The organism is Bacillus sp. FSL R5-0447, from assembly GCF_038606125.1.
In the GTDB taxonomy this organism is placed as follows: Bacteria; Bacillota; Bacilli; order Bacillales; family Bacillaceae; genus Bacillus; species Bacillus velezensis.
The window spans coordinates 3,723,272-3,780,942 of the sequence record NZ_CP152012.1; the positions used below are offsets into that span (position 1 = coordinate 3,723,272).

Below are 57,671 nucleotides of genomic sequence, written 5' to 3' on the forward strand. Positions count from 1 at the left end.
AACAGACACTTGGGCTCCTTTGTAGCTTTGGATTTTGGGACGTGGATAGTCCGTCACCAAATCCAAAACCGGTGCCTCTTCTTTGAATACTTCTTTCCAATAGTTTCTCTGACTCTCCAGGTTTCTGCCACGCATCCATTCACTATAATCCTTGTATTGGATTTCAAGTGGTTGTAATTCTTCACCGTTATACAATCGTGAGAAATCTTCGATTAATAGATTTAGCGTCTGATGATCGGAAATAATATGGTGCATATCAAATAGTAAAATATAGTTGTTCTGATTTCTTTCTTTGACTACTTTAAAACGCATGAGCGGTGCTGTTCCGATGTCAAACGGGCGTACAAATTGTTCCATGTCAGCGTCACTGTAGCTGTCGGTCTCTTCATATTCCACTTGGTAGAATACCTCGTCTGCAATGACTTGATATGCTCCTTCTTCGGTCATTACAAAACTTGTTCGCAGCGACTCATGACGCTTAATCAGACGATCTATGGCTTGTTGTATTTTTTCTACATCAAGGTTACCCGTTACTTCTAGCGCTGACGCCATGTTATATGCAGTACTGTTGCCTTCCATCTGATCCAGAATAAACAATCGTTTCTGTGTAGAGGATGCTGGATAAGCTTCTCTCTGTTCTGCTTGTGGTATTGGACTATATTCGCCTTCTCCCGCGGCCTCAATCTTTCTCGACAACATGACAGGAGTTGGTGAACTAAATATCTCTTTTACTGGCAAACGAATCCCTGTCTTCTTCTCGATGGCATTAATGGCTGCCGTCGCTTTTAACGAATGTCCTCCCAGTTCAAAGAAACTATCCTCTATGCCGACTGGAGATATTCCTAAGATTTCTTCAAATATGTCCGTAATGACTTTCTCTGTTTTAGTTCTTGGTGGCATATATTCCTGTCCTGCTAATGCATTTGGTTCTGGCAGTGCTTTTGCATCCAGCTTCCCATTTGGAGTCAGTGGCAAGGCATCAATCTGCATCATAAAGCCAGGTAACATATACTCAGGCAGTTTGTCTCTCAAATCATTTTTGATTTCAGACATATCCAGTTGCTGCTCTTGATTTGTCGGGATCAGGTAGGCACATATACTCTTGTCACCGCCTACTTCCAATGCAACAACGGCTACATCAGATATACCCGGCTGATTCCTTAGAACGCTCTCGATCTCGTACAACTCGATCCGATATCCTCGGATTTTAACCTGTTCATCTATTCTTCCCAGGTATTCCATCTCTCCGTTAGGCAGCCATCTCGCCAAATCTCCAGAGCGGTATAACTTCCCTTCGCCATATGGATTGTCGATAAACTTCTCCGCTGTTAATTCAGGCTGGTTTAGATAGCCTTTGGCTACTCCGTCTCCTGCGATGCATAGCTCACCAGGAACGCCTACACCACATAACTCCATCTCATTCAGTATATAGAGCTGCATATTGGCAATGGGATGTCCGATTCCTACACTTAAACCCTTATCTTTTTCGCTGGAATAGACATAGTCACAGCATCCTACAGTAGTCTCTGTAGGGCCATATTCGTTATGGATCTTGACGCTTTCACCCAATAGCTTCTGCGTTTTCCACGCCGTATCTGTGGTGAACTCCTCTCCACCGACAATCAGCGTTTCTAAATTCGGCACAGCTACGCCGTCTGCATAGGTTTCCAGCATTTTTAAATGTGACGGGGTAAGCTTCAGGAAGGTTACCCTGTTATCTTTGAATGCTGCACGTAACCTTTCCTCCGTATCTCCTCCCTTTAATAGAAGAGATCCACCACTAATCAGCGGTAAGAACAAGGACGTTACGGAGAGGTCGAAACTTAAGCTTGTCATTAATACCGTCGTACAAGCTTCCTTCTGGTATTCTTGATCTGCATACGACAAGTAATGATCCAAGTTACCTCGTGTAACCGCCACGCCTTTGGGCTTTCCTGTCGTTCCTGATGTGTAAATCAAATAGGCTATGTCACTTTTTTCAACAGCACACGCTGGATTTGTCTCCTTCTCACCCAGATCTTCAAGATTCATCGAGATGAATGGGACTTCCGTTTCCATAGTCTTCTCTCTTGTTAAAATGACCTTGGGTGCTGCATCGTTTAAGATATGCTCTATTCGTTCCTTCGGAGTCGCTGGATCAATCGGGACATAGGAAGCTCCACTCTTTAGCACGCCTAAAATGCCAATGATCGTTTCCGCTCCCAGTGAAGCCATGATGGCCACTCGATCATTGGGCTGGACACCTAACGAAATCAGTTCCCATGCCAATGCATTGGCCTTGCGGTTGACTTCTCCATAACGAAGTACTCCCGTTTCGTATTCGATTACCGTCTTCTCGGGTGTCTGTTCCGCATGTTTCTCGAATCGTTCCACTGCCGTATGATGCTGTGCATACTCCGTATGCTCCGTATGGGTATTATTGAAAACCGTTAGTATTCTTTGTTGTTCTACCTCACTGACCATGTGTAGTTCAGACAATTTCATATCAGGGTTAGCAATCACTCTATCCAGCAATACCTTAAAATGCTCCAGTATGACCTGTGCTGAAGTCTCGGTAAATAAATCACTGCAATATACCAGATCTAAAGCGTACCCCTCTTCATACGCTGTAGCTTGTAAATCCAAATCGAATTTGGCATCAATAAAATGAATGCCCAACTTGTCTACTTGGGCTTCGCCCATCGCAAGATGGATATCTTCGTCATTCTGCATGGTAAACATCACGTCAAACAGCGGATTGCGTGACAGATCACGGCGTACTTCTACTTCCTCTACCAATTCTTCAAATGGGTATTCCTGATTCTCATACGCGTTTAAGGCCAGCTCTTTTATCTCGCTTAAAAACTCCAGGAACGTTTTCTCGCCCCTTGGATATCCTCTCATTGCCAGCGTATTGACAAACATGCCTGCGATCGTCTCGGTGTCCTGATGCACCCTGCCGGAGATGGGTGTTCCTACCACTATATCTTGTTGCCTGCTGTATTTATGCAGTTCTATCATAAATACAGCCAGTAAGGTCATGTAATCTGTCGTTCCATTTTGTTTATTTATATTTTCAATTCCAACTTTTTGTTCTTTACTAAGTTGAACAGACACTTGTGCTCCTTTGTAACTTTGGGTTTTCGGACGTGGATAGTCCGTCACCAAATCCAAAACCGGTGCCTCTTCTTTAAATACTTCTTTCCAATAATCCCTCTGACTCTCCAGATTTCTAGCACGCATCCATTCACTATAATCTTTGTATTGGAGTTCAAGTGGTTGTAACTCTTCACCGTTATACAATCGTGAGAAATCTTCGATTAATAGATTGAGCGTCTGATGATCGGAAATAATATGGTGCATATCAAATAGTAAAATATATTTGTTCCGATTTCTTTCTTTCACTACTTTAAAACGCATGAGCGGTGCTGTTCCGATGTCAAACGGGCGTACGAATTGTTCCATGTCAGCGTCACTGTAGCTGTCGGTCTCTTCATATTCCACTTGGTAGAATACCTCGTCTGCAATGACTTGAAGGGTTTCTCCTTCTGTCATGACAAAACTTGTTCGCAGCGACTCATGACGCTGGATCAGGCGATCTATGGCTTGTTGTATTTTTTCTACATCAAGGTTACCCGTTACTTCTAGCGCTGACGCCATGTTATATGCTGTACTGTTACCTTCCATCTGATCCAGAATAAACAATCGTTTCTGTGTAGAGGATGCTGGATAAGCTTCTCTCTGTTCTGCTTGTGGTATTGGACTATATTCACCTTCTCCCGCGGCCTCAATCTTTCTCGCCAACATGGAAGGAGTTGGTGAACTAAATATCTCTTTTACTGGCAAACGAATTCCCGTCTTCTTCTCGATGGCATTAATGGCTGCCGTCGCTTTTAACGAATGTCCACCCAGTTCAAAGAAACTATCCTCTATGCCGACTGGAGATATTCCTAAGATTTCTTCAAATACATCTACGATTGCCTGCTCCGTCTTATTACTTGGTGGTACGTAGTTCAAACTTTCTAACATATCTGGCTCTGGCAGCCTAGTTTTATCCAGCTTCCCATTTATGGTTAGTGGAAATTCATCGATCTGGATCATAAAGGCAGGAATCATATACTCTGTTACTTCTTCTCTTACCGCTTCTTTAATTTGGGGTATACTTAGTTCCTGCCCCTTTTCTGCAATGAGATATGCACAGAGAATATCATCATTTCCAACTTCTTTTACAATAACGACAGCATCTGCAATATTACTCTGCTTTCTTAATACACTTTCAATTTCACCTAACTCTATCCTGTAACCACGGACTTTCACTTGTTCATCATCTATTCGACCTAAATACTCTATATTTCCATCTGGCTGCCAACGTGCTAAATCTCCTGTACGGTACAGTTTTCCTTCACCGAAGGGATTCTTAATAAACTTCTTATCTGTCAATTCTGGCTGATTTAAATAACCTCTTGCTAAACCATCTCCTGCAATACACAACTCACCAGGTATTCCAATCCCGCATAGCTCCATTTCATTTAGAAGATATACCTTTGTATTTGCAATCGGACGTCCAATGGAAATTGAAGTAGAGTCTGTATTCACTCTAAAACTAGTTGCATTTACAGTAGACTCCGTAGGCCCATATGTGTTAAGCACTTCTACTCTTTCCGCCCATTTTTTTAAGCTTTCTAGACTACCTGCCTCTCCACCTGACTCCAGCAAACGAAGCGTCGGTAATGCGTCAACACACAACCCGTCTATTAACTTAGGTGTCAATGAAGCTGTTGTAACATTATTTCGATCGATATATTTTTGTAGTTGCTCCATATCATAGGTTAAATGTTTTGGTACAATGCATAATGCCGCACCATTGCATAGTGCAGGGAAGATATCTCCCACCGCTTGGTCAAAAGATATATTTGCAAATTGCAGCACCGTATCCTTGTCGCTTAGTGCAAATGTCTCCTGATATGTGACCCACATATTGACCACATTTCGATGTTCAATTAAAACTCCTTTAGGATTTCCAGTTGTACCCGAGGTGTAGATACAATACACTAAATCATTAGACCTGTTAACGTGCAAAAGATTGTCCGTTTCATTAGCATAATTATTCTCATCTTCTAAATCTAATACTGGTATCTCTACCTTCCCTGGCAGCTTATTCTTATACGTCAATACAATCTTTGGACTACTGTCCTCCAGCATATAGTGAATTCTATTATCTGGATATTCAGGATTGATGGGTACATAAGCTCCCCCTGCCTTGATGATGGCTAATATCCCTACAATCATTTCCATGCTGCGTTCTGTCACTAGAGCCACTAGATCGTTTGGAGCCACTCCTAAATCCCGAAGAGTTCGCGCCAACTGATTTGCTCTTTCATTCAGCTCGGCATATGTCATCTTATTATCATCAAATTTAAGTGCAATATTTCCTGCTGTTTTCTCTACCTGATTCTCAAATAAGCTGACAGCTGTTTGTTCTCGAGAGTATTCTACATTCGTTGCATTGAAATCAACCAAGATCTTCTCTTGTTCTCTGAGATCAAGCATATGCAGATCTTTAAGCTTTTTGCCTGGATGTGTTATGGCTTCCTCAAGCAGCGTTACATAATGCCTTGCCATATATTCAATCGTTTCTTGTTTGAATAAATCTGTGCAATACTCAAAATCTATCTCATACCCTTCTGGCATACATTCAACCAGAACGGATAAGTCAAACTTTGAGACATTTCTTTTAATGAATGCACTTTTTCCGCCCAATAGGCCTTGCATTTCCGTCGGTTTTTTCTTTTCTTTTAATCCGAACATAAAATCAAAAATTGGATTTCTTGAGAGATCTCTTTTCTCCTCTACGGCTTCAACTAAATCTTCAAATTGGTATTCTTGGTTATCATAAGCCTGCAGACACTTCTCCTTCACAGCTAATATCAAATGCTCAAAGGTCTCATCCGGACTAACTTCTCCCTTGATCACCAGAGTATTGACAAACATCCCCAACATACCCTTAGTATCTGCATGAACTCGGCCTGACACGGTAGTTCCTACAATAATATCCTTTTGGCGACTATATTTGGCTAATAATAAAATGAACACAGATAGGGTAACCATAAATTCAGTAGCACCATGCTTTAGAGCTAGATTTTTAACCCCTGAGCTTAATGGCTCCTTTACCTTTGCTACAACATTGTCTCCCCTGAAAGACTGGATTTGAGGACGGAGGAAATCCGTCTTCAAATCCACCCTAGCAATTTCACCAGCGAATTCCCTCTTCCAATACTCTTCCTGTTTTGAGATGTCATAAAAATTCTGCCATACACTGAAATCTTTATACTGAACACGGTTAGAATTTTTATTCATAAGTTCTCCTCTTATTCATAATCAGTTCCATCATTTTCATAAAATTCGTTCACTTGTTGCAGTATAACTGGCAGGCTTTCTCCATCACATATAATGTGATGAATATCAACAAATAGATAGGAGGCCGTTGTTGTCTTCATTAATTTCACACGCATCAACGGTGCTTCGGATAAAACAAACGGTTGTATAAATTTATCGTATTCTGTTTGTATATCTATTTCGTCCACTTCGCTGTAGTCTATTAAAACCCTTGCGTCTGGAGAAATCGTTTGAATAGGCTCACCGTCCACAACATGGAAACTAGTTCGCAAGATTTCTTCTTGCTTTAACAGCTTATCCAAAGCCTTCTGTAATCTTTCTTTATCTAGCGGTTCTTCATAAGCATAAACGTCCGATACGTTGTAGTTAATATTAGGTCCGGTCATCTCGTCCAGAAGATAGAGTCGTTTCTGAGCTGAACTTGTAGGGTAGTATTCAGCTGCTGAAGCTTGTTCTATTGCCACAAACATCTCGCTCTCAATCGACTCGATATTTCCCGCTATCTGCTCGGGCGTACCAAAAGTAAAAACATCTCTAATTGACAATCTTACTCCTATGGCCTTCTCCAATTCATTGCACAAGAGCACTGCTTTCAGTGAAGATCCCCCTAGATCAAAGAAGCTATCAGTTACACTGACTTGTTCAATATCTAGAATGTTCTCAAATGCCTGCACGATCAGAGTTTCATATTCATTTCGTGGTGCAATATATTCCTGTGACTTGTACTGCGGCTGTGGTAATGAGGATTTGTCAAGTTTCCCATTACTTGTAAGTGGAATCGCATCAACCGAAATAATATGTGCAGGCACCATGTAATCTGGTAATACTTTACTTAACTTGATCTTAACGTCCTTTTCTTCTATTTCTGTCTCAGTTATTACATAGGCACACAGGAATTTCTCATTCCTTTTGTCTTCTCGCACTATGACTACAGCTTCATTTATGCTTTCAAGCTCCAATAAACGGCTTTCTACTTCTCGTGGTTCAATACGATATCCTCTGATTTTTGCTTGGTCATCCATCCGTCCAATATATTCAATGTTTCCGTTAGGTAACCAACGTGCCAAATCACCTGTCCGATACATCTTTCCGGATCCAAATGGGTTGTGTACAAACTTCTCGTCTGTCAGGTCTTGTCGATTTAAATAGCCTTGAGATACACCCTCACCTGTTATACATACCTCACCCGGAACTCCAATTCCACAAAGTTCATTTCCATTTAATATATAAATCTTTAATGTTGGAAGTGGCATTCCTATATCGCTAATTCCTCTCTCGATGGCTTCAGCATCAATATCGCGATAAGTAGCGTATACCGTGGTTTCTGTTGGCCCGTACATATTAACCAGACGACAATGTCTATTGTTCTCATGCCATTTCTTCAAATGTGCTGGATAAAGTGCCTCCCCTGCAAAAATAACATATCGTAAACTATTTATGGTTTGTCCTGTCGTTGCATCGATCAACGCATAGAATGGTGAAGGTACCTGGCATAAGATGGTTACCGCTTCTTTTTGGAGCAGCTCTCCGAAGGCATATCCATCTTTTACTGTATCCTCAGAAGGTATTACAAGCTTTGCTCCATTCAATAGACTTCCGAATATTTCCCAAACCGAAACATCAAAACAATAAGAATGGAATTGAACCCAAATATCATTTTCATATAAATCAAGCTTAAACTTGTCATTCTTGAGTAATCGCACTACATTTACATGCTGAACCATAACACCTTTTGGCCGGCCCGTCGTACCTGAGGTATAAATAACATACATCAAATCACTTGAGTGATTTACATGAACAAGGTTACTGCATTCCATTTGATAATTTGCCTCATCATGAAGATGCATGACAGGAATGTCAACTTCAGGTTCTTTTGTACTGCATAATACGACCTTTGGTTTACAGTCATTAATGATATAATTAATTCTTTCCTCTGGATAAGATGGATCAACCGGTACGTAAGCTGCTCCAGCCTTTAAAATAGCGTATATACCCACCACCATCTCCAAACACTTCTCTGTTGAGATCACCACAAAGTCATTGGGTTGAATGTTATAGTCCTCACGAAGCTTTCTTGCCAGAGCATTCGCCCGTTCATTTAATTGTGCATAGGTCATCTGTTGTCCATTAAATGTGATGGCTATACTATTAGGTATTCTGGCGGCCTGCTCTTCAAGTAACTGCACAATCGTCATATTTTGAGGGAATTCTGCATCCGTCATATTGAACTCACCCAATATTTTTGCTTCTTCGTACAGATCTACCATGGCAATCTCCTGCAGCTTCTTTTCCGGAGACATTAAAACTCCTTCAATTAATGTTAAGAAGTGTTTTGCCATGTACTCGATCGTTTCTGGTTTGAATAAGTCTGTAGAATATTCAAAATCAATCTTATAGCCTTCTGAATCACTTATCATGGTTAAGGTAAGATCAAATTTAGAAATACTACCTTCAACGGATTCCCTTGTTCCAATATGAATACGATCCGAATAACTCTCTCTCTCATCGTCCTGCAATACAAACATCACATCAAATACTGGGTTTCTTGAGAAATCTCTCTTTACTCCCACTGCTTCAACTAAATCCTCGAACTGATAATCCTTGTTATCGTATGCCTGTAAACATTTCTCTTTTGTACGTAATAATACATCCTCAAATGTATCATCAGCGCACACATTCCCTTTGATTGCCAGAGTGTTTACAAACATGCCCAACATATTTTGGGTATCCGTATGGTTTCGGCCCGATATTGGCGTTCCTACTATAATTTCTTCCTGTCGACTGTATTTTCCTAACATAGAGAAAAAGGTGGATAACAACACCATAAACTCCGTTGCACCATACTTCTTCGCTAACTCTTTTACTTTAATACTCGTTTTTTCTTCTACCTGTGTTCGGAAATTAGCACCTCTAAAGCTTTGTTTATGAGGGCGTGGATAATCCATGATTAAATCCAGGACTGGTATATCACCGGAGAATTCTTTCTTCCAGTACGCTGCCTGTTCTGTGATATCTCTAGCATTTTGCCAAGCAGAAAAGTCTTTATACTGTACTCGTGGTGTTAACAATTCTCTTCCTTCATATAACTCTTGTATTTTGTAAAGCATAACTGGCATGCTTCCTGCATCACATAAAATATGGTGAATATCCAGGAATAAATATGAATTACTTGGAGTATTCAGTATTTTTGCACGCATTAGTGGTGATTTTGACAGGTCAAATGGTTGGACGAAAGTATTATATTCATCTTGGATATACTGTGAATCTGCTGTCTTTACTTCACTGTGCTCCAGCGCAATTCTTGCATCTGAAGAAATTTTTTGAATTGGTTCACCATTCACGATATGGAAACTTGTCCTTAAAATTTCCTCATGCTCTACTAATTGATCCAATGCCCTCTGAAGTCGCTCATTGTCTGGTTTAACTTTAAGCTTGATTACTAAAGGAATATTATAAGTTATACCAGGGCCTGTTAGTTGGTCCAAAAGATAAAGTCTCTTTTGAGCTGAACTTATAGAATAGCTTTCTGCTTCTGCTATTTCTGGTATTTCTTCAAACGTATTCTCCTTTGAGTTTTTTATTTGTTCTGCAATATTTTTTGGTGTAACTAAATCAAAAATTTCTCTAAGTGGTAACCTTACCCCTGTGCTCTTCTCTAATTCATTACACAGCCGGATTACATTAAGCGAGTATCCACCCAAACCAAAGAAATTGTCATTTACACTTACTCTTTCCATACCAAGTACATGTTCAAATGTCTCTACTACCAATTTTTCCGTCTGGGTCTTTGGTGCCTCATAACCCCTTATCATCTTAGTTTCTTCAATAAACTGTTCCGGGTTCGGCAATAATTTACGATCTACTTTACCATTTGCAGATAGTGGAATCTCATCTACCTGTATGAATTGTGCCGGGATCATATAATCAGGCAGATGTTTGGCTAACTCTCTTTTTATTTCTGCCAATTCTACGGTCTCATCTGCAACAATATACCCACACAATTGCTTCTCTCCATGTGAATCACTGTAATCAGCGACGACGGACTGGTGAATATGTGGCAAATGATTGATACAGTGTTCTATTTCTCCTAGTTCGACACGATGTCCACGTATCTTAACTTGACTATCTTTTCTTCCCAGGAAGTCTACATATCCTTCCGGACGCATGACACCATAATCACCTGTTTTGTACAGATAACCTAATCTATGGTTGATAAAGGCGGCCTTCGTCTTCTCTTCTTCATTGAGATAACCTGCGGCGACTCCTTTTCCACCAATATGCAGTTCTCCTGGTACGCCTACTGGGCATTCTTCCCCACATTCATCCAGTACGTAAATTTGTTGATTTTTCAGCGGATAGCCGTAAGGGATACTTTTCCACTCTGGCTTCACTTCTGTGATTGGGAAATATATGGACCATATAGAGCCTTCCGTTGCTCCACCTAACCCGATGACTTGTGCTTTTGGCATTCTTGTTTTGATTTTCGCTGGCAAACCAAGAGAAATCCAGTCTCCACTTAGCATCACCATACGTAAGCGCTCTGCTGAAGTGCTATGCACCGTGTCTTGCTTTGTGCTTTCTAGATACATATCCATAATTGCCGGAACCGAATTCCATATCGTGATTTCTTCTTCGATCATGATCTGATGAATACTGGCCATATCTAAAAGATCTGGAATTAATACTAACTGAGCTCCGCTAATGAGTGCTCCAAAAATATCATAGACGGATAAATCAAAGCTCATCGATGATAGGGCAATGATTTTATCTTCGCTATTTACTTGGAATTTCTCATTAATATCTAATAATGTATTCACTACTGCTTCATGGGTGATCACAACACCCTTAGGATGTCCAGTGCTTCCTGACGTATAGATAGCATAGGCTCTATCCTGCTGGCAGCCTTCTAACAGTTCTAAGGCGCCATCGTTATAGGTGGAAAGGTTCTCTGTTTCATATAAATCTGGATGAATCATGAGCTTGATATCACTATGTTCCACGATATATTTTATTCTTTCCTCAGGATGTTCCGGATTAACAGGAATATAAGCATGGCCGGATTTTAAAATAGCTACCATATTTACAATGGTCTCAATTCGTCTCTCTGCCCAAACTCCAATATAAGAATTGAGTGCATAGTTTTGTTCTGCTAAATAACGAGCGACCTGATTGGATTTTCTCGCCAACTCGCCATAGGTCAATGTATCCTGTCCTAATTTGACTGCAATAGCATCGGGAGTCTTCTGGCATTGCTGGTCTATTAATCTTTGCAGTAAATCCCCTTCATAATCTCCTTGTGTACGATTGTAATCAAGCAGTAGTTGATACTGTGTTACAGGCAGCGGCATAGATGAAAGTTTATTGTCTATAACTTGCTGTAATCGAAGTTGATACGTTTCAAACATGGCACTGATCATGTCTTCATCAAACAAATCTTTTGCATAATCCCAAGTCATAATTAATTGTCCGTCTCTTTCCGCAACTTGGAAGTCCAAAAACACTTCAGGGGTCTGATTTATTCCGTATTTCAATTCTCCCCTACTACCTATATTGGCATTGAAAAAATCTACTTCGTCACGAAGCATACTCGTAAATACAAATGGCATTATAGCTTGACCTTCTTGACCACGGTGTTCAGCCAGATCACGCAGGAAATCAACCCCACTGTAAAATCTGTGGTCTAACGCTTCAAATAACCGATTCTGAATCTCAGTAGTTCTTTCCCAAAATGGTCTATGAGATGATAAATCGATATCTAACAACAATTTCGATACGAAATCCCCCATCAGAGACATTCCATCTTGATGAAAAGGCTGATTACTAAACAGATTTAAGCTAAGTGCCATATTGGATTGATTGCTCCATTTAAATAGAACTTCCGCATATATTGTGCACAATAACGCAGATGGTGCAATTTTGTTATCCAAAGCCTTGTTTCTCACAATCGCCCAGTCTGTCGCAGCAATTCTCGTTTCTAAACGTTTTACTGTTGCGTTGGTTACAGCATTCCCATTTGGAAGAAGTGGTAACTGAGGTGCATGCGGGAAATTGTCTACTTTTGCCTTCCAATAAGCTTGGTCTCTTTGCTGCAATACCCGCATCAAATCTGAAACTTGCTGTGCCAGATGATTGGCACGATGATCAAGCTCTGCTTGGGTCGAATCTTTCTCCTCTTTCTTAACATCCTCTTTCTTAAGTAGCTCTTGCAAACGGTCTTCTGGATGTTTTATAACTTCTGATAGTAATAAAACATAATCATCCAGCATTTGCTTTATCGTTTCCTGTTTAAATAAATCTGTAGAATACTCTAAGTTGACCACATAACCCTCTGATGTGTGTATTACCATTAAATTCAGATCAAACTTAGCTACTTTTCCTTCCATTGGTACCCATGTTCCACTCACAATGCTCTTTGAACCAGACATAATTTCACTCTCTGGCATCATGAACATTACATCAAATAATGGATTTCTTGATAAATCTCTCTTTACATCTACTGCCTCAACCAAGTCTTCATATTGAAAGTCCTGATTATCGTACGCACGAAGACATTTTTCTTTTACTCCAAGCAATACTTGTTCAAAACTCTCCTCTTGTTTCACTTTTCCTTTGATAGCCAAAGAGTTTACAAACATCCCCAGCATTTCTTGTGTATCAACGTGGGTTCTACCTGATACAGGAGTTCCGACTACAATTTCTTCCTGTTGACTGTATTTGCTCAATAGAATCATAAAGGTTGATAACATAGTCATGAATTCCGTAGCACCATGCTTCTTCGCTAATTCTTTTATTTCCATAAAAACTGGTTCTTCAATCTTAGTTTTTACGTTGGCACCATTGAAGCTCTTTTTCTTAGGACGTTGGAAATCTGTATTCAAATTAAGTATTGGAATTTCACCTAAGAACTCGTTTTTCCAATATGCCGCCTGCTTCGTAATATCCTGAGTCATTTGCCAAGCAGAGAAATCTTTATAATGAAGCCTTGGGATTGGTAAAGTATTTCCTTCATATAACTCGCTTATCCAGTTCATCATAATAGGCAGACTTTCTCCATCAGAAACAATATGATGAATATCCAGCATCAAGTATGAAGCTTGTGGTGTCTGTAATAACTTAACCCGCATCAAAGGTGCTTTGAATAAATCAAATGGGCAAACAAAACGATCATATTCATCTTGAATATCTAGTGTATCTGCTTCTTTGTATTCCAATACTACTCTCGCATCTGGTTGAATCACTTGAACTGGCTCTCCATTAATAAGATGGAAGCTGGTTCTTAATACTTCTTCTCTCTCTAAGAGCTTATCTAATGCTCCCTGTAACTGCTCTTTATCCAGAGTGTTTTCGTATTTTATGACATTCGAAATGTTATAGGAAATACTAGGACCTACTATCTCATTGAGAAGATAAAGTCGCTTTTGAACAGAACTCATAGGATAGAACTCTGCTTCAGCTATTTTCGGTATTTCCGAAAAACGATCCTGTTGTAAGCTTCCAATTCTTTCTGCAATACGTTTTGGTGTAGATAAAGCAAATATTTCACTAAGCTGCAGTCTTATACCGATTGTCTTTTCTAATTCATTACACAATAATGTAACTTTCAGTGAATGACCACCCAAGTCAAAAAAGCTGTCATTGACACTAATTCCTGTTATTCCAAGGACTTTCTCAAATGCTTCAACTATTAACTTCTCTTCTCTATTTATTGGTGCTACATATTCCTTAGGCTTGTATTCTGGTTCTGGTAGTGCCGCTTTGTCCAGCTTTCCATTATGACTTAATGGAATTTGGTCAATTCGAATAATATACACAGGAACCATATAGTCTGGTAACTTCTTGCGTAATTCACTCTTGATTGTATCTTCGTCTAATTCTTCTATTTCTGTATGAACGACTACATAAGCACACAGATATTTTTCTCCTTGCTTGTCTTGTCGTACTACAACGGCTGCTCTACTAACTCCTTCGAGCTCCATCAAAGTACTTTCAATTTCTCCTGGTTCGATTCTGAAACCTCTTATCTTAACTTGATCATCTATACGGCCAAGGTACTCGATATTTCCATCCGGTATCCACCGTGCCAGATCACCTGTTTTATACATCATTCCTGAACCAAAAGGATTTTTAATAAATTTCTGAGCTGTTAATTCTTCACGATTTAAGTATCCACGCGACACACTTTCTCCTGCAATACATAATTCCCCTGGTACACCTATTCCGGCTATTTTTTCATTTGATAATATATAAATTTGTGTATTACTAATAGGCTTACCAATTAATATTTTATCTACATCTAAGCCTGTTGGACAATGATATCCACTGGAATTAACTGTAGTTTCTGCTGGACCATAGAGATTCAGTAGTTCTGCTCTTACTTGTCCTTTTTCCCTTAATTGATTATAATGTCTCACACTTTCCGCATTCAGTTTCTCACCAATATTAATGATATAACGCAGAGTATTTATTTTTTCTTTGCTCATATCTAATTCTTTTAGAAACATATTGAACATGGAAGGAACGAACTGGATTGCATTGACTTTATATTCCTGAATTACCTTGATGATCTTATCACTTTGACTTTCTTCTCCTTGTTGCAAAATAACAAGTTTACCACCCGCTAACATCCACCAAAATACTTCCCAGGCAAAAACATCAAATGCACAAGTGGTCTTCATTAAAAGAGATTCTCCCTCGTGTAATGGGTATTCTCTTTGTGTCCACATCTGCTGATTGACTATATTCTGATGCTCTACCATAACCCCTTTTGGTTTTCCTGTTGTACCCGATGTATAAACCAGATAAATAAGATCACGAGGAGTATTTACATGTTCTAGATTCCCTGCACCTTCTCCATAATTGCTTTCACTATATAAGTTAACAACCTTTTCAGGAGAAATATTATACTTTCCATGACCAATTAAAACCGCTTTAGGCTGGCTATCTTCCAATATATACTCGATACGTTCTTCTGGATACAATGGGTCAATGGGTACATATGCTGCACCCGACTTTATGATGGCATATAACCCGATCACCATCTCCAAACTTCTTTCTGCTATAATCGCAACAAAATCATCAGGCTGGACATGGTATTCCCGTCGTAACTTTAATGAAAGCTGATTGGCACGAGCATTTAATTCAGCGTAACTCAATTGCTCATTCCCGCATACAACTGCTGTATTATGGGGGGTTCTTGCTACTTGTTCTTCAAATAATTGTACAATTGTCTTGTCTCTTGGATAGTCGCTGTCCGTTGCGTTAAACTGTACTAATTCTTTCATTTCTTCTGCTTCACTGGTCATGCCTAATTCGATTAATTTCGTCTGTGGTGCTGCAATTGCTTGTTCCATAAGCCTTTGCAGATGGGAACCAATAATGTTTATTTGTTCCTTGTTATATAGCTTTGTATTGAAAAGAATTCTAAAATGGATACGATCACTCTTAAATGCTGTCATTCCCAAGTCATACCCAATTTGTTCGCGGTAATATTCGGATTCCACATTTAATTTGCCATCAATATTTATACTTGTTCCTTGATAGCCTTCAAAGAAGAATAATGTTCCAATTAGATCTCTTCCTAATAAAGTATGATTCTGTATTTCTGCTAAGGGAAGAAAATCGTGTTCATTTGCAATAATTGCCTGGCTCTGTAATGATTTCAACAAATCGGCAAAGGTGTCTTCGTTTGTTGTCGATATACGTACGGGTATTGTATTGATAAATAAACCAACGATTTCTTCAATACCTTCAATCTCTGCATTTCTACCAGATACAACTTTTCCAAATACAACATCATTTGTTGAGTTGTATTTTTCCAATAAAACGCCCCAACAAGCTTCTACTAGCGTGTTCAATGTTACATCATATTGGGCACATATCGCTTCTGCTTGTTCAGTTACCTCTATGCTTAACTTAAACTCTTGGCTCTGACTCTCTTCTTCTGTTTCATCTGGACGACCTAAAGGTAGAATATCAGCCCTTGTCTCATATCCTTGAAGAAGGTCTTCCCAATATTTAAGGCTCGTCTCTTTATCTTTTTCATTTATATAATGGACAAACTTTTCATAGCTACCCATTTTATTAGAAGCAGCCTGATTAGGTGTTTTTAATTGTTCTTCATCTGTTGCCATATACGCACTAAATAATTCTTTACGCAAAATTGGCAAACACCAACCATCTAAAATAATATGATGGTTTGTCATGATCAACCGATAACCACTGTTGTTTATTTTTATCAGATTCATACGAAGTAGTGTATCTTCTTCTAAATCAAATCCTCGTTTTACATCTTGTTCCTTTAAATCAAGATAATCCGATTCATTATCTACTTCCATATAATTAAATTCCGGCATTCTTTCTTTCAACACAACTTGTCTTGGTACACTTACTCCCCGATAACAGATTTTTGTACGTAAAATATCATGCTGTGTTGCTAAATACTTAAAAGCTTTGTGCATCTTCTCTACATCTACATCTGCCAATCGCAACGTCTGCTGAACAACATATTTTGTAGATGATTCATCCATAAGCTTCTCATAGAGCATTCCCTCTTGCACAGGAGCCAATGGATAGATACGTTGAATTTCCTGGCCGCGGATTTCGACAGCTTCCTGTACATAACAAAATTCGCTATCTTTCCATACGCTCTCACCAAAATCACTTGCCGTTGACTCACTCTTCTGTGCGTGGGAGCAATGTTCTGCGACTGCTATCAGTTCTTCTTCATATGCTTTTCCTATTTGCTCAATTCTCTCAGCCAAATAACGACTGCTGTTGCAGGTTACTGTCATAGATAAACTACCTTTTTGCACATGACCTATGACGTTAATGGATGGTCCAAATTGATTACGAGGATTCGTATCCTGTCCATAACCTAATTGTGAAAACTCGAAATATAGATCGCCAGATTCAGTCTTTGTTCCTAGTTCTCCAAGATAATTAAATGATATATCTGGTGCCACTTCTACATCCATTTCTTCTGGATTACCCATGGCTGCATTCTTTATGATGCCATAATCAATTCCATGTCCTGGTACGCGTCGTAGTGTCTCTTTCGTATTTCGAATATCCTGTGCAATATTAGTGCCTAACTCATCTAAAACTACGGGATATATACTAGTGAACCATCCTATTGTCCTACCTAAATCAAAAGAGCCTACTGTTTCTTCACGACCATGTCCTTCCATCTGTATAGCAAGCGTTCTCTGACCTGTTACTTTGTTTACCGCACGTCCTAGTGCTGCTACAAGCAAGTCATTAATCTCTGTATTATAAGCATGTGCACTTTCTTTTAATAACTTTTCTGTGATAGCGGCATTAAGACATGCCACGGCTGTCTTTGGTTCGAATTTATCATCAATTCCATCTTCTTTTAACTTACCATCAACCAATTTATTTTCTATTTCTGACCAGTAAGCTAACCTTCTCTTTAACTTTTCACTCTGGCTGTAATAAGCTAATCCTTCGCTCCATACTTTAAAGGAAACGGTTTTAGCTGGTAATGTTATCTCTTTTTGATTCAAAGCTTGAGAGTAGCCCTTCTCCAAATCCTCAGTTAAAATCCGCCAGGAAATCACATCCATTATCATATGATGAGCTAGCAACATCATATAATCTTGCTCCGGCGTACTAAATAAAACAGCCTGCAATAATGGTCCTTCCGCCAAATCCATCTTTACTTTCGTTGTCTTAATTTTTTCCTGAATCTCTTCAGATTCACATGCTATTTTTGTAAAGCCGTACCATTTCTTATCTTCTACTTTCCCTATAACCTGTTTCTTATCTTTGTACGTAGCTCTCAACATATCATGATGCTGCACTAACGCAGATAAAGCTTTTTGTAGTGCCAGATCATTTAGTTTTTCACGAACCTTAAACACTTGGCATACATTAAAATGTTCAGGATCTATCATATTTTGTGCGAAGAAGTAGTTTTGAATTGGTGTCAGTGAAATTTCACCAGTTATTTCTCCTTGCTCCGCAGGCATAATTTCTTTTTTTGTGGATAAATTCATGGCTATTAGCTTTGGTGTTCTCTCCATCAAAAGATTTCGCATGGAGCTATCGTATCCAGCTTCTCTTATCTTGTTTAGAATATGGATAGCCTTAATCGAATCTCCACCCAAATCAAAGAAATTGTCATTTACACTTACTCTTTCCATACCAAGTACATGTTCAAATGCCTCTACTACCAATTTTTCCGTCTGGGTCTTTGGTGCCTCATAACCCCTTATCATCTTAGTTTCTTCAATAAACTGTTCCGGGTTCGGCAATAATTTACGATCTACTTTACCATTTGCAGATAGTGGAATCTCATCTACCTGTATGAATTGTGCCGGGATCATATAATCAGGCAGATGTTTGGCTAACTCTCTTTTTATTTCTGCCAATTCTACGGTCTCATCTGCAACAATATACCCACACAATTGCTTCTCTCCATGTGAATCACTGTAATCAGCGACGACGGACTGGTGAATATGTGGCAAATGATTGATACAGTGTTCTATTTCTCCTAGTTCGACACGATGTCCACGTATCTTAACTTGACTATCTTTTCTTCCCAGGAAGTCTACATATCCTTCCGGACGCATGACACCATAATCACCTGTTTTGTACAGATAACCTAATCTATGGTTGATAAAGGCGGCCTTCGTCTTCTCTTCTTCATTGAGATAACCTGCGGCGACTCCTTTTCCACCAATATGCAGTTCTCCTGGTACGCCTACTGGGCATTCTTCCCCACATTCATCCAGTACGTAAATTTGTTGATTTTTCAGCGGATAGCCGTAAGGGATACTTTTCCACTCTGGCTTCACTTCTGTGATTGGGAAATATATGGACCATATAGAGCCTTCCGTTGCTCCACCTAACCCGATGACTTGTGCTTTTGGCATTCTTGTTTTGATTTTCGCTGGCAAACCAAGAGAAATCCAGTCTCCACTTAGCATCACCATACGTAAGCGCTCTGCTGAAGTGCTATGCACCGTGTCTTGCTTTGTGCTTTCTAGATACATATCCATAATTGCCGGAACCGAATTCCATATCGTGATTTCTTCTTCGATCATGATCTGATGAATACTGGCCATATCTAAAAGATCTGGAATTAATACTAACTGAGCTCCGCTAATGAGTGCTCCAAAAATATCATAGACGGATAAATCAAAGCTCATCGATGATAGGGCAATGATTTTATCTTCGCTATTTACTTGGAATTTCTCATTAATATCTAATAATGTATTCACTACTGCTTCATGGGTGATCACAACACCCTTAGGATGTCCAGTGCTTCCTGACGTATAGATAGCATAGGCTCTATCCTGCTGGCAGCCTTCTAACAGTTCTAAGGCGCCATCGTTATAGGTGGAAAGGTTCTCTGTTTCATATAAATCTGGATGAATCATGAGCTTGATATCACTATGTTCCACGATATATTTTATTCTTTCCTCAGGATGTTCCGGATTAACAGGAATATAAGCATGGCCGGATTTTAAAATAGCTACCATATTTACAATGGTCTCAATTCGTCTCTCTGCCCAAACTCCAATATAAGAATTGAGTGCATAGTTTTGTTCTGCTAAATAACGAGCGACCTGATTGGATTTTCTCGCCAACTCGCCATAGGTCAATGTATCCTGTCCTAATTTGACTGCAATAGCATCGGGAGTCTTCTGGCATTGCTGGTCTATTAATCTTTGCAGTAAATCCCCTTCATAATCTCCTTGTGTACGATTGTAATCAAGCAGTAGTTGATACTGTGTTACAGGCAGCGGCATAGATGAAAGTTTATTGTCTATAACTTGCTGTAATCGAAGTTGATACGTTTCAAACATGGCACTGATCATGTCTTCATCAAACAAATCTTTTGCATAATCCCAAGTCATAATTAATTGTCCGTCTCTTTCCGTGACTTGGAAATCTAAAAATACTTGAGGGGTCTGGCTTATTCCGTATTTAATTTTCCCTAATTTCGTCAACGTATCTGCAAATTCCGATTTATCGAATAACATACTAGTAAATACAATTGGCATAATCGCTTTACTAGTCATTTCTCTCTTACTTGCAATATTTCGTATAACATCAACACCACTATAAAAACGATGGTCTACTGCTTCAAATAATATATCTTGAACCATAGATGCTTTCTCCCAAAAAGCACGATGAACAGATAAATCAATATCTAACAATAAAACTGATGTAAAATCTCCAATCAACTTCATTACGTCTGGATGAAAGGACTGTCGATTAAATAATGTTAAATTAAGTGCCATTCTGGATTGATTGCTCCATTTGCACAAAACTTCCGCATAAATTGTACATAAGAATACAGATGGTGTTACACCGTACTGAGTTGCCAGGCCCTTCACAATATTCCATTGATCAGTTGTCAGACTTTTCTCAATTCGCTGAAATATTGGTTTCTCTATGAATTCTGGCTCACAAACTAATGGTAGCTGAGGTGCATAGGGAAAATCCTCTATTTTGGCTTGCCAATAGTCTTGAGCTTTTTGATAGGCGGAAGATTCACGAAAGCTCTCCAATGCCCTTACATAATCTGAGAATTGGAATGTTAAAGGTTTAATCTCCATATTCGGTTTCTCATAATAATCCATTATCTCTTGTATTAAAATTAATAAACTGCCTCCATCAGCAATTAATAAGTCAATATCCAGGAAGAGATAATTTTTCTTCTCACCAAGAATAAATGCAGTCAACTCAAATAATGGCCAATGATCTTGTTGGAAAACAAAATGTGACCTGCTATTTCTTTTTTCCAATATACGTTTTTGTTGATCCTCTAAAGACAAGTCTTGTAAATCTTCAATACAAATCTCATAAGAAGAATTAGAACGCCGAACTTTTTGCATTCCTGTATCATCAAAAATAGTACGCAGCATAAGCTGACGCTCTAAAACATGATTCAATGCATCGTTTAAGCGTTTAATATCTAATTCTGTTTCAAACTCATAATAGGCATGGGTGGAGACATTACCCATTTCCATAATATTTTGTCTTCCAACTAAATAGGCTCCTTGTATTTCTGTTACCTGGAACGGCTCATACCACATGTCTTTATTCCCTGTTAATTCGGATGCATTGACATCCTCTGCCTTTAGTTGTTCCTCAACCATCTTAATTATTTGTTCCAGGGTGGACATTTTGAAAAGGCTTACAATAGGGATTTCGACTTGAAATCGTTGATTTATTTCATCCTGGAAACGAATCAACGTTAACGAACTAACTCCCATCCGAGAAATCGTATCGTCTACTTTCAAAGAAGGGATAGAGAATACTTCTTTTGCAATTTCAACGATTTGATTTTCAATCTCCGTTTTGTTCCATGCTGACTTCTTTGCAGATTCCTTGATACTCTGATAAGAATATGGAGCTATTGCGATAACTTCATCAAACTCATGATTCTCAAATCGCTCTATTAAAAGAAAACGTTGCACCTTTCCACTTGTTGTTTTCGGTACCGTTTTTATTGGAATTACATAATCTGCAGCTATTCCAACCCGTTCTAATACCATATCCTGCACTTGATGGGCAAGTGGCAAAAATGCCTTGGCATCTTTTCGATTATGTACAAATACTATAATTTCATCCCTGATCGATGACGGATTGCGAACACCACACACAACGACTTGAGACAACTCTGGGATCGCCAATGTTAACATATTTTCTATATCGCTAGCATAATAATTCTGACCATTTACAAACAGAATATCCTTCTTTCTGCCCATTACAATGAGTTCTCCATTGCGTAAAAGTCCTAAATCTCCTGTACAGAAGAAGCCCTGTTCATTAAAAGGGGAACTATCATGATTCATATATCCCTCAAATACATTTTTCCCCTTGATCACTATATTGCCTATGTAATTTTCCCCTAAGATGTGGTCTTCATCATCTACAATCAATATTTCTAATTCATATAATGGTTCTCCTACTATGGCAAACTCTGCTGCATTTGGCTCCTTCGTTTCTATATACTCCACTTCTTGACCAATACGAGCTTTATGACGGTTAATACATACACTTCTATTATGGCCTTCTTCAGGAATAGTAACAGCCAGACTAGCTTCTGCCATACCATAGACTTGATGGATCGTATTTTCACGCAAGCCAGAAGACGAGAATTTTTCATAAAATCGTCTAATGGTATCCATTGATATTGGTTCTGCACCACACATTATGTTTCGCACACTAGATAAATCAATATTTTCTAAATGTGAATCCTTTACAGTCTTTATCATCCAGTCTAATCCAAAATTCGGACTTACAAGCACCGTTGCTTTTAATTGCGCACATTTTTGAAGATATAGCCAAGATTTCTTTAAAAATGTACCCGAATTTAGAAGGGAATGAGATATACCCGCAAATATCGGAGTTAAATGATAACCGATCAAGCCCATATCATGTGTCAATGGTAACCAACTAGCCATGACATCATTTGTGTCTAGTTTCAAACGATCTACTATCTGTGCCAAATTATAAACTAGATTTTCATGTGTTAATTTTACTCCTTTAGGGTTACCTGTGCTGCCAGACGAATATTGTATATACGCTAAGTCCTGACAATCTACTGTAACGCATTGCCCCTCTTCCATATTACATGCTAAGGTTTCATACTTTAAGTATTTCAAATTATTGGCTTCATAACTTTCTCTAAACGTATTTAAATTTCTTTCATCAGTAATTATCCACGCATTCGGCAACTGCTCACTTACTTTCACTAACTTCTTGAAAGCTTCAGTGTCAGGCGATGCAATTAGCGGTACAGACAGAGGAACGGGGATCATGCCTCCTAAAATACAACCCCAAAACAACCTTATAAAGGATAAATTATTGTTTGTCTGAAAGATAATATAAGAGCCCTTCTGAAATCCCTGCTTTTGTAGTGCCCCTAAGATGGATTTGGCATTAAAATAAAGACTTTCATAAGACTCAAACAATTCAGAGCCATCGGATTGAGTAAAGTAAACTCCCCTTGATTTCTCGTTAGCATAAATTCCAAGTAATTGATCTAGTGTTATATTAACTCCATCCTCTAATACTGATTTTGTATAGGGTTTCATATTGCACCTCTTAAAAAGTTATTGTTTTTATGCTGCGATATTATCTTTGTTACAATTGATGCAACGTCTTGATCTTGCCTCTTTAATATTAAAATTTATGTTGAGAATTATTTATGTATATTGGCTTCTATAATTCTATTATATTATATTTAAGGATTATATCAACAAAATTCTTAAAATTTTTCCAGTTCAAAGGGCGTGGTTTAAACCCACCGCCCTTAGCCTTCGGGTTGGATAGTAATAATCAGAATCACTTAAAAAAACACTCAATAATGCCCCCGTTGTCAAGACACGATTTTTTGAGGAAAAAGTTATGTCCTTCTTATCATGTCATGTAGCATTTCAGGATGCGATCTGTTCTCAATATATCATTTTTTTACATTTTCCAATTTAATAGCGTGCAGAAAGGCAAACAGCCTCTGCACGCTTGTGTATAAATCTTAAATTTCAACTTATATCTTATATCATACAGCAGTCATTTTCTTGATCATCCAGACGGTGCCACATCAAATGCTCATCGGTTTCCCTTGATAGTCAACGAAAACAAATTCACTATCGATACGAACTTGTCGATTAATGAGATTATAAATATCTTCTGCTGTTTCTTTTGGATGTGTCGGGGCTATCATTCCTCCTATATCCGTCCTTACCCACCCTGGTGGACGGAAAGGACTTGAATGCCTTCATTCTTTGCTACATGGAGCTTCTCGGACAACATATTTAAGGCAGCTTTCGACAATCCATAAGGATAATCACCACTATATGCATTTGTTAGACTACCACCTTCTGACGAGATGTTGATAATGGATTGATTCTCACCCTTTTTCAGCAAAGGTAGAAAATGTTTAATCACACGGGCTGGTCCTAACGTGTTGACATCAAATGCTAGTTTGATAGCCTCTATATCAAGATCCTCAATAGACGTACCTCTTCCATTAAGAATGGCAGCATTATTGATAATCACATCAAGACTTTCACCTACATTACGAGCTGCTTCACGAACAGATTCCTCGTCTGTGACATCTAAATGAAGAATTTATAACTGGTTGCTATTTTTCTCTTTTAATTTGGTTAATTGAGTCCTTTTTTGTTCATTCGCATCTCTGACTCCAGCAAAAACTCGGTACCCATTTTCTAATCCAACTTCGACAAATCCAAGCCCTAAGCCCCTATTTGCCCCAGTAATTAATATATCCACCATAATCCTCCCAGATTTTTTTAATAGTTATTTTACGGATGCATGTGATAGCAATAGGTAGGACTTTGATGTAATCGCCATCTTTTCCCCTGCTCCGCACCCAACGTGCGATTTTCACCGCATTGGACGTTCCATCTTATTCTTTTATGCTAAAGTAATTCTACAAATTTAAGGTTCCATATCGCATCTATTTGAGTATCAAAGGTTTTAATTTCATAATATAAATTATAAAAAAAATGAACAAAACTAATACAATCCTATTCTACCTTTACATAATCTAACAATTTCAGTTCAAATCCACAGTTACATTTTTTTAATGTTTTTCTTATCGGAGATATCTTACTGTTACATCTTGGGCATTCATTAACCAAATACAAATTATGTATGGGACAAATAACATTAACTGTATAGTTCCAAATTTTCTTCTGATAAAAATTCCCATTAAAACAAGCTGGGCAAATTTTATCAGCATATGAATTAATACCTAACTTAAAGCCCGTCCTTATAAATCCAAGATTAGTGGTATCCATAATTTTATCATTAAAAGTCATACTCCATAATTCTCTTTCAGTAATACCAGTAATGTTGCTCAGTAACTCTAAACTTATCTTACCCGCATCACCTCTAACAATTTTCTTTTTTTATCTGAGCCATAGTATATATCCAACTCGAATTTTCATAACCATTATAATCAGTTATTCTTAATATATATTCTGCTAAAGATTCATCTTCTAAAGGTTTTGGAGTTAGCAATAACCTTTCCAATAAGCCATACCTCTCCTTCATTTATTTTTTTATTATTTCAAAATAAAACAGCTAAGAAAATATAATTTTCTTAGCTGTTTTACTTTCTAACTGATTTTGAAATCTAGTTTAGGAGTTCTTGAAACTATTCCGAATAATTATGAAAAATCACATTATAATGCTGTCATTTCTTCGTGCTCGTGTTCATCCTGCACGAATAAAATACCTAATTCATGATGTTCGCCTTCATAGGACGCGCGCTGATCAAACCGGATCTCACCGTTCAGGCCGATGATCTCCATTTTTACAAATGCGCGGTTTTTTTGAAGTGCTTCATAAAAATCCGACACATGCTTCACGGGGATGCCGTTTACTTTCGTAATAACCTCACCGATCTTCAGCTCAAGATCGTCCGCGGGTGTATTCGGAATGATGCCGAGCACCATTAAACCCTGATCCCGCTTAGAGAAATAAAACGGAGCCGCGTTATCGTTCAGCCGCTGTCTCAATGATAAAAACAGGCGTCCGAGCACCGCAATACAAGCGGCAGCTCCGGCAAGCGGAGTCCACCAAAGGGCAGCTGCCCCGAATGCGGTCACGATAACCCCGAGAATCATGACACGTTTCGCCGTTATCCTTATGCTGACTTCCGGAAGTGACCCCTGCACACGCTGTCCGAAGCCGGCGATATAAGGAATCCAGATCAAATGGAAAGAGCCGCCCGGCACGGTAAAGACAGGCCACCAAGAAAGGTGTGACTCAAGCCCGCTGCCCGGCACCAATAAGAAAAGCGGAAGCAGCCATGCGCGATTCGCCAATTGTCGGCCGATGGGCAGGCCTCTGCTGCTGACGACAAGCGCCGGAGATGTTTTCAGATGCGCTGAACGGCAGGCAGCCGCTCCCTCCGTGATAATCAAAAGGCCCATAAACACGGCCGCCGATGCCCAATTCACGCCGAATGCCTGCGGAAACCGATCCGCAAACGGCACTGTGTGGGTATACTGAAGGATAAACGCAATGAACATGCCGGCGCTGACAATATAAGCTGAGGACAGCCAATTCATACGGAACGTCAGCGAAGCCAAAGCCGTCACAGCCGCGATTATGCCGAGAAGACCGAATGGAATCGAAATTCCCAGTCCAAAAAATAATATGGAGAGAAGAATACCCGGTATAAGTCCTTTTATGTATGTAAAGATAAGCTCGTCATACATATCCGCGATTTTTGTATGAAACGTATGGCGTTCACGTTTGATCCGCAAATATCCGCATGCGAGACTTATGATGATAAAAAACCAGAACATCGGGTGCAAAAAAAACAGACCGATACTTTTCAGAAGTTCAATTCCCCATTGAACAGACACTGCTTTCACCGCCTCAAGCCAAACATTTTAATTCTATTCTACCAAATAATCATTGGCTTGAATATCTCAAACGTTTATCTCTCTTCCGTCATCCACAGCGTTACATTTGAGAGAGAGAAATCTTTCAGATAGTGGTCAACCTCTACCTCGATCACGCCGCTGATCAGAAGCATGGACCGCTTAATATCCGTCAGATTGATTCCTAAACGTTTATGGTTTTTCATTAAGTAAGTGAAATAATGCTTCGCACACTCTTCATTGATTTCGTGAACGCATTCAACATTTGTGTAATTGACCAGGTATCTGCTGAACAGCATAAGAAGACTTAGTGCTTTGGTTGATGAAAATGTGACGTCTTTTGTTCTGTCTTTTAGTTGTTCCACTAATTCATAATATTTTTTTTCACGCACAATACTTGCCCTCTTCAATTGTGAACCCCCATTTTTTTATCCAGATAAGCACGGGTGATTACAGCTGCCGTGCTGAAGCGCCGCAAACACTTCTGCTTTCGATACTGAAATGCAGCTGCCAAACTAAAACTGTTCTCTATTAGAACCTTCTTTTATTGTAAGAACTAAAACTGACTGAGGCAACTTTCAAAAGTTTCATTTTGAATACATATTAACTCGGCATAAAGTCTCTCTTCTCTATAAATATCGGGTAATGTTTGTCCTTTATAAATGTTTAAATGTGAAAATTTTTTTAATATCTTGTCAAAACCGACATAATTATATGTCTTTCAGTTCATTTTTAGAGTGTGACAAAAGAAACAGGAGACGTAAAAAACGCCTCCTCTTCATTTATTTTACAAATAATGATTTTAACGCCATTTGCAGCTGTAAATCATTTTTTTCGTCAGATTTCTTTTCATTCATCAGCTGATTCATTTTTTCCGCTGTCTTTTTATCAATGACCGCTGTTTTATCAAGCTTGTACCGGTCTTGAAACGCCAGAACGGCTTTTTTCATTGTTTTGCTGAAATAGCCGTCCGCTCTGCCCGGGTCGAAGCCTAGGCCTTTCAGCAGGATTTGGGCGTGTTTGACATCCGCGCTGTTCATATCAGGCTGAAGCGGCTGTTTCAGCTGAAGCGGTCCCGCCGCAAAATAATCCGGCTGGCTCACGGCGATTGTCGGAGCAATGCCTTTTCTGTGAATCCAATTGCCTTTCGGTGTCAGCCATTTGTAAAGCGTCAATTTAATGTTGCTCCCGTCTCCCATAGGCACGGCCTGCTGAACCGTTCCTTTACCGAAAGAAGTGTCACCGACAACGTCATAATGTCCCGCTTCTTTTAACGCGCCCGCAAGAATTTCTGAAGCGGAGGCGCTTCCTTTATCCGTAATGACATTGACGGGATACGGCTTCTTATGTTTTAAGGTTGAGAAATATTGTTTTTTATCGCCGTTACGCTCCGCAATTTGGATATACGGCATGTCTTTTGTGATGAAATGCTTTAAAATTTGTTCGACGCTTTGAAGGTAGCCGCCGGGATTCCCTCTTACATCAAGGACGAGACCGTCAATCCCTTGTTTTTCAAGCTTTTTCAGCGCCGCGGCGAAGTCCTGGGCGGTATGCTCGGAAAATGTCGATATTCCGATGTAGCCGACATGATGACCGCCTGATTCTTTGCGGGAAGCAAATACGGTTTCAAGCGGGATTTCCGCTCTCTTAATCCGGAATGACAGCTGTTTATCAGTACCCGGACGCTGTATTTTAATAGAAACCTTCGATCCTTTTTTTCCTCTGATTTTCAGCACGGCTTCGTTTAAACCTTTCCCGTTCATTGACTCGCCGTTTATGCTGATGATTTCATCATTCGGCTTGAGTCCCGCTTTTTCCGCCGGAGATTGCTTAAACGGTGATACGATAATGATTTTATTGTCTTTCATACCGACTTCAGCGCCGATCCCTTCGAAAGAAGAATCAAGAGAATCGGAAAACTGCTTAGCTGTCTGCTTGTCCATATAAACGGAATAAGGGTCGTTTAATGTAGACAGCATCCCCTGAATCGCTCCTTCAAGAAGCTTTTCGTTATCTACATTTTCCACGTATTCGTTCGAGATCAGCTCATATGCTTTTTCGATTTTTTCCATTGCCCGGCTTCTTTCTGCGTCTGATGAATTCGGCTGTGCCGCCCCGGCAGTATGGGCTCCGCCGCACATGATGCTGACGGCCGCTATCACTGCGATCATTTTCTGCTTCATCGTTTACCTCCTCTTAGTCCTTTTACGAAAACCTGGAGATAGTATGTGTAAATTGCAAAGAATTCATGTAACGGCAACAAAAAAATGAAAACGCGAGATTGTTTCATATATATGGGTAACGTATAATATTTTGTATGCAATTCATTAAATATACAGGAGAATGCGATATGAAAATAAAATTATCTATTTTATCCGCGGCGGTTCTGGCCGCAGGCATTACCGCCTTTGCCTGGCCAAAAACAGAGGCCAATGAAAAAACGCAGACGGACGCCTTGTATGTTTCTCCCGCAGGCAGCGACCAAAATGAAGGAACGTTAGAAAAGCCGTTCCGCACATTAAAACATGCGGCTGAAAAGGCAGAGGCCGGAACAACCGTATTGATTCGGGAAGGGACGTACGATGAAACGTTTGAAGTAAAGCACAGCGGCACGGCCGAAAAGCCGATTACATTTCGGAACTATCAGAATGAGCATGTCTCAATCAGCGGCAAATCTGCGCCAAAAAGCGATTCTGAAACTCCGTTAATTCAAATCCGCAATAAACAGTACATTACCATTCACGGCGTTACGCTTGAGAACCTCTCCGTATCATCAGAAGATGCGACGGCCATGGGGATCTGCGTCACCGGATCAAGCAGTCATATCAACATTGACGGCAACCATATCCGAAACATTAAAACCACGGCTGATGAGGGAAATGCACACGGCATCGCGTTTTACGGCACAGGCGCCATGAAGGATGTCAGCATCACAAATAATACTGTTGAAAAACTGACGCTCGGCGCAAGCGAAGCGGTCGTGCTGAACGGGAATGTTGACGGATTTAAGATTGCCGGCAATACCATTCGGGACAATAACAATATCGGGATTGACGTGATCGGATACGAAGGAACGTCCAAGCAAAACGACTATGCGCGAAACGGCGTCATTGAAAACAATACGGTGAGCCATAACTCTTCTTACGGAAATCCCGCTTACGGAGATGAATATTCAGCGGGAGGTATTTACGTTGACGGCGCAGAACATGTGGACATTAAGAATAACACCGTTTACAACAATGACCTCGGCATTGAAGCCACTTCCGAACATAGAGGGAAATACGCACGAGATATCCGGATTACGGATAACAAGGTGTACGGCAATGCTTACACCGGTATTTCAATCGGAGGCTATGACACGAAACGCGGCGGCACCATCAATTCGGTGATCGCTCATAACATTATGTATCGAAATGACACGAAGGACCTTGACGGCGGCCAGCTGCTGCTGCAGTACGGCACAAAAGGGAACACGATCGAAAAAAACATCATGACGGCAAGCGGTTCACGGATTTTTATCGCAAATGATTATACGAAAAACGAAGGCAATACCGTTAATCATAACGTCTATCACAAAGAAGCGGGAAAAGACGGCATTTGGAATTGGAAGAACAGAGAATATGATTCATTCACAGCGTACAAAAAAGGAACGGCAAACGATTCGGATTCCATTTATGCGGACCCGATGTACCGTGACGAATCATCTTATGACTTTACATTAAAGCCCGGATCACCGGCCCTGCCCGTCATTCAGTAACGAAACCATTAAAAAAAGCCAGTCTATATCAGACTGGCTTTTGTATTTATACACGAAGGAATTTCCGGATGGAAGTCAGACTTCCCCATACTCCGATAACCGCGCCGATCAGAATGAGCACAAGTGATACTTGGAACACAAACGGACTGTACGGCAGAAGTGAAACAAATGAGCCCTGAACTTTCGGGGCCACCCAAGCGACCATCGACTGGTACGTACTCAGCACGAGAGCGATCGGTATGATAGAACCGAATACCCCCAGCAGCAGCCCTTCCAGGAAGAACGGCCAGCGGATAAACCAGTTTGTCGCGCCGACAAGCTTCATGATTTCAATCTCTTTTCTTCTGGCGAAAATCGTGATTTTAATCGTATTTGAGATTAAGAACATCGCCGTGAACAGAAGGCCGATGATTAACGCAATCCCGATGTTGCGTGACACCCCGACGATCTTAAACAGACGGCTGACTTCTTCTTTCCCGTATGTCACTTTATACACATGATCCAGCTTCTCAATTTTTTTCGCGACTTTCGGCGTATCATGCGGATCTGTCGTTTTGACGATAAACGCGTTGTTCAGCGGGTTTTCCTGATCTTGCATTTTCATGGCCTTTCCGCTGTCGCCGAAGCTTTTGACCAATTGATCAAGCTCTTTATCTTTAGATGAAAACTCTACGCTTTGGATTCCCGAGATGTCTTTAATCTCATTCTGCAGCGTATCCTGCGTTTTCTTATTAGAAGTCAGATCGATTAATACTTTAATTTCCACTTCTTTTTCAGCATTTTTAGCCATGTTGTTTAAATTCAGCATAATGACTAAAAACACGCCGACCAAAATCAATGTAACGGTAACGGCACTGATGGATGCAAATGTCATCCATGTGTTTCTTCCGAGAGATTTAAAACTCTCACGCAAATGGCGCCCGAGAATTTTAATCATAAGAACCATACTCCCCTCTTGACTCATCACGCACAATAATTCCGTCTTCGATCGCGATGACCCGTTTCTTCATGGTGTTTACTATTTCTTTATTGTGTGTCGCCATCACAACGGTCGTTCCGCGGTTATTAATCTCTTCCAGCGTCTTCATGACTTCCCATGATGTTACCGGATCAAGGTTGCCCGTCGGTTCGTCAGCTATCACGACGTCAGGATTGTTGACGATGGATCTTGCGATGGAAACACGCTGCTGTTCTCCTCCGGAAAGCTGGTCGGGAAACTGCCGCGCTTTATGCTTCAGCTGCACAAGATCGAGCACTTCGAGCACGCGTTTTTTAATGACTGACTGCTGCTCTCCGATAACCTCAAGTGCAAACGCGACGTTTTCAAACACCGTCAATTTCGGAAGAAGTTTGAAGTCTTGGAAAACAACACCTATTTTACGCCGCACGAAAGGAATCTCTTTTTCTTTCACAGACGCGAGATCTTTACGATTAATCAATATTTGCCCTTTTGTCGGCTTTTCTTCTCTGTAAATCATTTTAATAAAAGTAGATTTACCGGCTCCGCTCGGTCCCACGACATATACAAATTCTCCGGGATGAATCATGACTGACAGCCCGTTAATCGCTTTTACACCGTTCGGATAGGATTTATATACTTCTTTCATCTCTATCATGAAATCACCTAATCTTTTAATTATGTCTTGCAGCCATAGAGTTCGCAAACGTACAGCGGTTTATGGCCGATTTACCAGGAAACAGATGAAAAATCTGAAAGTTCCTTTTCCTCAGTACACTTCATTATACGTCAAATTTAGACATATTACTATTACAGTTTCTTTTCATTCCCAGACCGTGAAAAAACCTTGCCCCTATAACAGGCAAGGTTTTTCTGTTATTTTTTCTGTGACAGCCATTTTGCGATCTCAGCGGCTTCCTTATCATTTACAAGATGGCTCGGCATATTGCCGCGTCCGTTTTTAATGATGCTTTCAATTTTAGCTTCATCATACTTCCCGCCGACTTCCTGTAAATTCGGGCCTCCGCCGCCTTCTAAGTCTTTTCCGTGACAGCCGATACAGCTTTGCTGATAAAGCTCTTCTCCTGCTGACGCAGAAGCTTTTGATCCGCCTGAGCTGTCAGAGCTTTCTTTTTTCGATTCATTGGATCCGCCGCATGCCGCCAGCAGGACGGACATGGTCAGAACCAGCGCCAGCAGCGCCCATTTTGATTTCATATGTAAGATGCACCCCTTCGCTATTATAACCCCGTTTACGCGCGTTTGAAACCCTCGCCGAGCACCTCGCTTGCGTCTGCGACAATAACAAAGGCTGACTCATCAATTTGTTTGACGATTTGTTTCAGTTTTGTGAATTCGGTCTGGCCGACGACACACATTAAGATAGGCCGGTCATGTTCCGTATACCCGCCGACTGCGGAAATCTTCGTCACACCCCTGTCGATTTCTTTAAACACAGCCGATCTGACGGCTTCTTCATGTTGCGTAATGATTAAAGCCATTTTGGAACGGTTGAACCCGACCTGCACGACATCAATCGTTTTGCTTGAAATAAATACTCCGAGCATCGCATACAGTCCCTGCTCCACTCCGAAAACGAGCATCGCGCTCAGCACAATTAATCCGTCCATGATGGCGAGGCACGTTCCCAGCGAAAGCCCCGTGTATTTGTGAATGATCTGGCCCGCCAGAGCCGTTCCCCCCGTGGAGCCTTTGCCGAGATACACGATGCCGATTCCCGTTCCGATCCCGACGCCTCCGAAAATCGCCGCCAGCAGTTCATGGGTCGTCGCGGCAGGCAGATCTCTTGTCAAATAGACGGCGAGCGGCAGAACGATGGAACCGACCAGTGTCTTCATTCCGAACTTCCCGCCGAGAATAATCACTCCGGCGATAAACAAAGGGATGTTAATAATCCACTGCACGTAAGCCGGTTCAAAACCAAACGTTTCTAAAATGGTGCTGATCCCGCTTACTCCCCCCGCTGCTATACGGTTCGGCAGCAAAAATACGTTAAACACGATCCCCGTAATCGCCGCGCCGATCATGATGTATATATAATCTTTGATCAGACGGAGCGGCTTATTGTGATTCACATCCATGCAAAATCCTCCGTTCTCCGATTTTCTCTCGATAGCATTTTAAGTCTTCCCGGCTTAGAAGTAAATAACAGCCAAATACCGTATTAATTTGCTAAAGCGCTGTTGTGAAAAATGGAAAAGAGAACGGATAAAAAAACACACCTTGCCAAAGGCAGGTGTGTTCCCGGATTATGACAGTTTAGAACGTAAATAGGCGTCAATGAAGATATCGATATCTCCGTCCATAACCGCCTGCACGTTCCCCATTTCCGTATTGGTGCGGTGATCTTTCACCATGGAGTACGGATGGAAGACGTACGAGCGGATTTGGCTGCCCCAGCCGATTTCTTTCTGTTCGCCGCGGATTTCGTCAAGCTCCGCCTGCTGTTCTTCAATTCTGCGCTGATACAGCTTCGCTTTGAGCATTTTCATCGCCCGGTCGCGGTTTTTGATTTGTGAACGTTCCGTCTGGCACGTGACGACTACATTTGTCGGGAGGTGGGTGATCCGAACGGCTGAATCAGTCGTATTGACGTGCTGTCCGCCGGCACCGCTCGCCCGGTACGTATCAACTTTAATATCTTCGGTACGAATATCAATGTCGATTTCTTCATTGAATTCAGGCATGATTTCACATGACACGAATGACGTGTGACGGCGGCCTGATGAATCAAATGGAGAAATCCGCACGAGGCGGTGTACGCCTTTTTCCGCTTTTAAATAGCCGTATGCATTGTGGCCTTTAATAAGCAGTGTGACTGACTTAATTCCTGCTTCATCTCCCGGGAGATAATCAAGCGTTTCAACTTTGAAACCGCGTCTTTCCGCCCAGCGGGTATACATTCTGAGCAGCATGGAACCCCAGTCCTGGGATTCCGTACCGCCGGCCCCCGGATGAAGTTCTAAAATCGCGTTATTTTTGTCATATGGTTCACTGAGCAGCAGCTGAAGCTCAAATTCATTCAATTCCTTCGTTAATGACTTCAGCTCTTTTTCAAGCTCTTGCTGAAGGTCCTGGTCAGGTTCTTCTTTTAAAAGATCATGTGTCATTTGCAGCTCTTCGTGAGACTCGCTCAGCTGATGATAGGAGTTCACGTATTCTTTCAGACCGTTCGCTTCATTGATGACGGTTTGGGCCTTCTGCTGGTCATTCCAGAATTCCGGTTCCGCCATCTTTTCATCTAATTCTGCAATGCGGGCTTCCTTTGATTCGAGGTCAAAGAGACCCCCTGAAGTCCGCTAAACGAGAAGCCATATTTTCGAGCTCTGCCCTGATTTCTGATAATTCCATTCCATTCACCTCATTAAAAGATCCGGGGCGCCATAAGACGCAGACCCGGTCATGTTCGCTTCATACAGTCGAGACTATTCTGTCCGGCCGCAGCAATTTTTATATTTTTTTCCGCTTCCGCAATGGCAAGGCGCGTTACGTCCGATATCCACAACTTTGCGGACCGGCGCTTTTTTCGCTTGTTTGGCCTCATCGCCGTCCTGCGGCTGATGAGCCGTCGTTTGACCCTGAACAACTTCTTCGCGTTCCAGATTGCTTTCAATCTCGGCCTTCATGACGAATTTCGCAACCTCGTCCTCAATGGACTCAATCATGTGCTCAAACATAGCGAAACCTTCCATTTGGTATTCACGCAGCGGATTTGTCTGCGCATAGGCGCGAAGGTGAATCCCTTGACGCAGCTGATCCATCGCATCAATATGATCCATCCATTTTGAATCGACGGCACGCAATACGATGACTTTTTCGAATTCACGCATCTGCTCTGTGCCGAAATTCTCTTCTTTTTCATTATATTTTGTCATGATGCGGTCCATGATCATCTCATGCATTTCATCCGGTTCTTTTCCGAAGATATCGCTCTTTTCAAGCGCGCCTTCATCAAGATACGTTGTATTCACCAGCTCCACGAGGCCGTCAAGATCCCATTCTTCCGGAAGCTCCTCTTTCGGCGTATAAGCGGCAATCGCACGCTCCAGAGAAGACTTGATCATGCCTTCCACAATGTCACGCAGGTTTTCAGAGTCAATGACTTCAAAACGCTGCTTGTAAATGACTTCGCGCTGCTGACGGAGCACGTCGTCATATTGAAGAAGCTGTTTACGTGAATCGAAGTTGTTTCCTTCGACACGTTTTTGAGATGATTCCACGGCGCGTGACACCATTTTGCTCTGAATCGGCGTGGAGTCATCCATACCGAACCGGTCAAGCATCGCCATCGTCCGTTCAGCTCCGAAACGGCGCATCAATTCATCTTCCATTGAAAGATAAAATTGTGTGATACCCGGGTCCCCCTGACGCCCTGAACGTCCGCGGAGCTGGTTGTCAATCCGGCGGGATTCATGGCGTTCCGTACCGACGACTGCAAGGCCGCCAAGCTCTTTTACGCCTTCACCGAGTTTAATGTCGGTTCCGCGTCCCGCCATGTTGGTCGCAATTGTGACAGCGCCTTTTTGTCCCGCTTCTTCAATGATCTGAGCTTCACGCTCATGGTTTTTCGCGTTCAGTACCTGATGCGGAATTCCTTTGTTTTTCAGAAGTTTAGAAATCAATTCAGACGTTTCAACGGCAACCGTACCGACAAGAACCGGCTGTCCGGTCATGTAGCGCTGGGCGACATCCTCCGCCACCGCCTTGAATTTCCCTTCCATTGAGCGGTAGATCAAGTCTGGACGGTCGTCACGGATGACCGGCTGGTTGGTCGGGATGGATACAACCTGCATGTTATAAATATTGCGGAATTCTTCCTCTTCCGTTTTTGCGGTACCGGTCATACCGGCAAGCTTTTCGTACATACGGAAATAGTTTTGGAACGTAATCGTCGCCAATGTCATGCTTTCATTTTGAATCTCCAGGCCTTCTTTCGCCTCAATCGCCTGGTGAAGACCTTCGCTGTAGCGGCGTCCTTTCATCAGACGGCCGGTGAAGGAATCAACGATGACGACCTGGCCGTCCTCAACAACATAATCCACGTCTTTCTGCATCGCCGCATGGGCTTTTAAAGCCTGGTTGATATGGTGGTTCAAGGCCACGTTTTTGACATCAAACAGGTTGTCGATGCCGAACGTTTTTTCAGCCTTCGTCATTCCTTCTTCCGTCAGCTGAACGCCCTTCGTTTTGACGTCATACGTATAATCCTGATCTTTCTTGAGCGTGCGGACAAACGCATTTGCCTGCACGTACAGTTTTGTGGACTTCTGAGCTTGTCCGGAAATAATCAATGGCGTTCTCGCTTCATCGACTAAAATTGAATCGACTTCATCAATAACGGCAAAATGAAGCGGGCGCTGCACCATTTGTTCTTTATAGAGCACCATGTTGTCACGCAAATAATCAAAGCCGAGTTCATTGTTCGTTGAATACGTGATATCGGCTGCGTAAGCTTCGCGCTTTTCGTCTTTTGACATCGAATTCAGGTTCAGGCCGACTGTAAGCCCGAGAAACGCAAAAATCTCTCCCATTTGCTGGGCATCACGGCTCGCCAGATATTCGTTGACCGTTACGACGTGAACTCCTTTTCCCGTCAACGCATTTAAATACACGGGAAGCGTGGACGTCAGCGTTTTCCCTTCCCCTGTTTTCATTTCGGAAATGTTCCCCTCATGAAGGGCGATGCCCCCCATCAGCTGCACTTTAAACGGGAACATGCCGGTTACGCGGCGGGAAGCTTCACGAACGACGGCAAACGCTTCGACAAGAAGGTCATCCGTCGTTTCTCCTTTTTCAAGCCGCTCTTTAAATTCTGCCGTTTTATGTTTAAGCGCCTCGTCAGAGAGATTTTCATAATCTCCTCTTAAGGCATCAATGTCATTTGCTATTTTTTCGTATTTGTTCAGCGCACGTTTGGTCGGATCAAACATTTTATTTAAAATCCCAAGCATCTATAACGCTCCTCTATGTTCACATGCAGATTTTGCATGGAATAAATGATAATTTTCTGTCCATGTATACCTCTCATTATCATAACATACCTTTTGCTATTTCCAAAGAATTTGCAGATAAAGATAGAGAAAAACCTTCCGCGCGTTCACGGAAGGCTGGATGGTTTATTCAGTCGGTTCAATTAATCCGTATTTGCCGTCATTTCTGCGGTAAACGACGTTTGTGAGATTCGTCTCCGCGTTGGTGAATACGAAGAAATTATGTCCGAGCATATTCATTTGGAGAATCGCTTCTTCATTATCCATCGGTTTTAAATTAAAACGCTTTTGACGGACAATTTCCGGGCTGTCATCTTCAATTTCGTCCTGAACCGCTACGCCCGTATCAGCAGCGCTGCCGTTCTCGAAATAATGTTTCGGAAGACCCTGCTCGCGGAATTTTCGGTTGACTTTTGTTTTGTGCTTTCGGATTTGACGTTCCAGCTTGTTTGTTGCGAGATCAATTGCATTGTACATATCCTCGTTATGCACTTCAGAACGAAGCGCCAGATCAGTCATCGGAATGGTGACTTCAACTTTGGATTCCTTATCATTATAGAATTTTAAGTTGACGTTCACATCGGCATTGACGCTCTGCTCGAAATATCGCTCCAGCTTGCCGATTTTTCTCTCCACATGATCCTTTAACGCAGGTGTAACCTCAATGTTTTCTCCTCTGATATTGTAGTTCATCAAAGAACGCCTCCCTTTATCTAAGGATATGTAACTATTTCTCTTTTACCCCTTCTGATCCCTGCTGAAACGTTAAAATAATGTGTAAATTCGGTGAACGATGACGAATGGTGTCGGTTTTATCCGGCAGCTTCCGCCAGGATTATAAGTATATGCGGAGGACGCAGGCAAAAGACCTGCCGCTTGCAGCAGGTCTAGTGAAGAACATACGGTTTGATGCAGTCGTGCGTCTGCTCCATCCACAGCTTATAATGCGGCAGAAAGATGGTTTTTAAAAACTCCTGAAAAGGGGCGGACGGGAAATCATAATCATTTAACATGCTGAAATCCTGAAAGATCTCGTCAAATGAGCGGATCGCCGTCTCCACGCATCGGCACTCAATGATAGACAGCAGAAGCGCATGAGAGGAATCGAGATGAAAAAAAGCCTGAATCAAATCGTTGTAAATCCGCTCGCCCTCCGTCTTAAAAAAATCATCCTGCGTGTCCAACAGGTAGCAAAGCCCCTCATCAATCGTAAAAAGAAGCTGGTAATAGGCTGACACCAAATGGTAATCGTTCAAACTTCTCAAAACACTCACCTATTTGCGTTTATCGTAATAACGGCCGTCACTTGTCGTTTGATGATACGGATTGAAATACGTATTATGGTATTTTCGTTTTTTCTTAAGCGTTTTTATCTCATTTCGGATACCATCCTGAATCCGTTTCACTTCGCCGGTAATCAGGCGGTCCATCGCGGCCACCTGCTGAAGCAGCGTTTTTTCTTCTTCGGAAAAAGGCGGCTGTATGCCCGCAAGCATCTCCTCCCTTTTCTCCGTAAATGCCGTAACGCTGCTGATGAGACCGTCGCTTTCCGAGGCGTCCTTCAGTGCGGCGTACATGTTCTTCGTTTCGTTATACAAAGAAAAGACATTGCTGTTCATCAGGCAAGGCCGCCCGCGCCATGGCTGTTTTTCCGTTCACTCTGCATGGCCTGCTTCCACGTGTCGCGAAATTCAGTAACGAGCTTTTCCGCTTCATCTAAAAACTCTCCGTTATTCTGCACGTTCGCATCGATCAGCCGGCGGCGGATGTAATCATAAATGGATGACATCTGTTCAGAAATCTCAATCTCCCGGTTTAACGTGATGCTGAGCTCTTGAATGATGTTTTGCGCCTTTACGATATTTTCATTTTTGGCTTCAAGGTTGTTTTGCTTCATCGCCTGCCTTGCCAGCTTAATGAATCGCAGGCACCCGTTATAAAGCATAAGGGTCAGCTCTTCCGGAGCGGCTGTAAAGACGGATGTCTGCTGATAAGCAGCAAAAGGATTATTTATTGCCATTTTTATAAAACCTCCAAGGTTATGATGTTGAAGATCCTAACATTGACGTGAGATATGAAGATTGGCTGTTCAATTTCTCCAATGCCGTATCCAGTGCGCTGAACTTTTTATAATATCTCGTTTCGATGTCATCCAGCTTCGTTTTTATATTGGAAATATTTGTTTCTATTTCATTCAGGCTTTTCCCGATGGCAAAGCTGGTTGATACCGAGCTTTCCGTACCCGCCTGTTTTGAAATTTGGGTCTGCATTTTGTTTAATGTGTCTTTTAATCTCCGGGCAATCCCCTGTTCCTCCGGGTTTTTGGTTTTCGCTGTATCAGGGCTGTCTGCATTAAACAGTTTAGCCACGAGAGCAGGATTCTCGGTAATTTTCTGTTTCAGTTTCGCTTCGTCTTTAATGACAAGCTTTCCTTGATCCGTATAACTATCAGACGTCTCAATTCCGAAATCTGCAAGCTGATATTTTTTCCCGTCAATCGTAACCGTTGAGTACAGATCAAGCCGCATCTCCGCCAAACCGTTCTGCAGCGTGCTGTCGCTCCGTAATAAACCGCTTTTAGCCTTTGCTTCCCACTGCTCAATCTGCTTATCGGTCATCGCTTCTCTTTGTTCATCGGTTAGCGGCTTATAATCACGGTATTTTGATTCCGACGCCTTCTCGTTTACACTTTTAATTAACGTATTGTATTTATCAACGAAATCTTTAATGTTGTCAAAAATGCCGTCCGTATCAGTCGTGCTGTTAATCGTAACCGTTTTATTGCTGTCCGTCACGCTGTTCAGCGTGTATTTGATGCCGTTGATCGTAAAGTTATTTGACGTTTTTGTCATTTCAAGCCCGTTGAACGTAAACTTCGCGTTTTTCCCTTCGGCATTGGCCGTCAGTTCATTTGTTGCATCATCAACGTCAAAACCGAGCTGATCTTTCAGAAAGCTTTTGGTTGCGTCATCACCTGCGGCAAGGGTAAATCCTTCCCCCGTTTTATTGGAAGTGAACGCAATCGTATCCACATAATCCGTGCCGTTGGAAATTTTCTCTTTTAAAGCCGTCACTCCGAGACCCGAGCTGTTCAGTTTGGAAATGACATCGTCAATCGTATCGGTTGCGGCGATCGTGACGTTTACCTCAGTCGGCTTCGTTTCACCCGGATTTGTGACATTGAATTTCAATGTTTGGCTCTGACCCGAAGTGAAATTGATGGCGCCTGATGATTTATAAGTCGTCGGCGTAGCCAGCTGCTGTACAGACATGCTCGTTGAAATATTCTGTTCAGCACTAATGGCCACCGCGCTGACACTGGAATCCGAACTTGTTACTGTTTTTTTATTCCAGTTTGTGGACATCAGCATATTATTAAATGTCGTAGAATACATGTCGGCAATCTGGGTATTCACTTCCCGATAAGCATCGCGCTTCCATTCAAGCGTCTGCTTTTGCTGGTTTAATTTATTAAGCGGCTGCTTTTCGGCATCCATCATTTTTTTCACCAGAGAATCTACATCAAGACCGGAATTAAGGCCTGTGATTCTTGTGACCATATGTACCCTCTCCTTTTCGGCGTTTAGTCGTAGACGGCTCTATGACAACAGTGAGTTTCCGACTGTTTATCATATCACAGCTCCATAAATGTATGATCTTATTCTTATATCGGTCATGTTAAAAGGTTTTCAATAATTTAACTGCAAAATATAATGTTTCATTTTGTCAATAGGGTTCTTTGGCATGATGAAGGGGGAAATAGCTGAAGAAATAAAAAAAGACCCTGGAGAACCAGGATCTTTCCGTCATTAACCTTTAAGCAATTGAAGAACTTGCTGAGGCTGTTGGTTAGCTTGCGCAAGCATAGCTTGAGAAGCCTGAGTAAGGATGTTGTTTTTCGTGTACTCCATCATCTCAGAAGCCATGTCTACGTCACGGATACGTGATTCAGCAGAAGTCAGGTTCTCAGAAGAAGTACCAAGGTTGTTGATTGTGTGCTCTAAACGGTTTTGAACCGCACCAAGTTTCGCACGCTCGCTTGATACTGTGTCGATAGCTGTTTTGATTGTTGTAAGAGCTGAAGACGCAGCTTTAGCTGAAGATGAGATGTCGATACCTTTAGATAACTTTTCGCCTTCTTCTAGTTTTTCACTTCCTACTAGAGCACCTTTATCATCGTAGTATCCAGCAGCTTTTGTGACTTCACCAGAATCCGGATCTGTTGTTTCATCTACCCAAGTAGCAGTGCTCTTTCCATCAGCTGATTTAAGTGTTCCATCAGCTTGAGCTGTATAAGTCGTACCAACTTTCAGGCTTTCAGAGTCCATTTTATTGATAGACAAAGTCATGGTTTGACCTTCGTTAGCTCCGATTTGGAACGTAAGGTCTTTTGCAGTTCCGTCAAGAAGTTTCTTCGTGTTGAACTCAGTGTCAGTAGAGATTCTTGTTACTTCAGACGCTAATTGGTCCATCTCTTTTTGAAGCTCAGAACGGTCAGAATCTGTGTTTGTATCGTTTGCCGCCTGTGTAGCAAGCTCGCTCATACGCTGAAGAATGCTGTGAGTTTCGTTCAATGCACCCTCAGATGTTTGGATAAGAGAGATTCCGTCTTGAGCGTTTTTAGACGCCATGTCTAAACCGCGGATTTGAGAACGCATTTTTTCAGAGATCGCAAGACCCGCAGCGTCATCACCAGCGCGGTTGATGCGAAGACCTGAAGATAATTTTTCCATGTTTTTTGCAGCAGAGTTTGAACCTGCATTCAGCTGACGGCTAGTGTTAAGAGCCGCGATATTGTGGTTGATTCTCATTTTGTATTTCCTCCCTGAATTGTTTTTCGCACGTCCTTGTGCATTTGCGCAGCGTCATTCTGAAGAAAATTTTTCCTCTCATTGGCTACAATATATATATCGGACAGCCGCTTCTATTGTTTATATTGAAAATAAAAAAATCCTCACTTTTTTTGTGAGGATAAGTTAAGTAATAAATCAGTATTAAAAGATACGGCTCTGTTGTTCTCTTCCAGGATCGACAAGTAGATTTCTTTCCTGTGAATATCTACGTGCTGAGGCGCTTCAATTCCCAGCTTCACTTGTTCTCCTTCGATGGCGATCACCTTTATTTCAATATCCGGTCCGATCTGAATGGACTCATTCACTTTTCTTGAGAGAACTAGCATGATCCTCCTCCTATCAGATGTTTTGTTTCATAGGAAGCATCATGTAAAATGATTTGTTTCGCCTTCATTTCCTTTTTATTGACGATAATCGGCGCTTTTAAATTGGCGGTCGTGTTTTCAAAAGGCTCTTCCAGCGTTAAAATCGCCATCACTTCGACGTCCTCTATATCTTCAATGTGCAAAAGCTCAAGCGTCGCATGGTCAATGTCAAATTCGTACCCTTTAAAGAAAATAAACGGACTGGCGACAATAAAGGCGATGTGCTCCTGTTTCACAGACTGCAGCGCCAAAAACGGTGAATCTTCCGACAAAGGAAGAACAACAAATTGAGTCTCGTCATTAAATCCCGGCAGGCCGTTTTCAAATGAGATAATCTGCCCTTCGTCTATTCTGATTTCTCCGTGATATTTTGTTTTAATTATCATACTTCACAATCCTTTACCACTTTCATCTTTTATTCTGCGTTGCCATCATCAACCGAAATCGTTACCTTAGGGTCTTGCATCATATCAATCTGAACTTTCCCCGGCGTATAATTCCATACAGGTTTATTGACGGCTGCTTCAATTGAAGGTTTGCGGGCTTCAATATCAATCGTAAGCTTTGAAGGAATGCAGTCAATGTCGACGAGAAACTGCGCAGGCAGAAAGTCGCTGAATTCGCCGAATGGATCGGGCGGTCTGACATCTGCTGCCTGCCGGGCCATCACATTGCCCGTTTTCTTTTCGATAGCCGCCATTTCCTTCCCTTCCCTGACTGTTTTTGCTATAAACTCGCTGCAGGCTTCCGCACCTTTCTGGGCGGCTTCAGCATTCAGCTTTTCAAATGATTTGAGATTCAAGTTCTCCCACGCCCTCGTCTGGTCAATCGTCAGTTTGGCCGGCGTGCTTTCAATGTTCAGCTCTGCCGGCGGCTGCTCGATTTCCAAGTCAGCTGGCGGCTGTTCCATCTCGATTTCTTCCTTTTGAAAGGTTATACCGATTTTAGCAGGCACACTGTCAATAATCAATCTCGGCATCTGCACAGAGACCCCTCCTGTTTATAGTATTTTAGTAAAAAAAGCGATCTCCCTGGTGTGAGTCGCTTTTTTATATATTGAAGACGGTCAGTTAAATTATTTCAGAAAGTCAATCAGTGACGGCTGAATGATATTCGCATTCACTGACAGCGCTGCTCTATGAACCGTCTGTTGAGATAAATAATCAACAATTACATCTTCCATTTCTACATCTTCATTATCGGACAATACTTTTTCAGCGGTTGCCGCTTGTGATTCCAATCTTGTCTGAATGAGTTCCAACCGGTTTGTGCGTGCGCCGATATTGGATTTTTCAGCATTCATTTTATCAGTAAAACCGTCAATATCTGACAGAATTTGATCTGAATCTGCTTCGGACAGCGTGCCTTTGCTTAAAGAAGCTTCTAAGGAGTTAAGAAATTCAAAAACATTATCTCCATTTTGTGCGACGCCTCCGAAAGCTGAGTTTGGATCAGAATTCACTTTCAACACTGCTCCGTTCGAGATGTTGATGTTAACATCCGAAGCACCTGTATAATTCTCATAGTTGTACGTATATGTGCCGTCGGCATTTTCAGTGATCGGCGGGACGTCTGAATTTGTTCCGTTAAACAGATAACGTCCGTTTACCTGAGTATTCGCGACAGAAACGAGCTGCTTTTTCAGCTGGCCGATTTCTGTACCGATTGCTTTCAATTCTGTTTCACCGTTCGAATCACTTTTCGCCTGAACCATCAAGTCCCGGATTTTCCCCATAATATCCGTTTCCGAGTTTACGCTTGATTCCGAGTTTTCTAGCCATGTAAAGCCTTGCGAAACATTCCGCTGATACTGGTTTACCTGCGCAAGCTGAGTACGGTACTGCATTCCCTTCATTGCAACGACCGGATCATCAGAAGCTTTCGTGATTTTTTTCCCCGTAGACACTTGCTGCTGAAGCCGATCGAGCTTGTCATAACTTGAGCCGATAAATCGAAGAGAATTTTTTGCGATCATCCCTTGAGTTACTCTCATTTACTTATCTCCTATCTTCCTCCGGTGCCCATACCGTTAATAATTTTATCGAATATTTCATCCTGCATCGTTATAATCCGCGCAGCCGCATTATAAGCGTGCTGAAACTGAATCATATTTGTCATTTCTTCATCTAAAGACACTGCACTGACTGATTGTCTCCGTTCATCGGCTGAAAGAGTGTTGCTTTCAGAGTTGTTCATAAGATTGGCCGCTTTTTGTGAATTAACGCCCAGCTTTCCGATAAGGGATTCATAAAAGTCATTAATTGTAGTGGTTTCACCGTTAATAGTCAGCTTGCTGTTCTGTACGGCTGCAAGATTTGTCGCGTTTGTGCCGTCACTTTTTTCTCCGTTTAACGACGCTGCGATATTATCAGTAGACGCAAGGATTTTGTCACTGACTTTTATTTTCGCTGCCGCACCTTTTGCCGGCACCGCTTCACCACCGCTGAAATCAAAAAATGCTGCACCCTGTTCGCCTGTATAGGTCTTCCCTTTTTCATGAACTGCATTAAACGCGTCAGCAAAGGACAGCGCCATATTGTCAAGAGCCGTCAGCATTTCAGGATAAAGACCTTTTTCTTCTCCGTTTGACATATAGCCGTATGATTCAATAAGACCTAAAAGTGAGCCTTTTCCGGTAAATGCATCCGCATTGACCGTACTGCTGCCGACTGACACACTCGACACGAGGCCGCTGTCCTTGTCGTAGTTGATTTTCATTTCTGAAACTGTTTTTGTTTTACCGTCGAGCAGCGTACCGAGAGAATTGTTGTTCCCGTTCAGCAATTCGACGTTAACCGTGCCCTCAGCAGTCGCCAAGGCATGTCCGCCCGACTTATTATATGAAACTTTTATATTTGCCATAGAAGATAATTGATCAATCAATCTGTCTCTTTGGTCATACAAATCATTAGGGAGCATACCGCTCGGCTCAACTGCCGCTATTTGATTGTTAAGGTCATTCAGCTGATTGAGAATGGAATTGACCTGATCCGCTGTGTTATCCAGGTTCTTTTTAATATCACCCTGAATGTTAGTCAAAGAGGTAGATATATAGTTAAAACTTTCGGCAAGAGATTTCCCCTGCTCCTGCAAAACTGAGCGCGCTCCCGTATTTTCCGGATTCGTCGCCAGATCCTGAAGGGCATTCCAAAACGAACTGAGCGATCCGTTTAATCCGTTATCGTCAAGCTCTTTCATGACACCTTCCATTTGTGACAATGAATTGGAACGGGCTGTATAGTACCCTAATTTTGTATTTTCAGTTCTGTACTGATAGTCTAAAAAACTGTCTCTGACGCGCTCAACTGAACCGGCTTTTACTCCTGTTCCGATTTGGCCGGCCGTCAGATCACTGTTTTTTGATACTGCGGGATAAGGGCTCGTCGATTGTAATGTGACGCGCTGCCTCGTATATCCTTCTGTATTTGCATTTGCAACGTTATTTGAAACTGTGCTCAATGCAGTCTGCTGCGCACTCAATGCACGCCTTGCTGTTTCCAGCCCCATAAAAGTCGATGGCATTGAAAATCCTCCGTTCTAAGCTTTTGAATCGAATAATGTCAAACGGCTGACAGGCTTGCGCGCCGCTTGCGGCTCTTTATAATTCATATTCTCTTTTTCACCCGGCATGATCATATCGAATGCCCCGGAGATGAATTGTAAAGCCTGAATCGTGAGCTGTTTGTTCATCTCATTCACTTCTTTCAGACGGTCAAGAAGCGCAGACAAAGAGTGAAATAACCCTTCAAGCTCCTGTTTTTCACTGCCTGAAGTTCTGGAGATGCATGCAGCAATTGTATTGTCCTCACCGCGGCTCAGAAACTGAGAAGTTAACCTGATTCGTTCTTCCTCAGTCTGCCCGATTGCCTGAATATACTTTTGCTCTTTGGTCAATATGTTGGAGAGCTCTTTTGTTTTACCTGCTTTCAGCGCTTCCGTTTTCTCCTCAGACAGCGTGAGCAGATGTTCATGCAGTGCGCAAAGTCGCTTCAGTTGATCAATAATTGGCTTTGCTGACATTGGCTTTCTCCTTTTTATTGCTTTTTATAGAAATTTACTATGTTTTCAGCGATGCTGTTTGAATCTATTTTATATGTTCCGCTCTCTATATCCGCTTTAAGCTGAGCGATTTTTTCCTGACGTGTTTTAGTGACCGCATCTGACGCATTTTGAAGCTCTTTTGCATGAGAAGAAATTTCCACTTTGTCCTTCGGCTTTGCAGCCTCTTTTTGTACGGCTTGCTTTTCGTAATTTTTTTGGTATGGATTAACGGATTGTGTTCCGTACTGATTGATTTTCATAGGATTCCTCTCGCTTTCTGTTCGCAGTCTAATTCTTTTATCGACTGCGTTATCAGTTAGTTTAGGGAATCAGGTGTTTTTGGTATTATAGGCATAGTATGTGTCTTTTGTACTGTTTTTATCTTCGAATTCAGCGGCTGTTTTTTGGTTCATATGGTCTAATTGCGACTCAATATCTGTCTGACAGGACTTGCAAAATTTCCCTGTCCTGATTGAATTTCCGCACCTTTCGCAAGGATATGCCAAATTCGGAAGCTGGCTGATCTGAATTCTTTTTTGTTTGATAAACTTGAGGATCAGCTCTTCATCCACACCTGTTTCCTCAGTGATCTGCTGCATCGTCGACTGTCTGTTGATCTGCTTTCTCAAAAATTTATAGACGGTTTCAAATGCTTTTTCTTCTTCTTTAATACATGCCTGGCACACGGTCTGCAGGTTCGTTTTAAAAAATAAAGCATTGCATTTTGGACAATTCGCCAATTCACCCATCGTATTAACTCCTATTCCTTCTTTAATCTGCCTTATATTTCTATCAATTATATCGGCAGAAAAAAAGAATGATTTAGCTCCTGATTAAAGTAAAAGAGGAGACCGATGACGCTTTGCCCGCTGTCAGCAGGACTTCGGCGGCTTGGTGAAGTGTGGCGCCCGTCGTATAAATATCATCTATTAAAATGACGTTCATACCTTCGGCGGAGTTTTCGGCTGCTGAAAACTTTTTTTCTGCAGACAGCCTGTCTGTTTTGCTCTTTTTGGATTGTTTTTCGTTGTTCAGTCGGATGAGGGGGGAAATGACGGGCATTCCGAGCAGAGAGGCCAGCAGCTCGGATTGATTGAATCCGCGTTCCGCCAGCCGTTCGCCGCTCAGCGGAATAGGGATGAGAGTATGTGTATTTGATGGATATGCCGCTTTAAAGCCGGCAGAAAAGTCACGTTCAAATGCTTGAATGATTTTCGTATCACCCCTGAATTTAAAACGGGCCAATGAGTCCTTCATCGCATCATTATACAAATATACCGAACGGTTTTGCCGCAGCAAAAAGTGCTTTTCCGTTTTGGATTCCCGGGCCGCACAATCAGCGCATTTTTCATTTGACTCCTGAGGCCTCCCGCATATACTGCATACGGGGCCTTCAATTTTTTCAAATCGGCTGCTGCATATGCTGCATACCTCTTGCTCGGGCGCCAGAGAAAACAGAGATCTCCAAGTCAATGAACTTGAAATTGGTGAGTCACACAATAAACAATTCAGAGATATTACGCTCCTTCCCGAGTTTCACAGAACTCGCTTGGATTAACCGAAACAATCGCCGCTGATTCAGCCAGAATGACAAGCAGCGCCGTATTTTTCTGTTTATCAACTATCTCTGCTTTTGCATAAGCAACTTTCTTTTTATCTGTAACATATGCCGGTTCAGCCCGGTTTAGTGAAAGTGCCAGTACATCATTTTTGCATACCCGGCATGTGCATTTCATATGAAGCTTAGGCATATGGCGGTCGAGAAGTTCCTTTAATATGATTTCTTTAGAATTGACAAGCATGCTGACAGCTCCTCATAGGAAAGTATGAGTATACTGTATCACGTTTTCTGAAATTAACTAGTCCAACAATTTACTTTTTTGTGCCAATTTGTTCATATGTTCTATATGTTTTTTTGCTTTTTTCATTCCGTTTGTCATTCCGAAATGAAACATGACGACATCACCGCTGAAATGTTTATAATGCCTTCCCGTTCTGCCCGCGATCTGTACGAGCGCGCTCTCGGTAAAGATAGGTGCTTCTGCGCCGAGGACACATGTCTGAACTTTGGGCACGGTAACCCCTCTTTCTAAAATCGTAGTCGTTACCAGCAGGTCAAGCCGGCCGTCTCTGAACCGTTTCACTTTATCCTTTCTGAATGTGTCTTCCGCATGTACGCCTTCTGCCCGTATGTTTAATTTCTGAAAATAATCCGTTGTCTTTTTCAATACGTCTACAGACGGAACGAATAAGAAAACAGGCAGCTGTGATTGAAGTTTTTGGCAAACCCAATCCGTTACAGAGCGCGGCAGTTTTCCTTTCTGAAGCTTCTTCTTCCAATTGCCGCACCACAAAAAACGCGGCTCCGGGAGGGGTTTCCGATGATATCTGGCCGGTATGCGGACGCTTTTCAGCAAACCGGCTTCAGCCTTCTTTTTTAATGTGTCTGAAGGAGTTGCCGTTACATAAACAAGGGCGCTGTTTTTCTTCCTCGCTTTATCAACAGCGAATCTTAATGTCTCATCGGCTGAAAAAGGAAACGCATCTACTTCATCTATTATCATGACATCAAAAATGTCTCGGTAGCGCATCAGCTGGTGAGCGGTTGAAATCATTAACGGAGTCAGACGGCCTTTGTCCTCGCTGCCGCCGTACAAAGCAGAAACTTCGACTTTCTCAAATGCTTTTTTCAGTCTCGGCAGCAGTTCAAGTACGACATCTGTACGCGGAGTCGCGACACAGACGCGCAAACCGTGATTCAGCGCAAACTCGATACCCGGAAACAGCATCTCTGTTTTCCCCGATCCGCATACCGCCCATACTAACAGCTCTTGTCTCTCTTTTATCGCATCTGTAAGCGCGGCGGCCGCCTTCTTCTGTCCGTCTGTCAGTGTTCCTTCCCAAGAAAGCTTTACAGGCTCCCAGCTGTTTTCAGAGGCTTGATTCCAAGAATATAATGATGTCAGTTCATCAGCCCTTCCCATCATGACACAGGCACGGCAATAGGTAATCTGCCTTTTGGCAGAGGACGCCCAAAATGCCGCAAAGCAGGCTTGATCAGACTGACCGCATCGTTGGCAGACGTAACGGTTTTTCCGGCGGATGATTGACGGCTCGGCCGTTATATACTCTTTTTCTATAAAACGCTTGATGCGCTGATCTGAAAACGGTATCTCAGATCTCAATAAATGCCGGCCGTAAAAGAAATCCCGCACCTCTGAAAATTCTGAAGCACCCTCGGACATCTCCCTGCCTCCTTTCTGCTCAAAGTATGCCTGCCGGGAATTTTTTTGTCGAATCACGAAAACTTAATAATAAAAAAATCTCCGCCCTTGAAAACGGAGATTTTCACTTAGTTTTTAAAGCACCAGCCGATTCCGATGGCGCCTTCGCCCAAATGGGTTCCGATCACGGCACCGAAATAGCTGTTATAGAATTCGACATGAGGATATTTACCGCTTAACTCCTGTATAATAGCCGCCGCTTCTTCTTCCCTGTTTGCATGGATGACAGCGGCCCGCATGGGGATTCCTTTACTTGCATCCTCCCCAAACAGCTCAAAAATTCTCGAAATCGCCTTTTTGCGTGTCCGAATCTTCTCAAAAGGAACAATTACCTTATTGTCAAAATGAAGAATAGGCTTTACCTTTAACAGACCGCCGATAAAAGCCTGAGCACTGCTTAGACGCCCGCCCCGCTGGAGGTGTGATAAATCGTCCACCATAAAATACGCACGGACTGTTTTTTTCATATCATCCAGCTCTTTTATAATCTCTTCCGGTGAGTCAACACCGTCTTTAATGAGCTGTGCTGCCTTTAATGCATAAAAACCTTGTGCCAAACAGCTGATCTCTGAATCAAAGGGATAAACTTTAATATGATCAACCATAGTGTTTGCCGAGGCGGCGCTGTTATATGTTCCGCTGATTCCGCTGGACAAATGTATGCTTATGACTGCGTCATATGTTTTGCCCAGTTCTTCGTACAATGCGATTAATTCACCGAAAGAAGGCTGAGACGTAGTCGGCAGCTCATCATGATTTTTTACTTCTTTATAAAAACTTCTCCAGTCGAGTTCTGTTTCTTCGCGGAATGTTTTTTCACCGAAAACCACTTGGAGAGGGATCATATGAATATGATGTTCTTCTCTCATCTCTTTCGGAATATATGCTGTACTGTCTGTTACAACTGCAATCTTCATCACTTTACCTGCCTTATTAAGTACTTAATAAGTATTTTAATAGATATGCAGCTGTAAAAAAAGACTTGCCATAACAGGCAAGTCTTCTCACACATGACTAACGCATCTCTACCCAGCCGTTTTTAATGGCCACGACAACGGCTTGTGTCCGGTCATTAACGTTCATTTTCTGCAAAATATTACTCACGTGGTTTTTCACTGTTTTCTCACTGATAAACAATGATTCACCGATTCCGCGGTTGCTTTTTCCGTCTGCAAGCATTTGCAGCACTTCACATTCCCGTCTCGTTAATATATGTAATGGTCTCCGGATTTCCGGGTAAACCTCATGCTGAGGATGAGCAGAAACTCCGCTTGTCGCAAGACGGCGGAATTCGTTGACAAGATTGTGGGTTACTTTCGGGTGAAGGTAAGAACCGCCCTCGGCTACCACTTTCACTGCTTCGATTAAAGTATCTGCGTCCATCTCTTTCAGGAGATAGCCTCTTGCACCTGTTTTTAAAGCATGAGTCACATAGTTTTCATCATCATGGATGGAGAGGATAATCACCTTAGATTCAGGGTACAGCTCAACAAGCTGTTTAGTAGCCTCTACTCCATTTACATTCGGCATATTGATGTCCATTATGACAACATCGGGATGGTAATGCTCGACGATTCGAGCCGCCTCATCTCCATCGTCACCTTCTGCTACCACTTCAAAGGTAGGTTCAAAATCCAATATTCTTTTTACACCCTCACGGAATAGTTGATGGTCGTCGATAATAACAATATTTACTTTAGTCACACGCTACGCCTCCTTATCCTATTGTTCTATATACGCCGCTGTTCGGTCAATATGTCTTTTGGCTCTATTTAACAAATTATAGGCCGAGAGATAACGGAACCTTAATCATGATAAATGTCCCAAGACCTATTTTAGAGTCTATCGTTATCGTTCCTTCAAGCAGATCTACTCTTTCTTTCATTCCCAGCAAGCCGAATGACTTGTTTTTCTTTTGTTTAGCATCCTTAATATCAAAGCCTTTTCCGTTGTCCTTAATGATGAGAACGACAAAATCAGCGGTTACTTCCACTTTTACTGTAATTTCCTCTGATTCTGAATGCTTGAGTGCATTTGTGACGGCTTCCTGAGCGAGACGGAAAAGCGCCACTTCAAATTGCGGGGCAAGCCTTTGGTTCTCCGTGTCTCCGATACACTGAAAATGTATTTTCACCTTTCCGTTGTATTCTTCAGTTGTATAAAGATATTTTCTCAGTGTCGGAATCAGCCCGAGATCGTCCAATGCCATCGGTCTTAAATCATATATAATCCTTCTGACTTCGTAAAGGGCATTCCGCACATTCTGCCGCAGATTTCTGATTTCCTGAAATCCGTCCTCCGTGCCGCGGTCGCGGAAGATCCGTTCAATTAATTCCGATCTCATCATGACATTTGCCAGCATTTGCGCGGGACCGTCATGAATTTCTCTGGAAACTCTTTTTCTTTCTTCCTCTTGGGCTTCAATGATTCTTAAACCGAAATCTTGTTTAGCCTGCGCATCGGCAAGAAGAAGCCCTACTTGGCGAAGGTCTTGATTCAGGTAATTCAGAACGACGGTTATTTGGCTGACCAATGATTCTGACCGTTCAATGATTTCCTGAAGCCCCAAAAGCCGGCGTTCTAAATCATCTCTGCGCTCCCGCAGCTGCTTTTCACGCTGCTGGATCATCGTCAGTTCCACTTGAAGTTTGTGCGCCTTTTCATAGGCGTTGCGAATTTCTTCTTCGCTGAACTTATGGAAATTTCTGCTTACTTCAGACAAGCGGTTTCGTGCGTGCCGCGTATGAACTTCAAGTTTGTCGCCCAGCTCAATGACTTCGTAGACCTGCTGTTTGATCTGTTTGAGTTCTTCAACCAGCTGCTCATATTGCTGGCGCGACTGCTCTCCGATTTGAAAAACCTCGTCCTTACTCCCGTCCACGGTTTTCAGCATTTTCATAAGTATAGAATCCAAAACTTTGGAGTCCATCTTCGATTTATTCATCTGTCTCCCTCCGTAACGGTGTTGTTATGTATTTTTATTATAAATGTAATTGAACTGCAATTTATGTCGAATTATAATGAAAGAATGCGTATATTCTAGAAAAAAACATTTTTATATAGTATCTTACTCTTTCATGATACCAAAATATGCGCAAAAATTCTAAAGTCTGTTCGAATTTGTAGAAACAAGTCTTTTAATGCTTGTCAGGAGGGTCCAGCAATCATGCTGCACAGCTATTTAACAGTTAAAGAAACGGGTGAACATGAGATTGTGATTGAAAAATCGCGTTTTATCTGTCACCTGAGCCGTGCTGCTTCTGAAGAGGAAGCGCAGGAATTTATACAAAAGATAAAAAAACAGCACTGGAATGCGACTCATAACTGCTCAGCTTATCTGATCGGCGAAACCGACCATATACAAAAGGCGAATGATGACGGAGAACCAAGCGGCACAGCCGGAGTCCCCATGCTGGAAGTGCTGAAAAAACGCGGTCTGAAAGATACCTGCGCGGTGGTTACCCGGTATTTCGGCGGAATAAAGCTCGGTGCAGGCGGATTGATTCGTGCATATGGGAAGTCAGTGTCTGAAGGCTTAAATCATATAGGAGTTACGGAGCGGAAGCTGATGCGGATTATGCATACATCAGCGGATTATACGTGGCTCGGCAAGATAGAGAACGAACTGAGAGAATCAGTTTTTTTACTGAAAGATATTCATTATGCGGATCATGTCGAATTTGAAACGTACGTTGAAGAAAAAGACAAAGAAGCGTTTCTAAAATGGATGACAGAACTGACGAACGGCAAGAGTAAGAATACAGAGGGAGAACTGACGTATTTAGAAACAGACGTCAGCCCTAAAGGAGACTAATGTAATGGCTGAACGTGTAAGAGTGCGTGTTCGAAAGAAAAAGAAAAGCAAACGAAAGATCATATTCAAACGGATTTTGCTGCTGCTTACCCTCGTTTTGTTAGTCGCTGCCGGGTTTGGCGGATACAAAGTATACAAAACGATTAATGCGGCAGATAATGCATATGATGCCCTTTCCCGCGGAGACAAATCAAAATTACGGGATAAAGTCATCAATATGAAGAAAAAACCGTTCTCCATTTTGTTTATGGGGATCGAAAATTATGCCACAAGCGGAAAAGGCGGACGATCAGATTCTCTTATTGTCGTTACCCTTGATCCGAGAAATAAAACAATGAAAATGCTGAGTATTCCGCGTGATACGCGGGTGACGCTTGCCGGCGACACAACCGGTAAAAAATCAAAAATCAATGCGGCTTTTGCTAAGGGCGGAGCGGATGAAACCGTCTCAACCGTCGAAGACTTATTAGGCATACCGATTGATAAGTATGTCACTGTCGACTTCAATGGCTTTAAGGATGTTATTGATGAAGTAGGCGGGGTCGATGTAAAAGTGCCGTTTGACTTCGACGAGATGAGTGACGTCAGTAAAAAGAAACGGATCTATTTCAAGAAAGGAAACATGCATTTGAACGGTGAGCAGGCTTTGGCTTACGCGCGGATGAGAAAACAGGATAAGCGCGGAGACTTCGGCCGGAATGACCGCCAAAAGCAAATCTTAAACGCACTGATCGACCAAATGTCCAGAGCTGGAAATATTGCTAAAATTGATAAAATCGCTGAAACAGCGAGCAATAACGTCCAAACGAATATCCGAATCACTGAAGGACTCGCTCTTCAGCAGATTTACAGCGGCTTTACAAGCAAAAAGGTTGATACACTGACCATAACAGGATCAGATTTATATTTAGGCGGAACCGCAACTACGCGCGGAACATATTATTTCCAGCCGGATCCAACCAATCTCGAAAAAATACGGCAGGAATTGCAGAAACATCTGGATTACCCGTCCGGAAACAGCACGGCATCCGATCCTGCTTCTGACAGCACCGGAACGGACAGTACGACTGATTCGACTTCTGACAGCACAGGAACAGGCGGTACGGCTGATTCGACTTCTGACAGCACAGGAACAGGCGGTACGGCTGATTCGACTTCCGGCAGCACAGGAACAAGCGGCACAACCGATTCAACCAGCGGTACTGCTGGTGCAAATGGTACGGGCAGCACACAGTCCGGCGGCACAACAGGCTATTAAGAGTAAACCCGATCCTTTGAGCAGGATCGGGTTTTTTTATATAATAAGAGAATAGCAGAATCCACAAAAAAGCAGACCATTCGCATGATCTGCTCTTTTTAGTTTTTCTTCACCAATCTCTTGTAAAACTTGGTAAATGGTTTAAATTGTTCATTTACTAACCCTGTGACCTCTGCTATGATTTGCATAAATACAATCAATACAAAAATAATAAACAGCGAAAGCCATATTGTCGCGCTTTTCAGCAGGATGGCACTGACGCTGAAAATAAAGCCGATTAAATAAATGATAATGACAGCCGTGCGGTGTGACAGCCCGAAGGCCATCAGCCGGTGGTGTATATGTGACTTATCAGGCGCTGAGATCGGCTGTTTGTTTAAAATCCGCCTGATGACGGCGAATGTCGTATCAAAAATCGGCACGCCCAAAATGATGATCGGAATGATGATACTGAATAAAGTAACACTTTTATAAAGACCTAATAATGAGAGTACTGAGATGACGTATCCGAGAAAGAGCGATCCGGTATCTCCCATAAATATCTTTGCCGGATGAAAATTATAAAATAAAAATCCGAGTGTGCTTCCTATCACGACAAGTGAAAGTGACAGAATAAGGATTTTCCCTCCGGATAACGCCATAACGGCGATAGTGGAGAGTCCGATGACCGACAGGCCGGCAGCGAGTCCGTCCAAACCGTCAATCAGGTTCATCGCGTTCGTAATACCGACGATCCATAACACAGTCAGCGGGTAAGCGACCCATCCCAATTCTAAACGTTCCGTTAAAAACGGTACGGAGAAAAAGTCCATTTTCAGTCCCGTGCTCACAATCATAATGGCCACGGCCAGCTGGACGAAAAACTTTACCTTTGCGCTTAATTGGTATTTATCATCAAGGATTCCTAAAATAACAATAATAAACGCACCCACTGTAATGGCGGTCATTTTCGTTTCATTATATATGCCGGCCGCGAGCACACCCGCCGCTACGCCGATAAAGATGGCCAGGCCGCCCATACGGGGCATTATTTTATCATGTACTTTTCGGTTGCTGGGCTGGTCAACTGCACCTATTTTGATCGCAATTTTTTTTACGATAGGAGTTAGGATTAAAACCGTTAGCAGAGAGACAAAAAACGCAACAACTATGCGAAACATGCGTTCGTCAAGCATAAAGAAGTCTCCTTTGGAATTATATGAAGTCTTTTCTGATATTGAACCGTTCCTTCCATTATAATTCTTACTAGTTATTATAACAAGCATCATCAAAAAGAAACACGCAAATCAAAAAATGCGCTTTCCCTTTTAATGGGATTGCGCATTTTTCAATATACCCGTGCATTCGAGCATTCGGCCGAATAAAACATTCCAATCCCGTCTCCGGGCCAATTCACGGCGCAAAGCCTCATATGATCCGCTGCGGTCCGCTGCCAGAAGCGCGTCGCAGGCCGCGATGAAATCTGCGGGGTCACTGCCTTCAACGTATTCATAGACGAAAGGCCTTTTGATTTTTGACGTAGAAGAAAGGTTGCAGCCGACAACCGGTTTCCCGGCGGCTAAAAATTCAAAAAGCTTAAGCGGAAATACCGCGTCATTATAAGGTGAATTTTTATACGGCATGATGCCGATGTCGACAAGCTGCATATAGGACGGCACTTCATTCGGCGCGGCAGGTCCCGTCCAGATGACATTCGGACGCTCCAGAAGCGACTTGAAATCCGGATCGTCCTGAGCCGTGTTCGGGCCTACCAATAAAATCGTCCAGTCAGGCCTCACATCTGCCGTTTCCGCCATAAGCGCAAAATCGAGCTTCGGTTTGATTCCGCCGATAAAACCGAGAACCGTTCCGTTCCGTCCCCGTAAAATGTCTTCATCCGGCTGTTTATTTTCCCGTGAAAACAGGTCATATTCCACTCCGTTTTCAATGGTGAACACTTTCTGGTGCGGATTCTCCAGCTTTTTTCCGACCTCGTGGTGCAGACAGTCAGATGTACACGTAATGGAATCGGCACGCTGAATGATTCTCATTTCCGCCTGTTTAATGATGTTTCTTCTTACATTTGACAGCACACCGGCACGGCCGCTGATCGGAGCGGCCCACAGATCACTGCAATCATAAATCACTTCATCCCAAGGAAACAGATCTGCCAGCAGCGGAAAACCGGGGAAGGTGTACCATAAGCAGCAGCGGGCCCCTTCTCCTTCTTCCTTCAGCACGTTCACCAATGGTGAAAGCTTATGCCTGTAGCACATGTCAGTATACCTGCCGAAGCGAAAAGCTTTTTGCTTCATGAGATCCTTTACAGTGAACTGCCGGATTCCCTCGGAATTTCCGGTCATCTGTCCGTCATTTGCGCGCGGAGACGGACATACCCAAATGACGCTTTTCGTTTCTTTTTGCCGGGCGAGAAATTCAGCCAGCCGGTGCCGTCTGTATCTCAGCCGGTCATGACCCCATTCCGCCGCTCCGACGATTACGTGAATAATCGGTTCCACCTTCATCACCCAGCTCCTCTGACGCCTACAGTCTTTTCAAGACCGCGTTTTTCGCATATTG

Annotated in this window: 39 protein-coding genes (2 of these 39 running past the window's edge); 3 read left to right on the forward strand and 36 right to left on the reverse strand. The window is 42.1% G+C overall.

Annotated elements, in window-relative coordinates:
* From NYE68_RS18825 to NYE68_RS18855, 7 genes are all read right to left on the reverse strand, one after another.
* A protein-coding gene (locus NYE68_RS18825) for an amino acid adenylation domain-containing protein (protein ID WP_342493985.1) crosses the window boundary here: on the reverse strand, positions 1-6,336 show its 5' portion. Its footprint begins 4,992 nt before the window's first position; 6,336 of the gene's 11,328 nt are visible here — the first part of the coding sequence; its start codon is at positions 6,334-6,336; its stop codon lies beyond the left edge, outside the window.
* 11 nt (positions 6,337-6,347) lie between these two features.
* A complete protein-coding gene (locus NYE68_RS18830; protein WP_324674497.1) occupies positions 6,348-23,447 on the reverse strand; it encodes a non-ribosomal peptide synthetase in 17,100 nt (5,699 codons plus the stop codon).
* A 646-nt stretch (positions 23,448-24,093) separates the two neighbouring features.
* Positions 24,094-24,483 (reverse strand): SDR family NAD(P)-dependent oxidoreductase, encoded by a 390-nt coding sequence (locus tag NYE68_RS18835; protein ID WP_306167746.1) that lies wholly within the window; start codon positions 24,481-24,483, stop codon positions 24,094-24,096.
* Positions 24,484-24,645, reverse strand: a complete 162-nt coding sequence (locus NYE68_RS18840; protein WP_342493986.1) for a hypothetical protein — start codon at positions 24,643-24,645, stop codon at positions 24,484-24,486. It abuts the gene before it with no gap.
* Positions 24,646-25,562: 917 nt separating this feature from the next.
* Positions 25,563-26,753, reverse strand: coding sequence for a S1C family serine protease (locus NYE68_RS18845; protein WP_015418323.1), 1,191 nt, complete (start codon positions 26,751-26,753; stop codon positions 25,563-25,565).
* A gap of 74 nt (positions 26,754-26,827) precedes the next feature.
* On the reverse strand, positions 26,828-27,181 hold the full coding sequence (swrA, locus tag NYE68_RS18850) for a swarming motility protein SwrAA (protein WP_014305920.1): 354 nt from the start codon (positions 27,179-27,181) through the stop codon (positions 26,828-26,830).
* Positions 27,182-27,553: 372 nt separating this feature from the next.
* On the reverse strand, positions 27,554-28,954 hold the full coding sequence (locus tag NYE68_RS18855; RefSeq protein ID WP_324636357.1) for a S41 family peptidase: 1,401 nt from the start codon (positions 28,952-28,954) through the stop codon (positions 27,554-27,556).
* 167 nt (positions 28,955-29,121) lie between these two features.
* Between NYE68_RS18855 and NYE68_RS18860 the strand changes: the two genes are divergently transcribed.
* Positions 29,122-30,528 carry a right-handed parallel beta-helix repeat-containing protein gene (locus NYE68_RS18860; RefSeq protein ID WP_324636356.1) on the forward strand — a complete coding sequence of 469 codons (1,407 nt, stop codon included), beginning with the start codon at positions 29,122-29,124 and terminating at the stop codon, positions 30,526-30,528.
* Between the two features lie 46 nt (positions 30,529-30,574).
* Here the strand turns inward: NYE68_RS18860 and ftsX are convergent, their stop codons facing one another.
* From ftsX to degS, 26 genes are all read right to left on the reverse strand, one after another.
* Complete coding sequence (ftsX, locus tag NYE68_RS18865; protein ID WP_007407464.1) at positions 30,575-31,465, reverse strand: permease-like cell division protein FtsX; 891 nt, start codon at positions 31,463-31,465, stop codon at positions 30,575-30,577.
* Entirely contained in the window at positions 31,458-32,144 is a 687-nt protein-coding gene (gene ftsE / locus NYE68_RS18870) for a cell division ATP-binding protein FtsE (protein WP_060673984.1), read from the reverse strand. Before ftsE ends, ftsX begins: the two co-directional genes overlap by 8 nt.
* A 218-nt stretch (positions 32,145-32,362) precedes the next feature.
* On the reverse strand, positions 32,363-32,704 hold the full coding sequence (cccB, locus tag NYE68_RS18875) for a cytochrome c551 (RefSeq protein WP_007614074.1): 342 nt from the start codon (positions 32,702-32,704) through the stop codon (positions 32,363-32,365).
* Between the two features lie 35 nt (positions 32,705-32,739).
* A complete protein-coding gene (locus NYE68_RS18880) occupies positions 32,740-33,588 on the reverse strand; it encodes a YitT family protein (protein WP_012118565.1) in 849 nt (282 codons plus the stop codon).
* A 168-nt stretch (positions 33,589-33,756) separates the two neighbouring features.
* Positions 33,757-34,858, reverse strand: a protein-coding gene (gene prfB / locus NYE68_RS18885; protein ID WP_324636355.1) for a peptide chain release factor 2 whose coding sequence is annotated in 2 segments (ribosomal slippage) — positions 33,757-34,785 and positions 34,787-34,858 — 1,101 coding nt in all. Because the reading frame shifts where the segments join, the coding sequence is not laid out codon by codon here.
* 74 nt (positions 34,859-34,932) lie between these two features.
* A complete protein-coding gene (gene secA / locus NYE68_RS18890; RefSeq protein ID WP_324636354.1) occupies positions 34,933-37,458 on the reverse strand; it encodes a preprotein translocase subunit SecA in 2,526 nt (841 codons plus the stop codon).
* Positions 37,459-37,623: 165 nt separating this feature from the next.
* Entirely contained in the window at positions 37,624-38,190 is a 567-nt protein-coding gene (gene raiA, locus NYE68_RS18895; protein ID WP_003151413.1) for a ribosome-associated translation inhibitor RaiA, read from the reverse strand.
* Positions 38,191-38,384: 194 nt separating this feature from the next.
* Positions 38,385-38,762 carry a hypothetical protein gene (locus NYE68_RS18900; RefSeq protein WP_003151412.1) on the reverse strand — a complete coding sequence of 126 codons (378 nt, stop codon included), beginning with the start codon at positions 38,760-38,762 and terminating at the stop codon, positions 38,385-38,387.
* A gap of 9 nt (positions 38,763-38,771) precedes the next feature.
* The gene (fliT, locus tag NYE68_RS18905) at positions 38,772-39,116 is read right to left on the reverse strand and encodes a flagella biosynthesis regulatory protein FliT (protein WP_094032531.1); all 345 of its coding nucleotides are present in this window, start codon (positions 39,114-39,116) and stop codon (positions 38,772-38,774) included.
* Positions 39,116-39,517 (reverse strand): flagellar export chaperone FliS, encoded by a 402-nt coding sequence (gene fliS / locus NYE68_RS18910; protein WP_003151407.1) that lies wholly within the window; start codon positions 39,515-39,517, stop codon positions 39,116-39,118. Before fliS ends, fliT begins: the two co-directional genes overlap by 1 nt.
* A 19-nt stretch (positions 39,518-39,536) precedes the next feature.
* Complete coding sequence (locus NYE68_RS18915) at positions 39,537-41,057, reverse strand: flagellar hook-associated protein 2 (protein ID WP_324636353.1); 1,521 nt, start codon at positions 41,055-41,057, stop codon at positions 39,537-39,539.
* A 249-nt stretch (positions 41,058-41,306) separates the two neighbouring features.
* Positions 41,307-42,308: a flagellin gene (locus NYE68_RS18920; protein ID WP_015418329.1), complete on the reverse strand. Its 1,002-nt coding sequence runs from the start codon at positions 42,306-42,308 to the stop codon at positions 41,307-41,309.
* A 143-nt stretch (positions 42,309-42,451) separates the two neighbouring features.
* A complete protein-coding gene (gene csrA / locus NYE68_RS18925) occupies positions 42,452-42,676 on the reverse strand; it encodes a carbon storage regulator CsrA (protein ID WP_003151402.1) in 225 nt (74 codons plus the stop codon).
* Positions 42,670-43,101: a flagellar assembly protein FliW gene (fliW, locus tag NYE68_RS18930; protein ID WP_007407475.1), complete on the reverse strand. Its 432-nt coding sequence runs from the start codon at positions 43,099-43,101 to the stop codon at positions 42,670-42,672. Before fliW ends, csrA begins: the two co-directional genes overlap by 7 nt.
* A 29-nt stretch (positions 43,102-43,130) precedes the next feature.
* A complete protein-coding gene (locus NYE68_RS18935; protein ID WP_007407476.1) occupies positions 43,131-43,700 on the reverse strand; it encodes a DUF6470 family protein in 570 nt (189 codons plus the stop codon).
* Positions 43,701-43,790: 90 nt separating this feature from the next.
* Positions 43,791-44,708, reverse strand: a complete 918-nt coding sequence (flgL, locus tag NYE68_RS18940; protein WP_007407477.1) for a flagellar hook-associated protein FlgL — start codon at positions 44,706-44,708, stop codon at positions 43,791-43,793.
* 11 nt (positions 44,709-44,719) lie between these two features.
* Positions 44,720-46,237 (reverse strand): flagellar hook-associated protein FlgK, encoded by a 1,518-nt coding sequence (gene flgK / locus NYE68_RS18945; RefSeq protein WP_025285351.1) that lies wholly within the window; start codon positions 46,235-46,237, stop codon positions 44,720-44,722.
* A gap of 15 nt (positions 46,238-46,252) precedes the next feature.
* Positions 46,253-46,735 carry a flagellar protein FlgN gene (locus tag NYE68_RS18950; protein ID WP_003151394.1) on the reverse strand — a complete coding sequence of 161 codons (483 nt, stop codon included), beginning with the start codon at positions 46,733-46,735 and terminating at the stop codon, positions 46,253-46,255.
* A 14-nt stretch (positions 46,736-46,749) separates the two neighbouring features.
* The gene (gene flgM, locus NYE68_RS18955) at positions 46,750-47,016 is read right to left on the reverse strand and encodes a flagellar biosynthesis anti-sigma factor FlgM (protein WP_003151393.1); all 267 of its coding nucleotides are present in this window, start codon (positions 47,014-47,016) and stop codon (positions 46,750-46,752) included.
* A 69-nt stretch (positions 47,017-47,085) separates the two neighbouring features.
* Complete coding sequence (locus tag NYE68_RS18960) at positions 47,086-47,505, reverse strand: TIGR03826 family flagellar region protein (RefSeq protein ID WP_324636352.1); 420 nt, start codon at positions 47,503-47,505, stop codon at positions 47,086-47,088.
* A 73-nt stretch (positions 47,506-47,578) separates the two neighbouring features.
* Positions 47,579-48,268, reverse strand: a complete 690-nt coding sequence (locus tag NYE68_RS18965; RefSeq protein ID WP_197093073.1) for a phosphoribosyltransferase family protein — start codon at positions 48,266-48,268, stop codon at positions 47,579-47,581.
* 5 nt (positions 48,269-48,273) lie between these two features.
* Positions 48,274-48,558 (reverse strand): competence protein ComFB, encoded by a 285-nt coding sequence (locus NYE68_RS18970; protein ID WP_003151389.1) that lies wholly within the window; start codon positions 48,556-48,558, stop codon positions 48,274-48,276.
* A gap of 57 nt (positions 48,559-48,615) precedes the next feature.
* Complete coding sequence (locus tag NYE68_RS18975; protein ID WP_040238815.1) at positions 48,616-50,001, reverse strand: DEAD/DEAH box helicase; 1,386 nt, start codon at positions 49,999-50,001, stop codon at positions 48,616-48,618.
* Positions 50,002-50,108: 107 nt separating this feature from the next.
* The gene (locus NYE68_RS18980) at positions 50,109-50,957 is read right to left on the reverse strand and encodes a DegV family protein (RefSeq protein WP_015418336.1); all 849 of its coding nucleotides are present in this window, start codon (positions 50,955-50,957) and stop codon (positions 50,109-50,111) included.
* 97 nt (positions 50,958-51,054) lie between these two features.
* Positions 51,055-51,744 carry a two-component system response regulator DegU gene (gene degU, locus NYE68_RS18985; RefSeq protein ID WP_003219701.1) on the reverse strand — a complete coding sequence of 230 codons (690 nt, stop codon included), beginning with the start codon at positions 51,742-51,744 and terminating at the stop codon, positions 51,055-51,057.
* A 76-nt stretch (positions 51,745-51,820) separates the two neighbouring features.
* The gene (gene degS, locus NYE68_RS18990) at positions 51,821-52,984 is read right to left on the reverse strand and encodes a two-component sensor histidine kinase DegS (RefSeq protein ID WP_007407484.1); all 1,164 of its coding nucleotides are present in this window, start codon (positions 52,982-52,984) and stop codon (positions 51,821-51,823) included.
* Between the two features lie 222 nt (positions 52,985-53,206).
* Here degS and NYE68_RS18995 point away from each other — a divergent pair, with 222 nt between their 5' ends.
* Positions 53,207-53,854 carry a YigZ family protein gene (locus NYE68_RS18995; protein ID WP_003151384.1) on the forward strand — a complete coding sequence of 216 codons (648 nt, stop codon included), beginning with the start codon at positions 53,207-53,209 and terminating at the stop codon, positions 53,852-53,854.
* A gap of 4 nt (positions 53,855-53,858) precedes the next feature.
* Positions 53,859-55,112, forward strand: a complete 1,254-nt coding sequence (locus NYE68_RS19000; protein WP_324636351.1) for an LCP family protein — start codon at positions 53,859-53,861, stop codon at positions 55,110-55,112.
* A gap of 98 nt (positions 55,113-55,210) precedes the next feature.
* Here NYE68_RS19000 and NYE68_RS19005 read toward each other — a convergent pair whose 3' ends face one another.
* From NYE68_RS19005 to NYE68_RS19015, 3 genes are all read right to left on the reverse strand, one after another.
* Entirely contained in the window at positions 55,211-56,287 is a 1,077-nt protein-coding gene (locus NYE68_RS19005) for an MraY family glycosyltransferase (RefSeq protein WP_003151382.1), read from the reverse strand.
* 132 nt (positions 56,288-56,419) lie between these two features.
* Positions 56,420-57,616: a glycosyltransferase gene (locus tag NYE68_RS19010; protein WP_324636350.1), complete on the reverse strand. Its 1,197-nt coding sequence runs from the start codon at positions 57,614-57,616 to the stop codon at positions 56,420-56,422.
* A gap of 19 nt (positions 57,617-57,635) precedes the next feature.
* Positions 57,636-57,671, reverse strand: the 3' portion of a protein-coding gene (locus NYE68_RS19015) for a glycosyltransferase family 2 protein (protein WP_012118576.1). The gene runs 723 nt beyond the window's last position; the window shows 36 of its 759 coding nt (coding positions 724-759); the start codon falls outside the window, past its right edge; the stop codon is at positions 57,636-57,638.

Coding starts and splice junctions, on each gene's coding strand:
- NYE68_RS18970 (WP_003151389.1), bottom strand. CDS start 48,558: ATGCTTGTCAATTCTAAAGAAATCATATTAAAGGAACTTCTCGACCGC.
- NYE68_RS18880 (WP_012118565.1), bottom strand. CDS start 33,588: ATGGATGTGAATCACAATAAGCCGCTCCGTCTGATCAAAGATTATATA.
- NYE68_RS18860 (WP_324636356.1), top strand. CDS start 29,122: ATGAAAATAAAATTATCTATTTTATCCGCGGCGGTTCTGGCCGCAGGC.
- secA (WP_324636354.1), bottom strand. CDS start 37,458: ATGCTTGGGATTTTAAATAAAATGTTTGATCCGACCAAACGTGCGCTG.
- NYE68_RS19000 (WP_324636351.1), top strand. CDS start 53,859: ATGGCTGAACGTGTAAGAGTGCGTGTTCGAAAGAAAAAGAAAAGCAAA.
- NYE68_RS18830 (WP_324674497.1), bottom strand. CDS start 23,447: ATGAAACCCTATACAAAATCAGTATTAGAGGATGGAGTTAATATAACA.
- fliT (WP_094032531.1), bottom strand. CDS start 39,116: ATGAACAGCAATGTCTTTTCTTTGTATAACGAAACGAAGAACATGTAC.
- NYE68_RS18855 (WP_324636357.1), bottom strand. CDS start 28,954: ATGAAGCAGAAAATGATCGCAGTGATAGCGGCCGTCAGCATCATGTGC.
- NYE68_RS18995 (WP_003151384.1), top strand. CDS start 53,207: ATGCTGCACAGCTATTTAACAGTTAAAGAAACGGGTGAACATGAGATT.
- NYE68_RS18980 (WP_015418336.1), bottom strand. CDS start 50,957: ATGAAGATTGCAGTTGTAACAGACAGTACAGCATATATTCCGAAAGAG.
- fliS (WP_003151407.1), bottom strand. CDS start 39,517: ATGGCAATAAATAATCCTTTTGCTGCTTATCAGCAGACATCCGTCTTT.
- NYE68_RS19005 (WP_003151382.1), bottom strand. CDS start 56,287: ATGCTTGACGAACGCATGTTTCGCATAGTTGTTGCGTTTTTTGTCTCT.
- NYE68_RS18920 (WP_015418329.1), bottom strand. CDS start 42,308: ATGAGAATCAACCACAATATCGCGGCTCTTAACACTAGCCGTCAGCTG.
- fliW (WP_007407475.1), bottom strand. CDS start 43,101: ATGATAATTAAAACAAAATATCACGGAGAAATCAGAATAGACGAAGGG.
- raiA (WP_003151413.1), bottom strand. CDS start 38,190: ATGAACTACAATATCAGAGGAGAAAACATTGAGGTTACACCTGCGTTA.
- flgK (WP_025285351.1), bottom strand. CDS start 46,237: ATGCCATCGACTTTTATGGGGCTGGAAACAGCAAGGCGTGCATTGAGT.
- degS (WP_007407484.1), bottom strand. CDS start 52,984: ATGAATAAATCGAAGATGGACTCCAAAGTTTTGGATTCTATACTTATG.
- NYE68_RS18950 (WP_003151394.1), bottom strand. CDS start 46,735: ATGTCAGCAAAGCCAATTATTGATCAACTGAAGCGACTTTGCGCACTG.
- ftsE (WP_060673984.1), bottom strand. CDS start 32,144: ATGATAGAGATGAAAGAAGTATATAAATCCTATCCGAACGGTGTAAAA.
- csrA (WP_003151402.1), bottom strand. CDS start 42,676: ATGCTAGTTCTCTCAAGAAAAGTGAATGAGTCCATTCAGATCGGACCG.
- NYE68_RS18915 (WP_324636353.1), bottom strand. CDS start 41,057: ATGGTCACAAGAATCACAGGCCTTAATTCCGGTCTTGATGTAGATTCT.
- NYE68_RS18960 (WP_324636352.1), bottom strand. CDS start 47,505: ATGGGTGAATTGGCGAATTGTCCAAAATGCAATGCTTTATTTTTTAAA.
- flgM (WP_003151393.1), bottom strand. CDS start 47,016: ATGAAAATCAATCAGTACGGAACACAATCCGTTAATCCATACCAAAAA.
- flgL (WP_007407477.1), bottom strand. CDS start 44,708: ATGAGAGTAACTCAAGGGATGATCGCAAAAAATTCTCTTCGATTTATC.
- NYE68_RS18975 (WP_040238815.1), bottom strand. CDS start 50,001: ATGTCCGAGGGTGCTTCAGAATTTTCAGAGGTGCGGGATTTCTTTTAC.
- ftsX (WP_007407464.1), bottom strand. CDS start 31,465: ATGATTAAAATTCTCGGGCGCCATTTGCGTGAGAGTTTTAAATCTCTC.
- cccB (WP_007614074.1), bottom strand. CDS start 32,704: ATGAAATCAAAATGGGCGCTGCTGGCGCTGGTTCTGACCATGTCCGTC.
- NYE68_RS19010 (WP_324636350.1), bottom strand. CDS start 57,616: ATGAAGGTGGAACCGATTATTCACGTAATCGTCGGAGCGGCGGAATGG.